Annotated in this window: 53 protein-coding genes (2 of these 53 cut by a window edge); 34 read left to right on the forward strand and 19 right to left on the reverse strand. The window is 71.5% G+C overall.

Annotated features, from left to right (window positions below):
* Positions 1 to 1,036 carry the 3' portion of a pyruvate dehydrogenase gene (locus AS850_RS05305; protein ID WP_119868181.1) on the forward strand. Its footprint begins 722 nt before the window's first position, so only the last 1,036 of its 1,758 coding nucleotides appear in the window; its start codon lies beyond the left edge, outside the window; the stop codon is at positions 1,034 to 1,036.
* A 21-nt stretch (positions 1,037 to 1,057) separates the two neighbouring features.
* Here the strand turns inward: AS850_RS05305 and AS850_RS05310 are convergent, their stop codons facing one another.
* Positions 1,058 to 2,413 carry a maltokinase N-terminal cap-like domain-containing protein gene (locus AS850_RS05310; RefSeq protein ID WP_119868182.1) on the reverse strand — a complete coding sequence of 452 codons (1,356 nt, stop codon included), beginning with the start codon at positions 2,411 to 2,413 and terminating at the stop codon, positions 1,058 to 1,060.
* A gap of 101 nt (positions 2,414 to 2,514) precedes the next feature.
* On the opposite strand from AS850_RS05310, the gene AS850_RS05315 reads away from it, so the two are divergent.
* A complete protein-coding gene (locus tag AS850_RS05315) occupies positions 2,515 to 4,059 on the forward strand; it encodes a CYTH and CHAD domain-containing protein (protein WP_119868183.1) in 1,545 nt (514 codons plus the stop codon).
* A 6-nt stretch (positions 4,060 to 4,065) separates the two neighbouring features.
* On the opposite strand, the gene AS850_RS05320 is transcribed toward AS850_RS05315, so the two are convergent.
* The 4 genes from AS850_RS05320 to AS850_RS05335 are packed head-to-tail and all read right to left on the reverse strand — an operon-like array spanning position 4,066 to position 7,646.
* A complete protein-coding gene (locus AS850_RS05320; protein ID WP_119868184.1) occupies positions 4,066 to 4,620 on the reverse strand; it encodes a DUF1697 domain-containing protein in 555 nt (184 codons plus the stop codon).
* 3 nt (positions 4,621 to 4,623) lie between these two features.
* Positions 4,624 to 6,768, reverse strand: coding sequence for a S9 family peptidase (locus AS850_RS05325; protein ID WP_119868185.1), 2,145 nt, complete (start codon positions 6,766 to 6,768; stop codon positions 4,624 to 4,626).
* Positions 6,769 to 6,772: 4 nt separating this feature from the next.
* Complete coding sequence (locus AS850_RS05330; protein WP_123955454.1) at positions 6,773 to 7,297, reverse strand: hypothetical protein; 525 nt, start codon at positions 7,295 to 7,297, stop codon at positions 6,773 to 6,775.
* Between the two features lie 10 nt (positions 7,298 to 7,307).
* Positions 7,308 to 7,646 carry a hypothetical protein gene (locus AS850_RS05335; protein ID WP_119868187.1) on the reverse strand — a complete coding sequence of 113 codons (339 nt, stop codon included), beginning with the start codon at positions 7,644 to 7,646 and terminating at the stop codon, positions 7,308 to 7,310.
* 147 nt (positions 7,647 to 7,793) lie between these two features.
* On the opposite strand from AS850_RS05335, the gene AS850_RS05340 reads away from it, so the two are divergent.
* From AS850_RS05340 to AS850_RS05350, 3 genes are all read left to right on the forward strand, one after another.
* Positions 7,794 to 8,711, forward strand: coding sequence for an NADP-dependent oxidoreductase (locus AS850_RS05340; protein ID WP_119868188.1), 918 nt, complete (start codon positions 7,794 to 7,796; stop codon positions 8,709 to 8,711).
* Entirely contained in the window at positions 8,708 to 9,202 is a 495-nt protein-coding gene (locus AS850_RS05345; protein ID WP_119868189.1) for an 8-oxo-dGTP diphosphatase, read from the forward strand. The genes AS850_RS05340 and AS850_RS05345 overlap by 4 nt, the downstream gene beginning before the upstream one ends.
* 154 nt (positions 9,203 to 9,356) lie before the next feature.
* Positions 9,357 to 9,650, forward strand: coding sequence for a hypothetical protein (locus AS850_RS05350; RefSeq protein ID WP_119868190.1), 294 nt, complete (start codon positions 9,357 to 9,359; stop codon positions 9,648 to 9,650).
* Between the two features lie 40 nt (positions 9,651 to 9,690).
* On the opposite strand, the gene AS850_RS05355 is transcribed toward AS850_RS05350, so the two are convergent.
* The 3 genes from AS850_RS05355 to AS850_RS05365 all read right to left on the reverse strand — a co-directional run bounded on the left by AS850_RS05355 (position 9,691) and on the right by AS850_RS05365 (position 13,060).
* Positions 9,691 to 9,942, reverse strand: a complete 252-nt coding sequence (locus AS850_RS05355) for a hypothetical protein (protein ID WP_119868191.1) — start codon at positions 9,940 to 9,942, stop codon at positions 9,691 to 9,693.
* A 12-nt stretch (positions 9,943 to 9,954) separates the two neighbouring features.
* The gene (locus AS850_RS05360) at positions 9,955 to 11,196 is read right to left on the reverse strand and encodes an ABC transporter permease (protein ID WP_119868192.1); all 1,242 of its coding nucleotides are present in this window, start codon (positions 11,194 to 11,196) and stop codon (positions 9,955 to 9,957) included.
* Between the two features lie 67 nt (positions 11,197 to 11,263).
* Entirely contained in the window at positions 11,264 to 13,060 is a 1,797-nt protein-coding gene (locus AS850_RS05365) for a cation:proton antiporter (RefSeq protein ID WP_119868193.1), read from the reverse strand.
* Between the two features lie 116 nt (positions 13,061 to 13,176).
* Between AS850_RS05365 and AS850_RS05370 the strand changes: the two genes are divergently transcribed.
* The 3 genes from AS850_RS05370 (at position 13,177) to AS850_RS05380 (ending at position 16,243) form a co-directional block, all read left to right on the forward strand.
* The gene (locus tag AS850_RS05370; protein WP_119868194.1) at positions 13,177 to 14,700 is read left to right on the forward strand and encodes a carboxylesterase/lipase family protein; all 1,524 of its coding nucleotides are present in this window, start codon (positions 13,177 to 13,179) and stop codon (positions 14,698 to 14,700) included.
* A gap of 65 nt (positions 14,701 to 14,765) precedes the next feature.
* On the forward strand, positions 14,766 to 16,028 hold the full coding sequence (locus tag AS850_RS05375) for an inorganic phosphate transporter (RefSeq protein ID WP_119868195.1): 1,263 nt from the start codon (positions 14,766 to 14,768) through the stop codon (positions 16,026 to 16,028).
* Positions 16,025 to 16,243 (forward strand): hypothetical protein, encoded by a 219-nt coding sequence (locus AS850_RS05380; protein WP_119868196.1) that lies wholly within the window; start codon positions 16,025 to 16,027, stop codon positions 16,241 to 16,243. Before AS850_RS05375 ends, AS850_RS05380 begins: the two co-directional genes overlap by 4 nt.
* Before the next feature lie 60 nt (positions 16,244 to 16,303).
* Here AS850_RS05380 and AS850_RS05385 read toward each other — a convergent pair whose 3' ends face one another.
* Complete coding sequence (locus tag AS850_RS05385) at positions 16,304 to 17,227, reverse strand: hypothetical protein (protein WP_119868197.1); 924 nt, start codon at positions 17,225 to 17,227, stop codon at positions 16,304 to 16,306.
* Positions 17,228 to 17,346: 119 nt separating this feature from the next.
* Here AS850_RS05385 and AS850_RS05390 point away from each other — a divergent pair, with 119 nt between their 5' ends.
* Positions 17,347 to 18,261: a diacylglycerol kinase family protein gene (locus AS850_RS05390; RefSeq protein ID WP_119870142.1), complete on the forward strand. Its 915-nt coding sequence runs from the start codon at positions 17,347 to 17,349 to the stop codon at positions 18,259 to 18,261.
* Between the two features lie 24 nt (positions 18,262 to 18,285).
* Here the strand turns inward: AS850_RS05390 and AS850_RS05395 are convergent, their stop codons facing one another.
* Positions 18,286 to 19,104, reverse strand: coding sequence for a phospholipase (locus tag AS850_RS05395; RefSeq protein WP_119870143.1), 819 nt, complete (start codon positions 19,102 to 19,104; stop codon positions 18,286 to 18,288).
* 572 nt (positions 19,105 to 19,676) lie between these two features.
* Between AS850_RS05395 and AS850_RS05400 the strand changes: the two genes are divergently transcribed.
* Positions 19,677 to 21,257 carry an aspartate ammonia-lyase gene (locus tag AS850_RS05400; RefSeq protein WP_257788671.1) on the forward strand — a complete coding sequence of 527 codons (1,581 nt, stop codon included), beginning with the start codon at positions 19,677 to 19,679 and terminating at the stop codon, positions 21,255 to 21,257.
* A 45-nt stretch (positions 21,258 to 21,302) separates the two neighbouring features.
* Here the strand turns inward: AS850_RS05400 and AS850_RS05405 are convergent, their stop codons facing one another.
* Positions 21,303 to 22,442 (reverse strand): YihY/virulence factor BrkB family protein, encoded by a 1,140-nt coding sequence (locus AS850_RS05405; protein WP_119868198.1) that lies wholly within the window; start codon positions 22,440 to 22,442, stop codon positions 21,303 to 21,305.
* 37 nt (positions 22,443 to 22,479) lie between these two features.
* Here AS850_RS05405 and AS850_RS05410 point away from each other — a divergent pair, with 37 nt between their 5' ends.
* Positions 22,480 to 23,835: a PrsW family intramembrane metalloprotease gene (locus AS850_RS05410; RefSeq protein WP_119868199.1), complete on the forward strand. Its 1,356-nt coding sequence runs from the start codon at positions 22,480 to 22,482 to the stop codon at positions 23,833 to 23,835.
* A gap of 18 nt (positions 23,836 to 23,853) precedes the next feature.
* On the opposite strand, the gene AS850_RS05415 is transcribed toward AS850_RS05410, so the two are convergent.
* Complete coding sequence (locus AS850_RS05415; RefSeq protein WP_119868200.1) at positions 23,854 to 25,071, reverse strand: cobalamin-independent methionine synthase II family protein; 1,218 nt, start codon at positions 25,069 to 25,071, stop codon at positions 23,854 to 23,856.
* 171 nt (positions 25,072 to 25,242) lie between these two features.
* Positions 25,243 to 26,583 carry an MFS transporter gene (locus tag AS850_RS05420; RefSeq protein ID WP_119868201.1) on the reverse strand — a complete coding sequence of 447 codons (1,341 nt, stop codon included), beginning with the start codon at positions 26,581 to 26,583 and terminating at the stop codon, positions 25,243 to 25,245.
* 225 nt (positions 26,584 to 26,808) lie between these two features.
* Between AS850_RS05420 and AS850_RS05425 the strand changes: the two genes are divergently transcribed.
* From AS850_RS05425 to AS850_RS05435, 3 genes are all read left to right on the forward strand, one after another.
* A complete protein-coding gene (locus tag AS850_RS05425) occupies positions 26,809 to 27,183 on the forward strand; it encodes an FKBP-type peptidyl-prolyl cis-trans isomerase (protein WP_119868202.1) in 375 nt (124 codons plus the stop codon).
* Positions 27,183 to 28,022: an aldo/keto reductase gene (locus AS850_RS05430; protein WP_119868203.1), complete on the forward strand. Its 840-nt coding sequence runs from the start codon at positions 27,183 to 27,185 to the stop codon at positions 28,020 to 28,022. Before AS850_RS05425 ends, AS850_RS05430 begins: the two co-directional genes overlap by 1 nt.
* A 136-nt stretch (positions 28,023 to 28,158) precedes the next feature.
* Positions 28,159 to 30,387 carry a UvrD-helicase domain-containing protein gene (locus AS850_RS05435; RefSeq protein ID WP_236940839.1) on the forward strand — a complete coding sequence of 743 codons (2,229 nt, stop codon included), beginning with the start codon at positions 28,159 to 28,161 and terminating at the stop codon, positions 30,385 to 30,387.
* 28 nt (positions 30,388 to 30,415) lie between these two features.
* Here AS850_RS05435 and AS850_RS05440 read toward each other — a convergent pair whose 3' ends face one another.
* The gene (locus AS850_RS05440; protein WP_164088395.1) at positions 30,416 to 31,432 is read right to left on the reverse strand and encodes a glycoside hydrolase family 6 protein; all 1,017 of its coding nucleotides are present in this window, start codon (positions 31,430 to 31,432) and stop codon (positions 30,416 to 30,418) included.
* Positions 31,433 to 31,620: 188 nt separating this feature from the next.
* Between AS850_RS05440 and AS850_RS05445 the strand changes: the two genes are divergently transcribed.
* Positions 31,621 to 32,160: an adenine phosphoribosyltransferase gene (locus AS850_RS05445; RefSeq protein ID WP_119868205.1), complete on the forward strand. Its 540-nt coding sequence runs from the start codon at positions 31,621 to 31,623 to the stop codon at positions 32,158 to 32,160.
* Positions 32,161 to 32,167: 7 nt separating this feature from the next.
* On the opposite strand, the gene AS850_RS05450 is transcribed toward AS850_RS05445, so the two are convergent.
* Positions 32,168 to 32,893 carry a M50 family metallopeptidase gene (locus AS850_RS05450; protein WP_236940840.1) on the reverse strand — a complete coding sequence of 242 codons (726 nt, stop codon included), beginning with the start codon at positions 32,891 to 32,893 and terminating at the stop codon, positions 32,168 to 32,170.
* A 120-nt stretch (positions 32,894 to 33,013) separates the two neighbouring features.
* Between AS850_RS05450 and AS850_RS05455 the strand changes: the two genes are divergently transcribed.
* From AS850_RS05455 to rpsO, 3 genes are all read left to right on the forward strand, one after another.
* The gene (locus AS850_RS05455; RefSeq protein WP_119868206.1) at positions 33,014 to 33,904 is read left to right on the forward strand and encodes a nuclease-related domain-containing protein; all 891 of its coding nucleotides are present in this window, start codon (positions 33,014 to 33,016) and stop codon (positions 33,902 to 33,904) included.
* 49 nt (positions 33,905 to 33,953) lie between these two features.
* Complete coding sequence (locus tag AS850_RS05460; protein ID WP_119868207.1) at positions 33,954 to 34,391, forward strand: VanZ family protein; 438 nt, start codon at positions 33,954 to 33,956, stop codon at positions 34,389 to 34,391.
* Between the two features lie 103 nt (positions 34,392 to 34,494).
* Positions 34,495 to 34,764 (forward strand): 30S ribosomal protein S15, encoded by a 270-nt coding sequence (gene rpsO / locus AS850_RS05465; RefSeq protein ID WP_119868208.1) that lies wholly within the window; start codon positions 34,495 to 34,497, stop codon positions 34,762 to 34,764.
* A gap of 109 nt (positions 34,765 to 34,873) precedes the next feature.
* Here rpsO and AS850_RS05470 read toward each other — a convergent pair whose 3' ends face one another.
* Positions 34,874 to 36,133, reverse strand: a complete 1,260-nt coding sequence (locus AS850_RS05470; protein WP_119868209.1) for a coiled-coil domain-containing protein — start codon at positions 36,131 to 36,133, stop codon at positions 34,874 to 34,876.
* Positions 36,134 to 36,650: 517 nt separating this feature from the next.
* On the opposite strand from AS850_RS05470, the gene AS850_RS05475 reads away from it, so the two are divergent.
* Both AS850_RS05475 and AS850_RS05480 read left to right on the forward strand, forming a co-directional pair.
* A complete protein-coding gene (locus AS850_RS05475) occupies positions 36,651 to 38,924 on the forward strand; it encodes a polyribonucleotide nucleotidyltransferase (protein WP_119868210.1) in 2,274 nt (757 codons plus the stop codon).
* Between the two features lie 476 nt (positions 38,925 to 39,400).
* Complete coding sequence (locus AS850_RS05480; RefSeq protein WP_236940841.1) at positions 39,401 to 40,474, forward strand: aldo/keto reductase; 1,074 nt, start codon at positions 39,401 to 39,403, stop codon at positions 40,472 to 40,474.
* Between the two features lie 51 nt (positions 40,475 to 40,525).
* Here AS850_RS05480 and AS850_RS05485 read toward each other — a convergent pair whose 3' ends face one another.
* Positions 40,526 to 41,215, reverse strand: a complete 690-nt coding sequence (locus AS850_RS05485; RefSeq protein WP_236940842.1) for a TetR/AcrR family transcriptional regulator — start codon at positions 41,213 to 41,215, stop codon at positions 40,526 to 40,528.
* A gap of 214 nt (positions 41,216 to 41,429) precedes the next feature.
* Between AS850_RS05485 and AS850_RS05490 the strand changes: the two genes are divergently transcribed.
* Together AS850_RS05490 and AS850_RS05495 are read left to right on the forward strand one after the other, a co-directional pair.
* Positions 41,430 to 42,821 (forward strand): M16 family metallopeptidase, encoded by a 1,392-nt coding sequence (locus AS850_RS05490; RefSeq protein ID WP_119868212.1) that lies wholly within the window; start codon positions 41,430 to 41,432, stop codon positions 42,819 to 42,821.
* Positions 42,822 to 42,835: 14 nt separating this feature from the next.
* Positions 42,836 to 43,438, forward strand: a complete 603-nt coding sequence (locus AS850_RS05495; RefSeq protein ID WP_119870148.1) for a histidine phosphatase family protein — start codon at positions 42,836 to 42,838, stop codon at positions 43,436 to 43,438.
* Here the strand turns inward: AS850_RS05495 and AS850_RS05500 are convergent.
* Positions 43,435 to 43,938 (reverse strand): GNAT family N-acetyltransferase, encoded by a 504-nt coding sequence (locus tag AS850_RS05500; protein ID WP_119868213.1) that lies wholly within the window; start codon positions 43,936 to 43,938, stop codon positions 43,435 to 43,437. The genes AS850_RS05495 and AS850_RS05500 overlap by 4 nt on opposite strands.
* Positions 43,939 to 43,975: 37 nt before the next feature.
* On the opposite strand from AS850_RS05500, the gene dapB reads away from it, so the two are divergent.
* On the forward strand, positions 43,976 to 44,716 hold the full coding sequence (dapB, locus tag AS850_RS05505) for a 4-hydroxy-tetrahydrodipicolinate reductase (RefSeq protein ID WP_119868214.1): 741 nt from the start codon (positions 43,976 to 43,978) through the stop codon (positions 44,714 to 44,716).
* Positions 44,713 to 45,156 (forward strand): tetratricopeptide repeat protein, encoded by a 444-nt coding sequence (locus AS850_RS05510; protein ID WP_442856901.1) that lies wholly within the window; start codon positions 44,713 to 44,715, stop codon positions 45,154 to 45,156. The genes dapB and AS850_RS05510 overlap by 4 nt, the downstream gene beginning before the upstream one ends.
* Here AS850_RS05510 and AS850_RS05515 read toward each other — a convergent pair.
* The gene (locus AS850_RS05515; protein WP_119868215.1) at positions 45,153 to 46,094 is read right to left on the reverse strand and encodes a TIGR01777 family oxidoreductase; all 942 of its coding nucleotides are present in this window, start codon (positions 46,092 to 46,094) and stop codon (positions 45,153 to 45,155) included. The genes AS850_RS05510 and AS850_RS05515 overlap by 4 nt on opposite strands.
* 100 nt (positions 46,095 to 46,194) lie before the next feature.
* On the opposite strand from AS850_RS05515, the gene thyX reads away from it, so the two are divergent.
* The 10 genes from thyX to AS850_RS05565 form a co-directional block, all read left to right on the forward strand.
* Positions 46,195 to 46,947 (forward strand): FAD-dependent thymidylate synthase, encoded by a 753-nt coding sequence (thyX, locus tag AS850_RS05520; RefSeq protein ID WP_236940843.1) that lies wholly within the window; start codon positions 46,195 to 46,197, stop codon positions 46,945 to 46,947.
* 64 nt (positions 46,948 to 47,011) lie between these two features.
* A complete protein-coding gene (dapA, locus tag AS850_RS05525; RefSeq protein WP_119868217.1) occupies positions 47,012 to 47,989 on the forward strand; it encodes a 4-hydroxy-tetrahydrodipicolinate synthase in 978 nt (325 codons plus the stop codon).
* A gap of 79 nt (positions 47,990 to 48,068) precedes the next feature.
* Positions 48,069 to 49,745, forward strand: a complete 1,677-nt coding sequence (locus tag AS850_RS05530) for a ribonuclease J (protein WP_119868218.1) — start codon at positions 48,069 to 48,071, stop codon at positions 49,743 to 49,745.
* Between the two features lie 169 nt (positions 49,746 to 49,914).
* Entirely contained in the window at positions 49,915 to 52,794 is a 2,880-nt protein-coding gene (locus AS850_RS05535) for an FtsK/SpoIIIE family DNA translocase (RefSeq protein ID WP_119868219.1), read from the forward strand.
* A gap of 4 nt (positions 52,795 to 52,798) precedes the next feature.
* Positions 52,799 to 53,443: a CDP-diacylglycerol--glycerol-3-phosphate 3-phosphatidyltransferase gene (gene pgsA / locus AS850_RS05540; RefSeq protein WP_119868220.1), complete on the forward strand. Its 645-nt coding sequence runs from the start codon at positions 52,799 to 52,801 to the stop codon at positions 53,441 to 53,443.
* On the forward strand, positions 53,436 to 53,936 hold the full coding sequence (locus tag AS850_RS05545; RefSeq protein ID WP_119868221.1) for a CinA family protein: 501 nt from the start codon (positions 53,436 to 53,438) through the stop codon (positions 53,934 to 53,936). Before pgsA ends, AS850_RS05545 begins: the two co-directional genes overlap by 8 nt.
* Before the next feature lie 145 nt (positions 53,937 to 54,081).
* Positions 54,082 to 54,390, forward strand: a complete 309-nt coding sequence (locus AS850_RS05550) for a helix-turn-helix domain-containing protein (RefSeq protein WP_119868222.1) — start codon at positions 54,082 to 54,084, stop codon at positions 54,388 to 54,390.
* Positions 54,391 to 54,503: 113 nt separating this feature from the next.
* Positions 54,504 to 54,728: a DUF3046 domain-containing protein gene (locus tag AS850_RS05555; RefSeq protein ID WP_173795178.1), complete on the forward strand. Its 225-nt coding sequence runs from the start codon at positions 54,504 to 54,506 to the stop codon at positions 54,726 to 54,728.
* Positions 54,729 to 55,026: 298 nt separating this feature from the next.
* Positions 55,027 to 56,130, forward strand: a complete 1,104-nt coding sequence (recA, locus tag AS850_RS05560) for a recombinase RecA (RefSeq protein ID WP_119868224.1) — start codon at positions 55,027 to 55,029, stop codon at positions 56,128 to 56,130.
* A protein-coding gene (locus AS850_RS05565; protein ID WP_119868225.1) for a regulatory protein RecX crosses the window boundary here: on the forward strand, positions 56,127 to 56,695 show its 5' portion. 295 nt of this gene lie beyond the right edge of the window; the window shows 569 of its 864 coding nt (coding positions 1-569); the start codon lies at positions 56,127 to 56,129; the stop codon falls past the right edge of the window. Before recA ends, AS850_RS05565 begins: the two co-directional genes overlap by 4 nt.

Genomic DNA, 56,695 nt, shown 5'->3' on the forward strand with positions numbered 1-56,695 from the left:
GGACATCGTCCAGTACGACAACCCCTACGACGTCGGGATGACGGGGCTCCTCGGCTACGGCGCCGCGCACGCGGGCATCCACGACGCGGACGTCCTCCTGCTGCTCGGGACGGATTTCCCCTACGAGCAGTTCCTCCCGGACGGCGAGAAGGTGACGATCGCGCAGGTGGACGCGAACGCCGCGCACATCGGCCGACGCGCCGACGTGCACGTCCCCGTGCACGGCGACGTGGGAGCGACGATCCACGCGCTCCTGCCGCTGCTGAAAGCCAAGAAGAGCCGCCGCTTCCTCGACGCGATGCTGAAGAAGCACGACAAGCTCATGAACGGCGTCGTCGGCTCGTACACGAAGGACGCCACGAAGATCCGCCCCATCCACCCCGAGTACGCGGCTTCGCTCCTCGACGAGCTGGCGGCCGACGACGCGGTGTTCACCGCGGACACGGGCATGTCGAACGTCTGGAGCGCCCGCTACCTGACGCCGAACGGTCGCCGCCGCATCATCGGCTCCTACCTCCACGGGTCGATGGCGAACGCGCTGCCCCAGGCCATCGGCGCGGCGTTCGCGTACCCCGGTCGGCAGATCGTGTCGATGTCCGGCGACGGCGGCCTGTCGATGCTCCTCGGCGAGCTCGTGACCGTCGCGGCGTACCGGATCCCGGTGAAGATCGTCGTGTTCAACAACTCGACCCTCGGCCTCGTCAAGGTGGAGATGCTCGTCGCGGGCTTCCCGGACTTCGGCGTCGACGTCCCCGCGACCGACTACGCCGCCGTCGCCCGCGCTCTCGGCATCCACGCCGTGCACGTGGACGACCCCGCGGATCTCCGCGACGCGTTCGAGGCCGTGCTCGAACACGACGGCCCGGCGCTGCTCGACATCGCCACCGACCCGCGGGCACTCTCGCTCCCCCCGACGATCACGGGCGCGCAGGTCAAGGGCTTCGCGCTCGCGATGTCCAAGGTGGTCATGAACGGCGGTGCCGGCGAGGCCGTCGCGATGGCCCGGTCGAACCTCCGCAACGTGCCCCGCCCGTAGCGGCGAGGCGCCCCGGCGGCGTCAGGGTCGCGCGACGCCCGCCGACCGGGCGACGAGTCGCGCGATGGCGCCGAGCGGGATGCCCAGCCAGCCGGGCCGGTTGCGCGACTCGTAGATCGCCTCGTACACGGCCTTGTCGATCTCGAACGCGTCGAGGAGGGCGCGCTGGGCCCGGACGTCGGTCTCGGCTCCCGCGTTGTAGCCGTCGACGAACGCGTGGCGCGAGGCGCTGGCCCAGGCGCTCGCGTCGATGCGCGGGCGTTCCTGCGCGAGCGACCCGGCGACGTAGTCGAAGGACCGGAGCATCCCGGCGACGTCGCGCAGCGTCACGTCGGGCCGGGACCGCTCGGGCATGGGTCGGAGCGGCTCGCCCTCGAAGTCGAGGAGCACCCAGCCGCGCTCGGGGCTCTGGAGGGCCTGCCCGAGGTGGAGGTCGCCGTGGATGCGCTGGAGCCCGGGCCAGTCGAGGGTCGCGACGACGTCGTAGACGGCGCGGATCGCGTCGGCGTGCTCGCCCACCTCGGGAACCTCCCGCGACGCGGTGGTGATGCGCCGCCGCATGCTCGCCAGGGCACCCTCGATTTCCGCGGGGCCGGCCTCGACCGTGCCGAGCTCGCTGGCCAGGGTGCGGTGCACCTCGGCGGTCGCGACGCCCAGCTCGTAGGCGGCCGTCGTGAAGTCCGTGGACGTGCGCGCGGCCTGCAGCGCGACCCGCCAGGCGTCCTCGGAGCCCGGCAGGAACTCCTGGGCGAACGCCAGGTGCCCGAAGGCCGCACCGTCGTCACGGCCGGGGTCGGGCCAGGACGCGGTGAGGTAACCGAACGACTCCGGCACCCGGGTCGACGACCCGCGGGTGAGAGCCGCCTGCGAGGTGACGTCGGGGTTCTCGCCGTGGTGGAGGACCCGGAACACCTTGGCGATGACCGGGTGGGACTCGCCCTCGATGTCGTAGATGATCGACGTGTTCGACTGCTCGCCCTCGAGGACGCGGGAACGGGTGACGCGACCCGGGTCGGAGACGCGGTGCCCGTCGGCCGTGACGTCGGAGCCCTCCACGTGCTTCTCCGACGCCATCGTCGCGAGGAGGGCGTGCGCGTAGGCGGGATCGTGGGGCCCGTCGTAGAGGTAGACCCCGTCGCTCGATCCGATGAAGGCCGCGTCGCCGCCGGGCAGCGGCGAGGTGCGGGCGACGACCGGCACCTGGTAAAGGACGGGCTTGTCGGGCGCTTCGTCGATCACGAGGAGCGTCATGACGAGACCTTCGTCGAGGGTCTCCTCCATGCTGCCGATCACGCGGAGGACGGGGGTTCGGCCCTTCGTGGCGTACCAGCGCTGACGCGCCATCCAGCCGGCGAAGAACGGGGCGACAGTGCTCATCACCCCACGGTACGCCCCTGTCGTCCCCCTGAGACTGACCATTGTCCCCCTGTTCCCGGGAGCGGCCCCGGGACGGGGACCCGGCACGGTAGAACGGACGCATGTCGCGAACCGAGCAGATCGAGATCGAACGCAAGTACGACGTGGACGGCGCCGTGCGCGTGCCCGACCTCCGGGGGACGGGCCCCGTCGAGACGGTGGCGGTCGACGAACCCGTGCTCCTCCGGGCGGTCTACTTCGACACCGCCGAGCACCTCCTCCTCGCCAACCGCATCACCCTGCGTCGACGCACCGGAGGGCACGACGCCGGCTGGCACGTCAAACTCCCCGCGGGTCTCGGCGCCCGCCGCGAGCTGCACGCCCCGCTCGGGATCGACCCCGACGAGGCCCTCCCGGCGACCCTCCGCCACGCGGTCGAGATCGTCCTCCGCGGTCGGCCCCTGCATGCCGTCCTCGTGCTGGAGACGACGCGCACGGCCACCCACCTGCTCGACGCCGACGGGCGAGCGCTCGCCGAGCTGGCCGACGACGAGGTCGAGGCCACGCATCCGGGCACGGCCGAGGTGCGGCGCTGGCGGGAGTGGGAGCTGGAGCTGGCCCCCGGCATCTCCCGCGCCGACGGCGAGTCCCTGCAGGATGCGGTCGGCGACGCCCTCCAGCGAGCGGGCGCCTCGGCCTCCGCCTCCGTCTCGAAGCTCTCGCGCGGCCTCGGCGACGCACTGCCCGCCGTCGTGGTCGCGGCTCCGGCCGATCCGTCGGAGTCGGCGGAGCGCCCCAAGAAGTCGTCCGCGGGGGCCTTCGTCACGCGGGCGCTCGACGCGGCCGTGACCGAGTTTCAAGAGCTCGACGGACCGACCCGCGAGGGGGAGGACGACGCCGTGCACCGCTTCCGGACCGCGACGCGGCGGCTCCGGGGCATCCTGCGTCTCGGCGGATCCGTGCTGGACGCCGACGAGGCCGCCCGGGTCGACGACGCGCTGGCCCGGATCGGTCGCGCCGCCGGCGCCAGTCGCGATCTGGAGGTCGCCCTCGCCCTCGTCGACCGGACGGCGCTCGCCGCCCCCGAGTCGTTCGTCGCGCAGGAGACCCTCGGTCGTCTCCGCGCCTCGCTCCGGGAGTCCGCCCGCGACGCCGCACACGACCTCGACCGCGCGATGACCGACCCGTCGTACTTCGAGCTGCTCGACCGGCTCGACCGGCTCGTCGAGGTCGTGCCGAGCGGCGAGGACGCCGGGCGGAAGGCGGACGACGTCGTCGCGGGCCGGCTCCGGAAGGCCACCCGGCGCGCGAGGAGACGCCTCGACGCGGCCGTCCGATCGATCGAGAGCGGCGAGGTCGATCTCGCCCTCGTCCACTCCGCGCGCAAGGCCACGCGGACGCTCCGCTACGAGCACCAGGCCGCGCGACGCGCAGGAGTCACGGGGTCGGCGAGCCGGAAGGCCGCCCGGCGCGCGCACGACGTCCAGGACGTCCTCGGCGAGGCGCTCGACGCGGCGAACGCCGTCACGCTCTTCGTCGACGCCGCGGAGAAGGCGCGCTGGGCGGGGGAGGACACCTTCGGCTACGGGGTCCTCGCCACCGTCGCCTCCGCGGAGCGCGATCGCGCGCTCGCTCACCTTCCCCGTCTGGCGCGGCGTCTGGCCTGATCCGGCCTAGCGGGCGTCGAGGGTCTGGCGGGCGTCGAGGACCGCGACCACGCGGCGGACGGTCGCGTCGTTTCTGGCGGTCACCGTGACTCCGACCGAGCGCCAGAAGGCCGCGGGGACGCGCGACGCCAGCACTCCGTCGGGGAGCCACTGGTAGATCGCGCCGGGCGTCGCGACGAACTCCTCGGGCACGAGGTCGCGGGTGGTCGGCGCCGCCAGGAGAAGGGCATCGACGTCGAGCGGCGCCGCGGGGAACGAGACCAGGAGGCGCGTGGCGTCGCGATCGTCGCGCCGGAGCGGATTCGCCGCGGCGATCTCGCGGAAGCGCTCGCCCGCGACGATCACGAGCGGCGCGTCCACGCCGGTGCCGTCGCGGACGGCCTCCCGGAGGGTCGCAGGATCCGGGACGGCGCGGCCCGCGAAGACGACGTTCCCGCTGGCGAGGACCGTCGTCACGTCGTGAAACCCCAGGCCCTCGACCACAGCGCGGAGATCGGCCATCGCGATCCGCTTCGCCCGCCTCACGTTGATGCCGCGGAGCAGGGCGACGTGATCGGCCACGACTCAGGCCAGGCCGAGGACGTCGAGGATCCAGGCCACCTCGAAGGCGCGCTCGCGCCAGGACTCGTAGCGTCCGCTGACGCCGCCGTGGCCCGCCTGCATCTCGATCTTCAGCGACACCGGGGCTCCCGCCTCGCGGAGTCGCGCCACCCACTTCGCCGGTTCGACGTAGAGCACGCGGGTGTCGTTGAGCGAGGTGACGGCCAGGATGCGCGGGTAGCCGGAGGCGTCGTCGGGCACGTTCTCGTACGGCGTGTACGAGCGCATGTACTCGTAGACCTCGGGGTCGTGCAGCGGGTCTCCCCACTCGTCCCACTCGATCACGGTGAGCGGCAGGTCGGGGTCGAGGATGCTCGTGAGGGCGTCGACGAAGGGCACGGCCGCGAGGATGCCGGCGAAGAGGCCGGGGGCGAGGTTGGCGACCGCGCCCATCAGGAGCCCGCCGGCGCTCCCGCCCTCGGCGACGAGCCTCTCGGGCGTCGTCCGGCCCTCAGCGACGAGGTGCTCGGCGACGGCGACGAAGTCGGTGAAGGTGTTCCGCTTCGTGAGCGTCTTGCCGTTCTCGTACCACTCGCGGCCCATCTCGCCGCCGCCCCGCACGTGCGCGACCGCGAAGACGACGCCGCGATCGAGGAGGCTGAGGCGGGCGACGCTGAAGCCGGGGTCGATGCTGTGCTCGTAGGAGCCGTAGCCGTAGAGGTGGAGCGGCGCCGGCTCGCCCTCGCGGACGAGGTCGCGTCGCCACACGAGCGAGACCGGCACGCGCGTGCCGTCGGCGGCGGTCGCCCACTCGCGGCGCTGCTCGTAGTCGCCGGCGTCGTAGTCGCCGAGGACGACCTGCTGCTTGAGGAGCCGCCGACCGCCGGTGGTCACGTCGAGGTCGGAGACGGTCGTCGGCGTCACGAACGAGCTGAAGACGAACCGCGCCGTCGTCTGCGCGAACTCGGGGTTGGCGCTCCAGCCCGCGGTGAAGAGCTCCTCGTCGAAGGCGAGCGGCTCGAGGTCGCCGTAGCCGTCGGGGTGGAGGCCGATCACACCGATCTGGGAGAGCCCGTCGGAGCGGAAGTCGACGAGCAGGTGCTTCGCGAACGCGTCGACGCCCTCGAGGCGGCGGCCGTCGCGGTGAGCGACGACGACGCGGCGGTCGGTGGTCGACAGGGGGTCGTCGGCCGGGACATCGACGAGCTCGAAGCCGGGGGCGCCGTCGTTGTGGAGGACGAGGAGCCGGTCGCTGCCGCCGACGATGGCGTGCTCCACCTCGTACTCGACGCCCTCGCGACGGGGCCAGACGACGCGGAACTCGCCCGTCGGGTCGGCCGTGTCGAGGAGCCAGGTCTCGCTGGTGATCTTGGAACCCGCGTCGATGACGAGGTACTGGCGGCTGCGCGTCATGCCGACGCCGATCCAGTAGCGGTCGTCGGGCTCCTCGAAGACCTTGACGTCGTCGGTCGGGCCGCCGACCTCGTGCCGCCAGATGGTGTCGGGGCGCCAGGAGTCGTCGACGGTGGGGTAGAAGAGGTAGCGGCCGGAGGCGTCGAAGGTCGCGCCGGGCGCCGTCTCGGCGATGACGTCGGGGAGGTTCTCGCCCGTTCGGAGGTCGCGGATGCGGAGCGTGTAGCGCTCGTCGCCCTCGAGGTCGGTCGCGAAGGCGAGCAGGGCCCCGTCGGGGGAGACGTCGAAGCTCCCCATCGAGAAGAAGTCGTGACCTTCCGCCTCGACGTTGCCGTCGAAGACGACCTCCTCGCCCGGTGCGGGCACGCCGGCCTCGATGACGGGCGGGGTCCAGTCGTCGGGACCGTCCACGGGCAGGCGGCACTGGATGCCGTACTGCTTGCCCTCCTCGGTCCGGGAGTAGTACCAGTAGTCGCCCTCGCGCGTCGGCACGCCGAGGTCGGTCTCCTGCACGCGGCCCTTGATCTCCTCGAAGATCGTGGTCCGCAGCCCCGCGAGGTGCTTCGTCGTGGCCTCGGTGTAGGCGTTCTCGGCCTCGAGGTGCGCCAGGACCTCGGCGCTCTCCTTCTCGCGGAGCCACTCGTAGTCGTCGACGAAGTCGTGACCGTGGTGCGAACGCGTGCGGGGCTTCTTGGCGGCTCGCGGAGCCGTCGGGGAGACGGCGTCGTCGGGATTCCGGGCGGGGGAGTGCTCCATGGGATCAGCCTAGCGACGCCCCGGGAACGACCAGGTCGTCGATCGTCGGCCCGAGGACGGCGTTGCCCGGCTCGAGGTCGTCGACCCCGTCGTAGCCCCGGGCCAGGACCCGCACGGAGGCGTTGAGCCGGGCCTGCAGCTGCATGAGATGGAGCTCGTACAGGGCGGGATCGGCTTCGCTGTCGTCGAGGAACGTGTTGCACGCCAGGGTCATCCCGTCGAGGGTGGGGAGAGCCCTGGACCGTGGCACCGTGGCTCTCCTCGCGCTCCGGATCTCGCCCCGCAGCGACGCGATCGAGTGGCGGGATCGCTCCCACGCGGGGTCGATGGCCTCGGCGCGCGGGCTCTCGCGGGGGACGCGCCGCCGGAGGACCCGGCGGAAGTGGATCTCGTGCACCAGCTCGTTGAGCGCCGACTCCTCGGTGCCTCGCGCCTGGATCCGCGCGGCGAGGAGATTCGCCGCGAAGGCGGCGCCGGAGCCGAGGAAGGCGCCGACGGCCACGGTGACGAGGGTCGTCCAGAGGGTCATGGCCCCGAGGCTACGGCCGACCGCCGACATCCTCCAGGCGTCCCATCAGCGACCAGACGGCCCTCGAGAGCTCGGGATGCCAGAGGGCGATCCCGCGGAGGAACTCGAGCTCGGCGTCGAGCGCCAGCCCGGTCTCGGCACCCGCTCCGGCGTGCCCGAACGAGTCGGCGCGCAGGGAGATCACGACCTGCTCGTCGACGGACGGCAGGTCGGGGATGACCTCCCACGGGTCCTCGCCCGCCCGGCACCGCAGCTCGATCAGGGTCCGCAGTTCGTCGTGGGCCTCGGCCCGCAGCACCTCGAGGCTGCGACCGGCGCCGCGGAAGCGGACCGGGCTCGGCTCAGCCACGCGCGCGCTCGTCTCTCGAAACCATTCGGAGGATGTTACGCCGAGCATCCTGCGCGGGGAATGCGCGCGGGTCCCCCGCGCGTTGCCCGTGTCGACGACCTCGCCCCGATCGGGGGCTCGAGGCGCCGCCCTCGAGAAGGAGAAACGATGCCTCGCTACCTGCGCTACGACGAGTTCGGCGGACCGGAGGTCCTCGACCTCGTGGAGGTCGACAAGCCCACGGCCGGCCCCGGGGAGATCGTCGTGCGGGTCCTCGTCGCGGGACTCAACCCCGTCGACTACAAGATCTTCCGCGGCTACGTGGCCGAGGTCTTCGGGGCCACCCTCCCCTCCGGCGTGGGCAACGACCTGGCCGGAGTCGTCGAGTCGGTCGGCGCGGGCGTCACCGGGTTCGAGGTGGGCCAGCGGGTCCTCGGCGGCGTGCGGAACGAGGCCGTCGCCGACTTCGTGGTGGCGACGCCCGACCAGCTCCTGCCCACCCCGGAGGGGCTCTCCGACGAGGTCGCCGGAAGCCTCTGGGTCGCCGGACGCACGGCGAAGGCGACCGTCGACCTGTTCGGTCTCACCGACCGGGACACCGTGCTCGTGAGCGCGGCCGCAGGAGGCGTGGGCATCCTGGCCGCGCAGCTCGCCGTGCGCACCGGGGCCACCGTCCTCGGGACCGCGAGCCCCCGCAACCACGAGCTGCTCAGGAGCCTCGGCGTCGTCCCCGTCGACTACGCCGGCGACCTCGTGGCGAACATCCGGGCCGCCGCCCCCTCGGGGATCACCGCCGCCCTCGACAACAACGGTCGCGCGACCATCGACGCCGCCTTGGCCCTCCGCCTGCCGGCCGACCGGATCAACACCGTCGCCGACCACGGCGCGATCGCCGAGCTCGGCATCCACGGCGTGGGCGGTGCCGAGGCGACTCCCGCCGACCTGGCCGTCGTGGCGTCGCTGCTGGCCGCGGGAGACTTGATCCTGCCGGTCGACGAGGTGTTCCCGATCGAGCGCTCGGCGGACGCGTACCGCGCCCTCGAGGGTGGCCACGTGCGCGGGAAGATCGTTATCGTCACGGAATGACCTCTCTCCGCCGCGTCTGCGTCGCCTACCTCCTCCGCACGGTGGACGGCCGCGACCAGGTGCTCCTCGGCCGCAAGAAGCGCGGCCTCGGCACGGGGCACTTCGTCGGGCTCGGAGGCAAGTTCGAGCCCGGCGAGACGGCCGTCGAGGCGATCGTGCGGGAGATCGAGGAGGAGTCCGGGGTGGTCGTCGATCCGGCCGACCTGGAGCACCGCGGCGGCCTCCGCTACCTCTTCCCGGACCGCGAGTCGTGGAGCCAGCACTCGACCGTCTTCGTCGTGCGGTCGTGGCGCGGGGAGCCCCGCCCGAGCGACGAGCTCGACCCCGAGTGGTTCGACCTCGACGCGCTGCCGCTCGACACGATGTGGGCCGACGCGAGGGCGTGGCTGCCGGATGTCCTCGCCGGGGGACAGATCGCGCGGGAGTTCGTCTTCGCCGACGACCTCGCCACCGTCGCCACCTCGCGACCTCTGGAACCGCAGGCCCTGTAGGCGCGCGGGTCGTGCCCCGAACGGGTGGCACCACGAGAGGGGGGAGAGGGATCCCGACGCGCCGGATAGATTCGACCTGTGATCGCCGATCGGGTGACACGGGGTGCCGAGATCGTCGCACCCGCAGGAGCGACATCGACCGCAGGGGGGCGACATGACCGTCTTCGACAGCAGGATCACGACCGGCGCAGGACGCAACCGTCCGCGTCCCGACCGCGACGCTTCGACGCGTTCCCAGGTCGGCTGGGTCGCCGCCTTCGTCTGGCCGCTCGTGTGGTCGCTCGTCCTGGCCGGAGCCCTGCTCGGCTCGGAGGGCACGCTGCTGTTCTGGCTGGGTGTCGCCGGAGTCCTCGGCATGTTCGCCCGCCAGGGGCTGCGCGCGGTCGCCGTGAGGGTCCGTCACGCCAACGCGGTCATCGACAACGCTCCCGTCGGCGCTCGGCGCTGAGGCGCCCGACGCTCAGGCGCCGGGCCACTGATCCAAGGGGTCACCGACGCGGCGGCGTCTCGCCGTCGCGCGTGATCTCCGACGTCGCGTGCCCGACGGGCCGGACGAAGAAGTCGACGATGCCGAAGAGCACGGCCCCGAGGAACGCGTAGATCGCGAACTGGTCGTAGTGCCGCGCCACGTCTCCGCCCTCGTGCGCGAGGACGATGGAGAGCACGTAGAGCGTGAGCGCGCCGACGAGGAACAGGGCGACGATGACCACCAGGAGTCGGTGGAACGACGATCGGGACACGGCGCAAGGATACTAGCGGGGCCGTGACTCCCGCTCCAGGCCGCCCTGCGGCCCGAGGAACATGTCGGTCGTCTCGGTGTCGACGTAGTCGGCGAAGTCGTCGCGATCCTCCTCCGGGATCGTGTGGATCGTGCCCGTGTCGGTCGTCGAGAGGCCGTGGCGGGCGAGGACGTCGTCGCGCTCCCGGATGAGGAAGTCGCGGTTGGCCGCCTGGGCGTCCTGGAACATGGTCGTGCGGCCGGTGACGATGGCGCGGATCCGCCGACGCTCCCAGAGCCGCTTGCCCGTGAGCATCAGGACGACGCCGGCCGTGGCGTAGCTGATCATCATGGTGAGGCCGCGCCCGAAGCCCGGCCCGACGCCGTAGAGCTCGCGCTTGAGCATCTCGGTGATGCCCGACCCGACCACGACGTTGTTGAGCCACGCGAACGGCTGCGCCATGAACCACGCGGGGTAGGCGGCGCCCGAGGACGGCATCGACAGGAAGATGAACACCACCATCGCCGGGAGGGCGATGAAGCGCCCGGCGAAGTAGCTGAAGCCGTTGACCGCCAGGCCGATGGCGACGATCCAGCCCCAGCCGATGAGGAAGAGCATTCCGAAGTGGCCGTGGACGGCCCCGATCACGGGCCCGGCCAGGAAATTCGTGATCCCCGAGATGATGACCCCGCCGCCCAGGATGACGAGCACGCGCGTGCGGTGCCGGAGCGGTGCGCCCATCAGCCCGATGAACATCGCGACCATGTAGCCGCCGATGCACCACGAGAGCATCAGGTAGAGGGAGACCGTGCCGTACTCGTCCCACGCGGGGAGCGGGGCCAGGTCGGTGACCGTCGCGGTGATGCCGGCGGCAGCGAGGACGGGTGTCATCATCGCGGGGATGAGCGCCGCCACCTGGTACTGGTGCGCGGCGGCGGTGAAGATCGAGTTCGAGGTGCCGTCGTAGGCGACGGCGACGCGGCCGTGCAGCACCGCCTCCTTGGCGCTCTGGAGCGACGAGTAGGTCTGCGGGTCGATGACGCCCGGGAGCGCTCGGGTGAGGGCATCCTGCACGGAGGTCGGGACGCCCACGACGGCGACGGGCACCTCGTGCGGGTGCGGCGCGTGGAACGCGGCCACATAGCAGAGGCAGAACATGACGATGAAGAACAGCGGCAGCCAGAGCTGAAGGCCGATCAACTGGAGGGAGGGGTGCAGCGAGGCGTACCAGGTGCGGAACGCCGAGGGTGTCCTCTGCGTGGAAGTGTGGGTCACGGCGGGCCTTTCTCGTCCTCCCCAGACTACGTTCCGCACGACGCCCCGGCCCGCCGCGCTCGCGCCGTCACGACCGGGTGCGCGAGACCGCCGAGGTGTCCATGGCGAGCTCCTCCGCGTCGAGGCCGAGCAGCACGCGCCGCATGACCTCTTCGTCGAGGTTCCCCGCGTCGCGCTCGCGGAGGACGAGCTCGCGGCGCTTCTGCAGGAGCTCGCGCCGGATGCTGGCCAGCGCGCGGACGTTGTTGCGCCCGGCGCGCACGAGCGTCGGATCGGGGGTGATGTCGGGAACGGCGAGCTGCGGCGTCGTGCGCATCTCGGACCCCCGTTCGAAGGGCGCGGGATCGAGGTCCTCGGCCTGCCCCTCCCGATCGTCGGCGTCCTCGCGGAGGCCCTGGCGGAACGCTTCGTCCTGCCGTCGGAGCCGTTCCTTGAGGATGGTGATGCCGCGCTCGACGGGCTCCCGGCCCCACTCGCGCGACCAGTCGTCGCGTCTCGTGTCGAGGTACTCGATCGCCTCGTCGGTGCTGTTCGAGACGAGCCGCAGCTCCGACTGGACGTCCCGCTCCGCCTGCCCGAGGTCCTGCACGCCGAGCCACCGGATGACGGAGGGGAGGGTCAGGCCCTGCAGGAGCAGCGTGCCGACCGTCACCACGAACGCGATGAGGAACATCGTGTCGCGCGCGGGCACCTCGACGCCGGACGTCGTCACGAGCGGGATCGAGACCGCGGCGGCGAGGGTCACCACGCCGCGCATCCCGGTCCACGAGATCACGACGAGCTGCTGCCAGCTCAGCTTGGGGTCGGCCCGGCCCCAGACCATCCGGGCGACCCGGGCCTTCCGGTAGCGCCGGAACCGGGAGTAGACGAGCCTCCGGACGAGGCGCGACCAGTAGTACGTCACGAAGAGGAACACCGGTCTCGTCAGGATCACCACCCCGAGCACGATGAAGGCGACGCCGACGCTCTGTCCGAGCCCCCGGCTGGAGGCGGCGACGTCGAGGACGACGGTCTTCAGCTGGAGGCCGATGAGGGCGAAGACGAAGCCCTCGAGCGTGATGTCCATGGCCGACCAGAGCGGCCGCTCCTGCAGGCGCGAGGCGTAGCCGGACTTCGGCGAGTTGAATCCGACGTAGAGGCCGGCCGCGACGACGGCGAGCACGCCGGAGCCCTGGAGCTGCTCCGCCACGATGTAGGCCAGGAAGGGCAGCAGGAGCCCGATCACGATCTCGACGACGGGGTCGCCGACGCGCATCCGGAGGGAGTGCGCCAGCATGCCGAGGACGAGGCCGACCGCCACGCCGACGCCGATCGCGAGGCCGAAGATGCCGAGGTCGTCCCAGACCGTCAGGGCCGCGCCCCCGACGATCGCCAGGAAGACCTTGACGAGGGTGAGCGAGGCGGCGTCGTTGATGAGGCTCTCGCCGGAGATCACCGTCATCACCTTGCGGGGCAGCCCGAGCTTCCGCCCGATGGCGGCCGCCGACACGGCGTCCGGGGGAGCCACGACGGCGCCGATCAGGAAGGCCGCGGGGAGCGTCATGTCGGGGATCAGCATGTAGGCGAAGAAGCCGGCGACGAGCGCCGTGACGATGACCAGCCCGATCCCGAGGCGCCGGATCTGCACGAGCGACTGCCGGAAGTTCTGGAAGGACACGTCGAGCGAGGCCGAGTAGAGCAGCGGCGGGAGGATGACCGTCAGGATCACCTCGGAGTCGATCTTGATGTCGGGGATGCCGGGGATGAACGACACGAGGAGCGCCACGGCGACGACGAGGAGCGGTGCGGGCAGGCCGCGCCAGCGGGCGAACGCCGTGACGGCGAGGGAGCCCGCGAGGATCAGGAGGATTTCGAGGAGTTCCATGGCGGATCCGTCTGTCGGGGGCGGCTTCGCGCACAGGATGCGCGGACCTCCATCTTGCCAGGTGCCGCCCAGCCTGCCCGGCGGATCCGGGGCTCCGCGCCTCGTAGCATCGAGGGGTGATCACCAGGACGACCACCGGCGGCGAGGTCCGCGGAGTCGAGGAGCGGGGCGTCCTCGCCTGGCGCGGCATCCCCTACGCCGAGCCGCCGACGGGGGAGCTGCGGTTCCGGGCCCCGAGGCCCGCCTCACCGTGGCGGGGGGTGCGGAACGCGCGCCACTTCGGGCCGGCGGCACCGCAGGATCGAAGCCAGTTCGTCGGCATCGACGCCACGACGCCGCAGAGCGAGGACTGCCTCTCGGTCAACGTCATCGCCCCCGCCGGGTCGCGTGCGGGCGACGCGCTCCCGGTGATGGTGTTCATCCACGGCGGCGCCTACGCGGTGGGGTCGTCGCGGGAGTTCCCGCGGCAGGGGGAGTCCCTCGTCCGGGAGGGCGGCATCGTCTACGTGAGCTTCAACTACCGGCTGGGCGGTCTCGGCTACGTCGACTTCAGCTCCTGGTCGACCGAGGAGGCGCCGCTCGACTCCAACCTCGGGCTGCGCGACCAGGTCGCGGCGCTCGAATGGGTCCGTGACAACGTCGCGGCGTTCGGCGGCGACCCGGCCCGCGTCACGATCTGCGGCGAGAGCTCCGGGGCGAACGCCGTCACCACGCTGATGACGGTCCCGAGCGCGCGCGGGCTCTTCGCGGGTGCCATCGCGCAGTCGTCGCCCGCGAACGCCATCTACCCGCCCGACGTCACGCGCCGCTGGGCGGAGGAGTTCCTGGAGACCCTGAGCCACGTCGTCCGCGACTCCGACCTCGACTCGACCTCGGTCGACGGGGCGGCCGCGCTCCTCCGGCAGGCGCCGACGAGCGCGATCGTCAAGGCGACGGCGAGGCTCTTCCTCCGGACCCCGGACGAGCAGCCGGGGTCGATCTTCCTCTCGCCCGTGATCGACGGCGACGTCCTCCCGGAACGCCCCCTCGACGCCTTCAAGGCCGGCCGCGCGCACCCCGTCCCGCTCGTCATCGGCACGAACGACCGGGAGGGCAGCGTGTTCACGGGCCGCCGCGACATCCTGGCGACGACGCCCCTGCGCATCCGCGCCATCTTCGCGAACACGAAGAAGAAGGCCCGGAAGGCCATCAAGGCGCAGTATCCGGGGCTCCCCGCGCGGCGTCCCGCGCTCGACTTCGGCGGCGACTTCTCGTTCTGGTTCCCGTCGATCAAGGTCGCGGAGCGGCACGCGCGGTTCCAGAAGGTCTTCTTCTACCGGTTCGACGTCGCCCCGCGCATCCTGCGGGTCGCCGGGGTCGACGCCTTCCACGGTCTCGACCTCTGGGCGCTCTTCGACCGGATGGACTCGGCGTTCGGCGTCGCCATGAGCCTCCTCGGCGGCCGTCGCGCGTTCCTCCGGACGGCCCGCAGGATGCGCGGCCGCTGGCTCGAGTTCGTCACGACGGGCGACATCCGCGACTGGCCGTCCTACGACCCGTTCCGCCGGCGCACGCTGATCATCGACCAGGTCGACCGCGTCGAGTTCGACCCCCGGGGCGAGCGGCGCCGTGTCTGGCAGGACTTCGTGCCGCACCTCTGATCGCCAGGCGGAGGTCGCGCTCCTCGGAGTTGACCCCGGGCCCCGGGCCTGGAAGAGTGCGACCGGTGGATCTCACGCTCATCGTCGTCCTGGTCATCCTGCTGGCCGTCTTCTTCGACTTCACGAACGGCTTTCACGACACCGCGAACGCGATGGCGACGCCGATCGCGACGGGGGCGATGAAGCCCCGGGTCGCGGTCACCATGGCGGCGCTGCTCAACCTCGTCGGCGCGTTCTTGTCGACGGAGGTCGCCAAGACCATCTCCGGCGGGATCATCCGCGAGGGCCCCGGCGGCGTCGAGATCACCCCGACGATGATCTTCGCCGGCCTCGTCGGCGCCGTGATCTGGAACATGATCACCTGGCTCCGCGGCCTCCCCTCGTCGTCGTCGCACGCGCTGTTCGGCGGCCTCATCGGCGCCGCGCTCGTCGGGGCCGGCACCGGCTCGGTCGACTTCGGCGTCGTGCTGTCGAAGGTCGTGCTCCCGGCGTTCCTCGCCCCGCTCGTCGCCGGCCTCGTCGCCTTCACGGCGACCCGCCTGGCCTACCGGATCACCCGTCGACCCGAGGGGAAGAACCACCGGGGCGGCTTCCGCGTCGGACAGGTGTTCACCTCGTCGCTCGTGGCCCTCGCGCACGGCACGAACGACGCGCAGAAGACCATGGGCGTCATCACGCTGGCGCTGATCGCCGGCGGGTTCCTCGGGGCCGGCGCCTCCCCGCCGCTCTGGGTGATCGTCGTCTGCGCGCTCGCGATCGCCCTGGGCACCTACACCGGCGGCTGGCGCATCATCCAGACGATGGGCGGCGGCCTCACCGACATCAAGGCGACGCAGGGCTTCGCCGCGGAGGCGTCCACGGCGTCGACCGTCCTGGCCTCCAGCCACCTCGGCTTCGCGCTGTCGACGACGCAGGTGTCGTCGGGGTCGATCATCGGCGCCGGTCTCGGGCGCCGCGGATCCACCATCCAGTGGGGGACGGCCGGCAAGATCGTCGTCGCCTGGTTCATCACCCTGCCCGCCGCCGGTGCGGTCGGGGCGCTCTGCGAACTGATCGCGCGCCTCGGCACCTTCGGTCTCCTCGCCGACGCGGTCCTCGGTGCCGGCGTGATCGTCGCCATCTTCGTGCGTTCGCGCCTCAAGCCGCACGAGCAGTCCAACGCCCTGGAGGTCGACGTCGCGATGAACTCGGTCCTGACCCGCAAGGAGCGCCGCGCGCTCGCCAAGAAGCGAAGCGACGAGATGCTCGCCGCCCGACGGCGGATGAGCGACGAGTCGCCGCTCCGCGACTACGGCGATCAGCCCGCCGTGCGGGAGGAGATCCGATGACGATCGACTGGGGTGCCTTCGTCGTGGTGGCCGTGGTCTCGCTGGTCGCGGCCGGGGCCCTCGTGAGCCTCTTCGCCGCGGGGCTGCGGCTCCTCGCCGTCGAGGGGTCGAGCGCGGCCGCGGCCCGTGTCGCCGCCTACGCCTGCTTCGCCGTCTGCGCGCTGGGTGTGCTCTTCGGCATCTACCTCATCGTCCCCGCCTTCCACGCGGGCTGATCCCACCGGGGCCGACGCCGCCGTGCGCCGCCAGCGGGCCGGGCACGGTGCTCGCGAGAGTCAGCTGATGCTGACGCGGAGCGCGCCGCCGTCGAGCAGGGCGAAGAGCGTCTCGGTGGTGGAGTGCTCCGAGAGGTAGAGGCGGTCCGCCAGGACGACGGCGCGTGGAGCGCAGGAGCGGCTGAACGCCCGGGCGTCGCGCGTCGCGAGCAGGCAGAGCTGCTGGTCGTTCTGCCCCTGCCCGACCCAGATCCGCCAGCGGGGCGTCCCGGCGGCGTCCGAGGGGGCCTCGTCGAAGAGGAGGCGGCTGGTCGGGGGAGCGAGCTGCTCGGCGAGGGCGTCCGGCAGGGCATCCGGCGGGACCTGGACGCGCGCGAGCGCCGCCTCGACGTCGACGCCGGGGGAGGCGCCGTCCTTCGTGAAGCGGTCGCCCCCGCCCGAGCCGTCCCCGGACGCCGAGGTCACGGTCGGCGTCGCGCTGCCGGGAGACGTCTCGACCCGCTGGGACGGGGCGAAGACGACGGCTCCGATCCCCACGCCGAGGGCGACGGCGGCCACGAGGGCCGCTGCCCGGAGCGCGCGACCGGGTCGGGGGTCACCGGACCGGCGCCCCGCAGCGGCCTCGAAGGAGCTCTCGTCGGTCGCAGGGGTCGCCTCCGCAGGCTCGACGGAGAGGGAGGTCTCAGCGATCGCCGCGTCGAGAGCCCGTTCCTGCCGGAGCCGCGCGGCCCGCACCGCCTGGAGCTCCGCGGCCGCTCTCCGGGCGGAGTCCCCGCTCGCGGCGGGACCGAAGGCCGCCTCGACGAGGGCGCGCTCCCGGTCGCGAGCATCCGGTGGGCCCGCAGGAGCCGCGGCGGCCGGTCGCTCACGACGGCGCAGCTCCTCGACGACGTCGCCCTCGCCGCCCTGCCCGCGGAAGGCCCGGTCGAGGCGGGCGCGGAAATCGGCGTCGGTCTCGGCGCGCTGGAGCGGCCCGGTGTCCACGGCTCCTCCGTCCGGGGCCGACGCGCGGAGGCCCTCGGGCCGAGCGTAGCCCGCGCCCCGCCGACGCGCGGACGCTCCGCTCCGGGCACCCGGCCGCACCGCACGGCATGATCGACGACATGACGACGACGAAGCCGCAGACGATCGTGGTGGCGATCAACCCGTCCGCCTCCTTCGGCCGCGGGAAGCCGGTGGGCCCGACGGTCGTGGCCGCGCTGACGGACGTGGGACACCGGGTGACGGCGCTGGTGCGCGACTCGCAGGAGGCCCTGGTCGAAGCCGCGCGCGACGCCCTCGCCGACCGACCGGACGCCCTGGTCGTCGTCGGCGGCGACGGCATGGTCGGTCTCGGCGCGGCGCTCGTGGCGACCACGGGGATCCCGCTCGGCATCGTGCCCTCCGGCACGGGCAACGACATGGCGCGCGCCCTGGGCATCCCGCACGACGACCCGCGCGCCGCGACGCGGCTCCTGGTCCGCGCGCTGGAGAGCGCGCCGCGGGTGGTCGACGCGATCCGCGTGACGGAGGCGTCGGGGCGCTCGACCTGGGTCGCCGGATCCGTCTCGGCCGGCTTCGACGCGTTCGTCAACGAGCGCGCGAATCGCCTCCGCTGGCCGAAGGGCCGTGCCCGCTACGACCTGGCTCTCGCGATCGAGCTGCTGCGGCTCCGTCAGGTCGACTACGTCCTCGACCTGGACGGCGTCTCCCGCGTCGTCGCGGGCACCCTCGTCACCGCCGCGAACGCGCGCACGGTCGGCGGCGGGATCGCGCTCGCCCCCGACGCCGTCGTCGACGACGGCCTCCTCGATGTGCTCGTGGTCGAGAGGCTCTCCCGGATCGGGTTCCTCCGGCTCTTCCCGAGCGTGTCGAAGGGCCGCCACCTCGGCGACCCGCGGGTCACCGTGCATCGTGCTCGGCGGGTCCGCATCGAGGCCGCGGGTGTGGTGGCCTTCGGGGACGGCGAACGCCTCGGGTCGCTCCCCGTCGAGGTGGAGGTCGTTCCCGAGGCGTTGGCCGTGCTCACGCGGAGCTGAGGCGGGCGCGTCCGCCCTCGCGACTCAGTACCAGTTGTTGGCCTGCGAGTGGGCCCAGGCCGAGCAGGGGGTGCCGTAGGAGCCCTGGATGTAGCGGAGCCCCCAGATCACCTGGGTCGTCGCGTTGGTCTGCCAGTCGGAGGCGACCGACGCCATCTTGCTGCCGGGGAGGGCCTGCGGGATCCCCGTGGCGCCGCCGTTCGCGTTGTACGCCGTGTAGCTCCAGCCGGACTCCTTGGTCCACAGGGAGGACAGGCAGGAGAACTGGTCGGAGCCCCAGCCGTACTGGCTCGCCATCAGCGCCTGGGCGGTGGCCTTGGCTCCGGCGGGTGTGTTGGCCTGAGCCTGTTTCTCGGCGGCGACCCGGGCGGCCTCCGCGGCGGCGGCGTTCTTGGCGGCCGTCGCCTTCTCCCGGGCGATCCGCTGCTCGGCGACGGTGGTCTGCGCGTCGACCTTCTCGGCGACGTCCTTCGTCGTGGCGACGCGGGCCAGGACGGTGTCCGGAGCGAGCGACCGGTAGTCCGACAGCGAGGCGAGAGACGTCGTCAGCTGCTTCGTGTCGACCTTGCCGCGGGCCTCCCTGGCCACCTGCGTGGCGCTGGCGATCGCCATCTCGGCCTCCGTGTTCGCCGTCGCCTTCGTGACGGCGGAGCCCGCGTGCACCGAGAGCCGGCCGTCGGTGCTCGGGGTGACCGTCGTGGCGGGCGCCGGGGCGGCTCCGAACGGGGAGCCGGAGGTGGCGGAGTACGCGGCGAAACCGGTCCCGGCGACGACGGCGAGGGAGGCGGCGCAGGAGGCGATGATCACGCGGCCGCGGCGGGCGCGACGCCTCGAGGCGGTCACCTCGTGACGCGTGGCCGGGGTGGAGGCGACGGGGTCCGGGGAGGTGGATCCGTCGGCACGGGAGCGGGGAGCGAAGGGGCGCATTCTGTCCAAGGGGTCGACCGACGCGGACCCATCTCGACGAAGGCAGGGCGACGTCGAGCCGACGCGCGACGCCCCGGGGGCGGTGGCGCACGGCCCTGCCGGGGCGCGCACCGAGGGGGTTCGGCGCGGCAGACCTCGGGCGGATGGGGGCTCGGTGGCTGTTCGATGAGGCGATCGTCGCCTCGTCCGCACTCCGGACCCGGGGGCCGCGCGGAGGCGAAGTGGCGAGTATGCAGGCATTTTCTGGACAGGGCCGTCGAGAGTCCTGGCAGAATCATCTGTTCACGGGCGCCCGGTGCCCACCTCGACTACAGCGCAGGGGGCGGCGTCGGGGGCCCGCAGGTTCGTGTCGCCGGGCGGCGATTTCCGCTGCGGCGAGGTGGCGGCGCGCCACGAATCGCAGCGTCGTCCGGCCGACCGGGCCCCGGGCATCCTGCGCTCGGAGGCGGTTCGCTAGGCTCGGAGGACACGAGAGCGAGGAGGCACGCGTGGGCGACGAGCAGGCCAGAGGCCGGATCACGACGGAGCGCGAGGCGGTACCCACGGGGCGGCCGACGGCCGGGCAGGAGCCACGCGAAGGGGCACCCGAGACGAGGCGCGAGACCGATTCGCTCGGCTCGCTGGACGTCCCCGCGGAGGCCTACTGGGGCATCCACACGCTGCGAGCCCTCGAGAACTTCCCGATCGCGAACCGCCCCATCTCCGTCTACCCCGACCTCGTCGAGGCGCTCGCCGTGGTCAAGCAGGCCGCGGCCCGGGCGAACGTCGAGATCGGCGTCCTGGACCCCGCCAAGGCGCGTGCCATCGAGCAGGCCTGCGAGGAGATCCGCGCCGGGGCCCTCCACGAGGAGTTCCGCGTCGGCGTGATGCAGGGCGGCGCCGGCACGAGCACCAACATGAACGGTAACGAGGTGATCGCCAACCGCGCCCTCGAGATCCTCGGCCACGCGCGCGGCCAGTACGAGTACCTCCACCCCATCGACGACGTCAACCGATCGCAGTCGACCAACGACGTCTACCCGACCGCGATCAAGCTGGCGATGTCGTTCACGCTCGGCACGCTCGTCGACGAGCTCGGCCGCCTCGCCGACGCGCTCGCCGCGAAGGGGCACGAGTTCCGCGACGTGCTCAAGGTCGGCCGCACGCAGCTGCAGGACGCCGTCCCGATGACGCTGGGTCAGGAGTTCACCGGCTTCGCCCACACGCTCGGCGAGGACCAGCAGCGACTCCGCGACACCCTTCCGCTCCTCGCCGAGATCAACCTCGGTGCGACCGCCATCGGCACGGGCATCACCGCCGACCCCAGCTACGCCGAGGCGGTGCGGCACCACCTGAGCGACCTGACCGGCATCGAGATGGTGACCGCGCCCGACCTCATCGAGGCGACGAGCGACGCCGGCGTCTACATGACCGTCTCCGGCGCCCTCAAGCGCAGCGCCATCAAGCTCTCCAAGATCTGCAACGACCTGCGGCTGCTCTCGTCGGGCCCGCAGGCCGGTTTCGGCGAGATCACCCTGCCGCCGCGCCAGGCGGGGTCGTCCATCATGCCGGGCAAGGTCAACCCGGTGATCCCCGAGGTCGTCAACCAGGTCGCCTTCGCGATCGCCGGAGCCGACGTCACGGTCACGATGGCGGCCGAGGCCGGTCAGCTCCAGCTGAACGCCTTCGAGCCCGTGATCGCGCACTCCGTCCTGCAGAGCCTGCAGTGGCTGACCCACGCCTGCGAGACCCTCCGCGTCAACTGCATCGACGGGATCCAGGCGAACACCGCCCGCCTCGCGCAGCAGGTCGAGACGAACATCGGGGTGGTCACGGCCCTCACGCCCTACATCGGCTACGCCGCGGCGGCATCCATCGCGCACACGGCGCTCGCGACGAACACGCCCATCGCCTCGCTCGTCGTCGCAGCGGGCCTGATGTCGCCCGAGAAGGTCGAGAAGGTGCTGTCCCCGGCCCGCCTCTCCGGGCTGGAGGCGATCACGTCCTCGATCCCGGTGATCACCGCCGAGCAGATCTCGGCGCACCTGGCGAGCCTCGACACCAAGCACACCGACGAGACCGCGGGCTGACCTCCGAGCCGGCGCCGACCTCGCGTCAGGGCCCCGCTCGTCCGGCTACTCGCCCGATGGGTCGGGCTCGAACGACGGGTTCGGGCGCCCCGACATCGTCTGGAACCGGGGCCGGATGACCGGCTCGCCGTGCTCGTCCAGCTCCGGCTGACCGTAGAGGCGGACCGCCTTGAGCCGGATGGTGCGCCCGTCGACGAGGTCGAGCGACTGGTGCCGTGCCAGGGCGAGGTTCCGCCGGTGGTAGCGGAGGGGGAGCGGGATGAGCCCTTCGGCCTCGACGCCCGACTGCAGGTAGCGGACGCGGATGATCTGCGAGTCGAGCTCGCCGCCCACGACGAGCACCAGGTTCGAGATGTACGAGTAGACCAGGAGCACGACGGCCCCGCCGAGGTAGCCGTAGACCCGGTCGTAGTTCGAGAACGTGATCACGTAGAGGGCGAAGCCGAGCGTCGCCAGGGCCCAGCCGCCCATCGCGAGGAGCGCCCCGTACGACACCCAGCGCACCTGGGGGTGCTTGATGTTGGGCGTGAAGTAGTAGAGGAGCCCCACGACGAGCACCACGAGTCCGACGAGGACCGGCCACTTCAGCGTGTTCCACAGCAGGACGAACACCTGCCCGAACCGGAACTGGTCGCCGATCGCCTGCGCGATCGACGGGGTGATCAGCAGGATGACCGCCATCACCCCGAACGACAGCATCAGCACGAGCGACAGCAGTGCCATCTGGGCGCGGAAGTGGATGAAGATCCGTCCCTCCTCGACGCCGTAGATCGTGTTCATCGCGCGGCCGAAAGCCGTCGCGTAGGCGGAGAGCGTCCACAGCGTCAGGACGAGGCCGACCCCGAGGCTCACGCCGGGCCCGGTCAGACTCAGCATCGACTCCAGCGGCGACTGCAGCGCATCGGCGGCCTGCTGGCCGATCGCGATCCGGGCGACGTCGAGGATGTCGGAGACGGCCTCGCCGTCGTCGCGGTTGAGCGCCACGGCGGAGACGATGCTGAGGGCCCCCGGGAAGAGCGCGAGCGTCGAGAAGAACGACAATGACGCGGAGGCGTCGACGATCCGGTGGCGGAGGAAGCCGTGGTAGGTCCGGCGCAGCGCGTAGCGCCACGGGACGGGGTCGGCCGCCCCGACCACGAGGAAGGTCCGCCACGCCCAGACGAACGGGCGGGCGAGGGTCTTCATCCGCTCAGAGTACCCGCGCGCCGGGTAGGGTCGAGCAATGACGTGGGGCGAGAGGCGCGACGCGCCACCGGAGAGCGCGGCGCCGGTCTTCTACCCGGGCGCCCCACCGCTGCCGGCACGCTCGCCCGTCGCCAGCTTCGCGGCGGTCGCCGTCGGCTTCGTCGTGATCGCGTGCTTCGCCGCGGCGGTCGTGGTGTACTTCCTGTTCGCCCTGCCCCCTCAGGCGCTGGTGGTGGGCATCCTGCTGGCCGTCGTCCCGCTGACGATCGTGCTCTTCGGCGTCTGGCTCGTCGACCGCTGGGAGCCGGAGCCGCGCATCGCCCTCGTCTTCGCCTTCTTCTGGGGCGCCGCCGTGTCGATCGGCGCCGCGCTGATCTTCGACTTCGCGGCCCAGGCCATCCGCAGCGCCCTCGGATCGGGGCGGTCCGACGCGAGCGACGTCCTCGGGGCGGTCGTCCAGGCGCCCCTCGTCGAGGAGGGGGCGAAGGGCTTCGGCGTCCTGCTCGTCCTCTGGATCTTCCGTCGTCACTTCGACGGACCCGTCGACGGCATCGTCTACGCGGCCACGATCGCCGCGGGCTTCGCGTTCGTCGAGAACGTCCAGTACTTCTCGGTGCAGGTCATCGAGCAGGCGAACGGCGGCGACAGCGTGGCGGGCGTCTTCATGGTCCGGGCCCTCATGGCCCCGTTCGGGCACATCATCTACACGTCGTGCACCGGCTTCGCGCTCGGCCTCGCCGCCCGCCGGACGGGCCCTCGCGGTGCGATCGGCTACTTCTTCGTCGGGCTCGTCCCGGCCGTGCTCCTCCACGCCCTGTGGAACGGCGCGCTGGTCGTCGTCGGGGACCGCTTCTTCCTCTACTACCTCGCCGTGCAGGTGCCGATCTTCCTGGCCTGCGTCGTGCTGGTGTTCGTCCTCCGCCACCTGGAGCGGAAGGTCACCCGGGTCAGGCTCGCGGAATACGCGAGCGTGGGGTGGTTCGACCAGGCCGAGGTGGCCATGCTCTCGTCCGGCTCGGCGCGCCGACGCGCCCTCAGCTGGGCCCGGCACCATGGGCTCGGGCGGGTGATGCGGGGGTTCATCTCCGACGCGACCCGGCTCGCGTCCGCCCGGCAGAAGATCGTCTCGACGAGGCACTCCCTCGCCGCGCGGGAGGCCGCGCAGCGCGACGAGTCCGAGCTGCTCGTCTCCGTGGCGGCCGGCCGGGCGGCGCTCCGCCAGCCCCGGTTCGCGGTGCCCGGCCCCGCGGCTCCTGCGTACCCGGCGCCCCGGCAGTCGTGGGCGCCGCCCACCGGGCGGAACGCGCACGGCGTCGGCGGGGCGCCCGGCAGCTACGACGCCTCGGGCGCTCCCACCTGGCCGGACCCCGACGCCCGCACCCGCGAGCGGTAGAGGACGCCGGGACGGCTCCTAGCGGAAGAGCCGGGAGGAGGCGATCTCGGCGCCCGCGGCGAGGGATTCGAGCTTCGCCCATGCGATCTGCGGGTGGATGCGTCCGCCGAGGCCGCAGTCGGTCGAGGCGACGACGTTCTCGGCCCCGACGACCGAGGCGAAACGCTCGATCCGCTCGGCGACGAGTTCCGGGTGCTCGACGACGTTCGTGGCGTGGCCGACGACGCCCGGGACGATCTTCTTGCCCTCGGGGAGCTTCACGTCCTCCCAGACGCGCCACTCGTGCTCGTGACGGGCGTTGGCGGCCTCGAACGAGTAGGAGCCGGCGTCGATCTCGAGCATGAGGTCGACGATGTCCTTGAGCTCGATGTCCGTCGTGTGCGGTCCGTGCCAGGAGCCCCAGCAGAGGTGGAAGCGGATCTGCTCCCGGGGGAGTCCGCGGAGCGCGTGGTTGAGGGCCTCGACCCGGATGCGCGTGAACGCCTGGTAGTCGGCGACGCTCGGAGCGGGGTTGATCTGGTCCCAGTTCTCGGCGATCGAGGGGTCGTCGATCTGCAGGATCAGCCCGGCCTCGATGATCGCCAGGTACTCCTCGCGGAGGACGTCGGCCCAGGCCCAGACGAACTCCTCCTCGGTCGCGTAGTGGTCGTTGCCGATCCGGCTGGCCGATCCGGGGGAGAGGGCGGTGATGAAGCCGGTCTCGAGGCCGGCCGCGTCGAGGGCGCGGCGGAGGTTCCGTGTGTCGGCGCGCACCGCATCCTGCCCGGTGTAGGAGATCGGCCCGGTGGCGGCCGGGAAGCCGGTCGCGTTCTTGCCGAGGGCGATGCCGGAGGTCGGGTCCTGGTAGGCGTCGCGGAAGATGGTCCAGTCGCGGCGGTCGGCGAACGAGGTGAGCCTGACGTCGCCGGGCGACGAGCGGACGGGCTCGGCGAGGATCGGGTTGTAGTCGGTCATCGACAGGCCGCCCGTGCGCTGGAAGGAGTAGGTCCACCAGGCGCCGTAGTCGAGGGACGACGACATCGCCTTGCCGAACTCGCCGTCGCCGGGGATCGTGATGCCGACGCTCTTCTGACGCTCGACGAGTTCGGTCACGGCGCGCTCCTCGAGCGCCGAGAACTCGGGGGTGCGCTCGAGCGTGAAGCCGTCCTCGGCGAACGCGCGGGCCTCGTTGGCGGCGATGAGCTCGGGGGTGCGCGGCAGGCTGCCGGCGTGTGAGGTGTCGATTCGGGGGGACATGAGCCTCTTCCGGGTCTCGCCGGGCGCCCGGGGGCGACTCCGGCACGGATTGCGTGGGGAATCGCAGGCGTGCTCCCGAGGGGAGCGCGAGGCCTCGCGTGATGCGCTGCGAACGTCACCAGCCTGCCACGCGGGCGCGACCGTTGCCGCGTGTTACGTCGGGGCCCCGGGTCAGGGCGTGGGGTGGAGGGCGTCGTACCGGCGGAACGTCGGCTGCGCCCGGGCGAGGAGCCCGATGAGCACGATGATGACGGCGCCTCCCAGGAGCGGGGGCCAGACGGTGCCGAGCAGCGCGAGCAGTCCGACGAAGAGGTCGCCGACGCGGGGACCGCCCGTGACGACGACGATGAAGATGCCCTGGAGGCGACCGCGCATGGCATCGGGGGAGGCAGCCTGGAGGATCGTGCTGCGGAAGATCGACGAGACGTTGTCGGCCGCGCCGGAGCCGGCCAGGGCGAGGGCCGCGAATCCGAGCGCCACGAGGTTCGCGGAGGAGAACGGCGCGGTGAGGCTCCCCGCCGGGTTGTTCACGCCGCCGGCAGCGGCGACCGCGAGCACGACGCCGAAGGCCAGGATGCAGGCGCCGTACGCGGCGATCGCCCACGACACCGCGGCTCCCTGCCGACGCACGTGGCCGAGGCGACCGGAGAAGACGCTGCATAGCAGCGCGCCCACGGCGTAGGCCGCCGTCAGGACCCCGACGGTGACCGCCCCGCCGCCGATGAGGACGGCGCCGACGACGGGATAGAGGACGCGCGGCTGCCCGAAGGTCATGGCGATGATGTCGACGACGAACGTCATCCGGATGTTGGGCGAGCTCCGGAGGAACTTCACCCCGTAGACGAGCGAGGCGAGCCCGGGGCGCTGTGTCTCGCCCTCGGGGCGGATGGGCGGCAGGGTAAGGATCCCGAGGAACGCGGCCGAGAACAGCACGACGTCGACCGTGTAGGTGATCGGGAACCCGACGGAGGCGACCAGGATGCCCGCCAGGGCCGGCCCCAGCGTGAGCTGCACCCCGAAGCTGATGCCGTTGAGAGCCGATGCCGCGGGCAGGAGGTCCGTCCCGATGAGGCGGGGCACGATCGCGGACCGCGAGGCGTTGATGATCGTCGCGGCCACCGCGTCGACCGTCGTCAGGACGTACAGCAGCGCGACGTTCTCGAGCCCGAGGATGGCGTGGAGGGCGATCAGCGCGGTGGTGATCCAGGCGACGACGGCGGCCGCGAGAGCGACGAGCCGGCGGTCGAAGGCGTCGGCGAGCATCCCGCCGTAGAGACCCGCGACGATCATCGGCGCCAGGGAGATGACTCCGACGAGGGCGACCGCGAAGGTCGAGCGCGTGATCTGGTAGATCTCGAGGCCCACGGCGACCAGGGTGAGCTGCGCGCCGACCCCCGAGACGGCGGATCCGATCCAGAGTCGGGCGAACGCGGGGCTCGCTCGGAACGGGGCGAGATCGACGAAGACGCCGCGCTTCCGGGGGGCGGTCTTCTCGGCGGGTGAGGTGCTCAAGGTCCCATTCTCGCGCACGGTGCCATCGAGTGTTCACACGGAATTTGCACAGTCCGCACGGCAGGCGTAGCGTGCATGCATTCGCATTGATGACTCGACTCTCGGTGCGGGTGAACGATGGGCCGGACACTCGATTCCTTCGCAGGGAGGACGCGAGCGCCCGGCCCATCGCAGTCCCCGTCGGACGGGTTGGCCTCGATCGCCCAAACGCGCTTGACTGGACTCATGACACACGACTCTTCGACCAAGCCCGAGATCGACGCCCCCGAGGGCCCGGCCCCCGAGGCCCTGGAGATCACCGACATCACCGTCGGCGACGGCGCCGAGGCGCAGCAGGGCTCGACCGTCAACGTCCACTACGTCGGCGTCGAGTACGACTCCGGCGAGGAGTTCGACTCCTCGTGGGGTCGTGGCGAGCCCATCAACTTCCCGCTCGCGGCACTCGTCCGCGGCTGGCAGGAGGGGATCCCCGGCATGAAGGTCGGCGGTCGCCGCAAGCTCGTCCTCCCCCCGCACCTCGCCTACGGCCCGACCGGCGGTGGTCACCCGCTCAGCGGCAAGACCCTCATCTTCGTGATCGACCTCCTCGGCGTGAGCTGATGACGGCCCTCGCGGTCCCGACCCTCACCCTCAACGACGGCACCGCGTTCCCCGCCGTCGGCCTCGGCACCTACAAGCTGAACGACGACGAGGGCACGACCGCCGTCCGCGCGGCCCTCGACACGGGCTACCGGCTTCTCGACACCGCCCTCAACTACGGCAACGAGGGAGCCGTCGGTCGCGCCGTCCGCGAGACCGACGTGCCGCGCGACGAGATCATCGTCACGTCGAAGCTCCCGGGTCGGCACCACGGCTACGACGAGACCCTCGCGTCGTTCGAGGAGACCCGGGCGAACCTCGGCCTCGATCACGTCGACCTCTACCTGATCCACTGGCCGCTCCCGCGCATCGACCGCTACGTCGAGTCGTTCCGCGCGTTCCGGAAGCTGCAGGAGGAGGGCCTGGTCACCTCGATCGGCGTCTCCAACTTCACGCGGGAGCAGCTCGAGCGGGTGCGCGACGAGGTCGGGATCGTCCCGGCCGTCAACCAGATCGAGCTGCACCCCTACTTCCCCCAGGCCGAGCTGCGCGCGGCCCACGCCGAACTCGGGGTCGTGACGGAGAGCTGGAGCCCGATCGGCAAGCAGAGCGAACTCCTCACCGAGAGCGTCATCCTCGACGTCGCCCGAGCGCACGGCGTGACGCCGACGCAGGTCGTCGTGCGCTGGCACGTCCAGCTCGGAGCCGTGCCGCTGCCGAAGTCCGGCGACGCCGGCCGTCAGCGGGAGAACCTCGACGTGTTCTCGTTCGAGCTGACCGCCGACGAGGTCGAGGCGATCTCGGGCCTCGAGCGCGGGCGCCTCTGGGACGGCGACCCGATGACGCACGAGGAGTTCTAGACCTCACTCCGGGCGAGCACCCCTCGCGGAACGGTCCCCAGGTTCCCCTCCCTCCCGAGGGATTAGAATCGTGAGCCGACTTTTCCCGAGGGGTGCCCGCCTGTTGTCATCTGAACTCGATCGCGAACGCGATTACGTGTCCACCCTGTACGAGCGCCTCGACGCGCTCAAAGCCGAGGCGCGCGAGAAGCTCGTCTCGACCCGGCGGGAGGCCGTCGGGGGCAACCACCAGAGCCGCAGCGAGCGCGACGCGTACGCCCGGCTCTACGAGGACACCCTCGCCCAGCTCGGCGAGGTGGACGAGCGCCTCGCGTTCGGTCGGCTCGAGCTCCGGGAGCCCGACGAGACCACGAGCCCCGCGGGAGGCGGAGCATCCGACGGCGACGGTCGCGGGTTCTTCCGCTACATCGGCCGCATCGGACTCCGTGACCGCGAGCACCACCCGATCCTGCTCGACTGGCGCGTCCCCGGCGCCAGCGCCTTCTACCAGGCGACCGCGGCGACGCCGATGGGTGCTCGGGCGAGGCGCCACCTGACCCTCTCGGGCCGCACCGTCACCCGCCTCGAGGACGAGGTCTTCGACGCCTCCCTCCTCGACCGGGGCGACGCCCAGCTCCAGGGCGAGGGGGCGCTCATGGCGGCCCTCACCGCGCAGCGCACCGGCCGGATGACCGACATCGTCGCGACGATCCAGGCCGAGCAGGACCGCATCATCCGGTCTCCCCTCGACGGCGTCCTCGTGGTCCAGGGCGGTCCGGGCACCGGCAAGACGGCGGTGGCCCTCCATCGCGCCGCCTACCTGCTCTACTCGCACCGCGAGCGCCTCCGCGCCTCCGGCGTCCTGGTGGTGGGTCCCAGCAGGTCGTTCCTCCGCTACATCGAGCAGGTGCTTCCGTCTCTCGGCGAGTCGGGCGTCGTCCTGGCGAGCCTCGGCTCGCTCTACCCGGGTGTCGACGCCTCCCGAGACGACGCGCCCGATGTCGCCGCGCTCAAGGGCTCGGCGAAGATGGCCGACCTCCTCAAGCGCGCCGTCCGGTCCCGCCAGATCGTCCCCACCGAGCCGACCGAGGTCGACATCGACGGCGAGCGCATGGTCGTCCAGCCCGAGCTCGTCCGCGACGCGCTCCGCCGCGCCCAGGAGCGGGGCAAGCCGCACAACGAGGCCCGGGTCGGCTTCAACAAGTCCGCCCTCGCCGCTCTCACGCGGCAGCTGGTCCAGCAGCTGAAGGCCCGCGGCACGACCGTGGACGACTCCGACGAGCTCGTCCTCCGCGAGGACATCCGGCAGTCGTACGACGTCCGCGTGCTCCTCAACACGGCCTGGCTCCCCCTGACACCCCGCAAGCTCCTCGACGACCTCTACTCCCGACCCGCGTGGCTCGCATCGATCACCCCCCAGTGGTCGGACGCCGAGCGCGCGCTCCTCCGGCGCGAGCGCGGGGCCGAACTCACGATCAGCGACGTTCCCCTCCTCGACGAGGCGGCCGAGCTCCTGGGCGAGTTCGACACGGCCGTCGACGCCGACAAGCGCGCCCGCAAGGCGCAGCAGAAGCGCGACATCGAGAACGCCGAGCGCGCGATCGAGAACATGCAGGTGGAGGGCCTCGTCACCGCCAGCGACATCGCGGGCAACTTCGCCGAGCGGGCTCAGAGCATGACGACCGCCGAGCGCGCCGCGGGAGACCGCACCTGGGCCTACGGCCACGTCGTCGTCGACGAGGCGCAGGAGCTCAGCCCCATGCAGTGGCGGCTCCTCGCGCGACGCTGCCCGCTCCGGTCGTTCACGGTCGTGGGGGACATCGCGCAGGCCTCGTCGCCGGCCTCCGCGTCGAGCTGGGACCGCGCGCTCCAGAGCCTCCTCGGCCGACGCCGCGGGCCCGACGCCTGGCACCTCGAGGAACTCACGGTCAACTACCGCACGCCCGCTCAGATCGTGGCCTTCGCCGAGGACGTCGCCCGACGCACCGGCCTCGAGATCACCCCGAGCCGATCGGTGCGGTCGAGCGAGTGGCCCGTCCGCGAGATCGAGGGCGAGCGGGACGCCGTGGTCGCGACCGTCGAGGCCGTCGCGGTCGACCGCTCGATCGACGACGGCGGAACACTCGCCGTCATCGCGCCCGAGGCGCTGGTGGGTCCCGTGTTCGAGGCCCTGCGCGAGCGGTTCCCGGGCGAGGTCGGCCTCGGCTCCGCGTCGCTCACGACCGCGATCTCGGTGCTCAGCCCGGCGACCAGCAAGGGCCTCGAGTTCGACGCCGTCGTGGTCGTGTCGCCCCGGCGCATCCTGCAGCTCTCGAGCCGGGGCAACGCGAGCCTGTACGTCGCGATGACGCGCCCGACGCAGCGGCTCACCGTCGTCGACGCCTGAGGCCCGGCGGCGGGGGCCGACCTGGGGGTCAGGTCGCGCGGAGCTTCACGAGCTGGAGCGCGTACTGCTCCCACCAGCTGCCGGCCTGGGGACCGCCGTTGCAGGTGCCGTCGCTGGCCCCCGGCGTCTTGATCCAGAGCGACGCGTCGAGCTTCGTGTTGGCCATGGACACGCTCGGGTTCCTGCCGAGTCCGGCTCCGGGCGGGTTGCACCAGGTGCCCTTCCAACCGCGACCGTTGCGCGAGATGTCGACGACGTAGTGCGAGCCGCCGGTCAGGGCCGAGACCTTGTCGGCGTACGCGACCTCGTTCGCGAGCGGGTAGTAGTTCGAGACGTTGGTGGCGAAGCCCCGCGCCGAGCCGATGCCGGCGGCGGTGAGGCGCGACGCCATGACGTCGGGCTTGACCCAGTTGGAGTTGCCCGCGTCGAGGTAGGTCGCCGCACCGGCGTTCGCGAGGGCGGTCACGGCCGACTTCAGGAGCGGGAGCCGCTCGGACGCGACCTTCGGGCAGCTGCTGATCATGGCGAGGGCGTCGGGCTCGACGATGACGGCGGCCCGGTGGCCGCGGAGTCCGTCGGCGATGACCTGGTTCCACGCGAGGTACTGCTTGGCCGTGAGTCCGCCGGCGGAGAAGCCGCCGCAGTCGCGGTCGGGGATCGCGTAGGTCACGAGCACGAGGGTGCGCGAGTACCGCTCGGCGTTGGCGAGCTCGGTCGCGACGACCTTCTTGAGCTGCGTCGTCGAGTACCAGTCGCCCAGCCAGATCGCCACGGGCTGCGACGCGATCTGGTGGATGGTGTTCGCCTCGGTGGTCTTCTTCTTCGCGCGGAGGGCCTGCTCCGCCTGCGCCGCCTGCGACGTGGGCTGGACGGCGAGCCCCCCGGCGAAGAGTTGGCGCGACGATGCGGCCTGGATCTGGGCGGGTGTCCGGATCGCGGTGGCCGCGTGGGCGATCTGCCCCTGCACCACCGCCGTCCCGATCACGGCGGCCGCGCAGGCGATCGCGAGCGTGCGGACGATCCGTCTGGTGCGCTGACGTGGCATCGGAGGAACCTCTGGTCGGCGGGCCGCGGGTGCCCCGTGCATCCTGCGTTCGCCGTCGTTCGAGACAACCAGAGCGACCGGCCCGCGGGGAGCGCCCGTTCGGGGGACGCGGCACCCCCAGACCGGGGCACGAGAGCAGGATGCCCGGCGCGGGGATCCCCGTCGCCCCGACCCGATACCGTGGAACCATGACCGCCGCAGACGCCTCCGACCTCGTCGACCGCCTCACCGCCGTCGTCCCCGACTTCCCGAAGCCCGGCATCCTCTTCCGCGACATCACCCCCGTCTTCGCCGACGCGGAGGCGTTCTCCGTCGTCTGCGCCGCGCTCGCCGAACCGTTCGAGGGCGGCTTCACCGCGGTCGCCGGCATCGAGGCGCGCGGGTTCGCGCTCGCGGGCGGCATCGCCGCGCAGACGTCGACGGGCGTCCTCACGGTCCGGAAGGCCGGCAAGCTCCCCGGCGAGGTCCTGAGCGAGAGCTACGCGCTCGAGTACGGCGAGGCGACGATCGAGCTCCGGCCGGGGCAGCTGCCCGCGGGGTCGCGCGTCCTGGTCGTCGACGACGTCCTCGCCACCGGCGGCACCGCCGAGGCGTCGATCACGCTGCTCGAGCGGGCCGGGTACGAGGTCGTCGGCATCGCCGTGCTCCTCGAGCTCGACGGGCTCGCCGGTCGCGACCGGCTGGCCTCGCGCCTGCCCGTCCACGCGCTCGCCTCGGCTCCCGCCTGAGGCGTCGTCACGGCTGCGTGAGCAGCCCCTCCGGCACGAGCATCCACGCGTCGGCGATGGCGCACACGAGCGCGACGAGCACGAAGACGAACACCCAGGCGAGCCCGGGCACGTGGGTGAGCCGCGCGAGCTGATCCGCGTCGGACTGTCCGTTGCGCGAGCGCCGACGCGACGTCTGCAGTTCGAGGCTGGCCCGCAGCGCCCCGAGCGCCAGGACGACCGTCACGACGTGACCGAAGACGAGCTGCCACGTCGCCGGTGCCAGGAACGTGACCCCGACGACGAGGGCGGCTCCCACGAGGATCACCCAGAGACCGAAGAAGTTGCGGATCTGGAGCAGCATCAGGGCCAGGACGAGCAGGAGCGCCCAGAGGAGCCCGGCGGAGTAGCCGCGGCTGAGCATCCACGACGCGCCCAGCGCGGCCAGGGCCGGGGCCGTGTAGCCCGCGAGGAGAGTGAGGACCATGCCCGGGCCCGTCTTCGGCCCGCGCGACACGGTCAGCCCCGAGGTGTCGGAGTGGAGGCGGATGCCCGTCAGCGAGCGGCCCGTCACGACGGCGACGAGCGCGTGCCCGCCCTCGTGCACCACCGTCACCGCGTGGCGGACGGTGTGCCAGGCACCCGGCAGGAGGACCAGCAGGATGCCCGCGACGAGGGCGCCGACGAGCATCGGGACGGTGAGCGGTGCCGACACGAGGGTGACCCGCGACCAGAGGGTGCTGATGAAATCCACGGCGACAGCCTAGGGAGAGCGTCTGACAGCGTCCCCCGTTCGGGTTTTCACCCCCGGACGGGCGCTGTCAGGAACCGTGCAGCCGACGCTACGTTTCGAGGACCGACCGGAAGGACCTGCATGACGACCCCCGAACCCGGCGACGACCGCTCGTCGCTCCCGCTCGGCGACCGCACCGCAGGCCTGTCGGTCATCGAACGCTTCTGGGAGCTGCAGAGCGAGCGGCCGCCGCGCGGCCGCGTCGCCCGGATCCTCGGTGCGAGCCCCCTCGCCCCCGAGGCGTCGTCGTGGTTCGCCGGCGCCGTCGGCGAGATCGAGGTCGCGCAGAGGCTCCGCGCACTGAGCGCCGGGGGAGCGGGACGCGGAGGCGGCTCCTGGCGCGTCGTGCACTCGGTCCCGGTCGGCGACCGCGGCGCCGACATCGACCACGTCGTCATCGGACCGCCGGGCGTCTTCACCATCAACACGAAGAACCACACCGGGCGGAAGGTCTGGGCGGGCAGTCGCACGTTCCTCGTCGACGGTCACCGCGAGCCGTACCTGCAGAAGTCGAAGCACGAGGCGACGCGGGCGGCGAAGCTCCTCCGGGAGGCCCTGGGTCGAGAGGTCCCCGTGCGAGCCCTGATCGTCGTGGTCGGCGCCGCCTCCCTCACGGTGAAGCAGCAGCCGGACGACGTCACGATCCTCGGCGCCGTCCAGACCGTCCCCTTCCTCCGACGTCAGAAGGCGCAGCTCTCGGTCGACGACGTCCGCGAGATCACCCGCGTGGCCCTCCGGCCCCGCACCTGGCAGCCGCGGGCCGCCCGCGCCGACCAGGCCTGGGCCGTCGAGGCACCGGCAGGAGCCGCGGTGCGACCGGCTCGCCACGAGATGCAGCAGTGGTTCGACGCGGTCCGGCAGGAGGTGCGTCGGGCCCGGCGCACGCGTGGCCTCTGGGCCGCGGGAGGCCTCGCCGCCCTGGCCGGCGCCCTCGTCGCGGCTCCCGCTCTCGCGCACGCGGTCCTCGGCTGAACCGCCGCTCCCCAGGCGTCTCCACGGTGTCGTCCGGGAGGATGGGACGATGCGCTTCCGCCCCTGGCTCCTGATCCCGACCGCGGCGTACCTCGCCCTCGTCGGCTGGATCACGCTGGGGCCGCAGCCCTACGGCGACACCGGGTCGGGGCTCCTGCGCCGGGCCCTCGCCCTCTTCTCGCAGTCTCCGGCGACCGGGTGGCTGACGTTCTCCCGAGTCGAAGGGCTGGCGAACGTCGCCCTGTTCGTGCCGCTCGGGCTGCTCCTGGCGCTGGCCCTGCCCCGCCGGGCCGTCGTCGTGGCCGTGATCGCGTGCGTCGGTCTCTCCGCGGGGATCGAGGCGTTCCAGGGGGCCTACCTCCCGACCCGTGTCGACGACGTCCGCGACATCGTGCACAACGGCCTCGGCGGCCTGATCGGCGCCGCCCTGGCGACCGCGGCGCGCCTCGCGGTCGCCCCGAGCGGACGTCTCCTCCGCCGGGTCTGATCGGCTGCTAGTATGGGCAGGTTGCCGTCCAACGGCCGCGGATAAAGAGAGCCCCTCGCATCAGGCCCGGGGCACCGCGCAACGACAGAGAGGGGATCCAGCTATGGCACTTTCACCGGAAGTCAAGACTGCGATCATCGAAGAGTACGCGACCCACCCGGGCGACACGGGTTCCCCCGAGGTCCAGGTGGCCGTCCTCACCCAGCGCATCAAAGACCTGACCGAGCACCTCAAGGAGCACAAGCACGACCACCACTCGCGTCGTGGTCTCCTGCTCCTCGTGGGCCAGCGTCGTCGTCTGCTCGGATACCTCTCCGACGTCGACATCAACCGCTACCGCGCGCTCATCGAGCGCCTCGGACTGCGTCGCTGATCAGCTGAATCGCTGACGCACCGTCTCGACGAAAGGCCCGCCCCGTACACGGGGCGGGCCTTTTCACGATCCCGGGGTTCCTGCCCCGATCTCGCCGGGGTCGCGCCGATCAGTACCAGTTGTGCGCGACCTCGTGGGCCCAGGCGCCGCACGGGCTGCCGTAGGACGCCTGGATGTAGCCGAGACCCCAGGTGATCTGGGTGCGGTAGCTGGTCTGCCAGTCGAGGCCGACGGAGGACATCTTGCTGGCCGGGAGCGACTGCGGGATCCCGTAGGCGCCGCTCGACACGTTGAGCGCGCTGGTCCGCCAGCCGGACTCCTGGTTCCAGAGGTTGACGAGGCACTGGAACTGCGACTGGTCCCAGCCGTGCGAGCCGAGGGACGCGGCCGCGTACGCCTGCGCCGCCGCGGGGTCGTCGATCGCACCGCTCGGCGGGGGAGTGCTGCCGCCCGAGCCTCCGCCGGACCCACTGCCGGAGCCGCCGCCGGACCCACCCGGGTTCGACACGGGCGCGGGGACGGGGACGGACACGGGCGCCGGATGGCTCTTCTTATACGCCGCCACCTTCGCGTCGTGCTGCTGGACGAGGAGGGCCCGGTAGCTCGCGAGGGCGACCTGGTGGTCGTGGTAGCTCTTCTCGAGAGAGGCCGTGGTGTCGTTCAGCGAAGCCAGTTGCGAGTAGAGGGTCGTCTGCTGCGCGGTCGCGTTCGAGACCTCGGAGTCGGCGAGAGCCTGAGAGTGCTGCGCCGAGGCGAGGGCCGTGGCCGCCTCTCCCGCCAGGCGGTCCCGCTCGGCCGCCGCGACCTTCGCCTGGGCCCCGAGCGACGTGACGGCGTTGCTCGCCACCGTCGCCTCGGTGAGGACGGCCTGCCACTGGGCGCTCAGCTGCGACAGGGCGCCGAGCCGGTAGAGGGTCCCCGACGCATCGCGCCCGGAGAAGAGCTGACCGTCGAGCGACCCCGCGTTGCCGATCCGGTAGAGGTGTGCGGCGAGCTGCCCCGCCTGCTGGTGGGCGATGTCGGCCTTCTTCGTCTCGCCTCGGACCTGCGCTTCGAGGGTCGAGGCGGTCGCGGTCGCCTGCTGGAGCGCGTCCTGGGCCCGGGCGTTCGCGGCGTCGGCGTCGATGGCCCGCTGACTCAGGCCGGCGGCCTTCGTCTGGAGCTGATCGAGCGAGGCGGTGATCTGCTGCACCTGCTTCTTCGTGGCGGCCGCGTTCCCCCGGGCCGCCTGGACCTCGCTCCAGCTCGGGACCGCGGAGGCCTGCTGCGGGGCGACGATCACTCCGGCGACGACGAGGGCCACCACGGCGGCGCTCGCGGCGGGGAGGGCGAATCGGCGCGCGCGCGAGCGGGGTTCGACAGGAGCCATGCTGCCGAGAGTAGCGCCGATCACACCAGTAACACCAGTAACACAGGCCCCATCCCGCGCGTTCGGGGGGTGGCCGGACGGTCGGGTGATACGATCGCCCTGGTCGCTCATACCATCCGAGAGGTGGTCCGAGCGCCCGTGCACGACACAATTCAACACGCAATCATCCACGGAGCAGGCGGCCTCAGCTGGTCACCGGTGGTGACGTGCGGAAGCGGGGCCTCGGGCCCGGAGCATCCGACCGTTTCTACTGTTGACCAGGCGGACGCCACCGATCCGGTCTCGTGCGCCCGCGGCTCCTGCCGCACGACCGCGAGTCCGCCCCTGTCGCTTCGGTCAGGCCCTCACAGCGCCCGACCCGATCGCGCAGGTCGCGTCTGCGAGCGCCTCGCGTGCCCGCGTCGTCGCCCGACTCCGGGGACGACCACCCCGCGTCGCGGGCGTCGGTCGTCGTGTTCGTCAGACATCGCAGCCCACACGGGGCGGCGATGACAAACAAAGAGGAGAGAACCCCCATATGGAGGGTCCAGAAATCAAGTTCGCCGAAGCCGTCATCGACAACGGCAAGTACGGCACCCGGACGGTCCGGTTCGAGACCGGCCGTCTCGCGCAGCAGGCCCAGGGGGCCGTCGCCGCGTACCTCGACGAGGAGACGATGCTGCTCTCCGCGACGAGCGCCTCGAAGAACCCGAAGGACAACTTCGACTTCTTCCCGCTGACCGTCGACGTCGAAGAGCGTTCCTACGCCGCCGGCAAGATCCCCGGCTCGTTCTTCCGCCGCGAGGGCCGCCCTTCCACCGAGGCCATCCTCGTGTGCCGTCTCATCGACCGGCCGCTGCGCCCGTCGTTCGTCGACGGCCTGCGCAACGAGGTCCAGATCGTCATCACGGTCCTCTCGATCGCCCCCGACGAGTTCTACGACGCCCTGGCCATCAACGCGGCCAGCGCCTCGACCCAGATCTCCGGCCTCCCGTTCTCCGGCCCCGTCGCCGGTGTGCGCCTCGCGCTCATCAAGGGCCAGTGGGTCGCCTTCCCGAAGGCGTCGCAGCTCGAGGACGCCGTCTTCGACCTGACCGTCGCCGGCCGTGTCGTCACCGACGCGTCGGGTGCCGAGGACGTCGCCATCATGATGGTCGAGGCGGAGGCCACCGAGCACGCCTGGGGCCTTATTCAGGGCGGCGACACGAAGCCCGACGAGGCCGTCGTGGCCGAGGGCCTCGAGGCGGCCAAGCCGTTCCTCAAGGTGCTCGTCGAGGCGCAGGCGAAGCTCGCCGCGCAGTCCGCCAAGGAGATCGCCGACTACCCCGTCTTCCCGCCCTACACCGACGAGGTGTACTCGGCCGTCGCCGCTGTCGCGGAGGAGGAGCTGAAGGCCGTCTACCAGATCGCCGCCAAGCAGGAGCGCCAGGACGCCGACGACGCCCTCAAGTCCCGCGTCAAGGAGGCCGTCGCCGCCAAGGTCGAGTCCGGTGAGCTCCCCGCTTCCGCGACCGGTCAGGTGTCGGGCGCCTACAAGTCGGTCACCAAGAAGGTCGTGCGCTCGCGCATCCTGACCGAGCAGATCCGCATGGACGGCCGCGGCCTCGCCGACATCCGTCCGCTCGACGCCGAGGTGCAGGTCATCCCGCGCGTCCACGGTTCGGCCATCTTCCAGCGCGGCGAGACCCAGATCCTGGGCGTCACCACGCTGAACATGCTCAAGATGGAGCAGCAGATCGACTCGCTGAGCCCGATCACGAAGAAGCGCTACCTCCACCACTACAACTTCCCGCCCTACTCCACCGGAGAGACCGGTCGCGTCGGGTCGCCGAAGCGTCGCGAGATCGGGCACGGCTTCCTGGCCGAGCGCGCCCTCGTGCCGGTCCTGCCGTCGCGCGAGGAGTTCCCCTACGCCATCCGTCAGGTCTCCGAGGCGCTGTCCTCGAACGGCTCCACCTCGATGGGCTCCGTCTGCGCCTCGACGCTGTCGCTGCTCAACGCGGGTGTCCCGCTGAAGGCCCCGGTCGCCGGTATCGCCATGGGCCTCGTCTCCGACGTGGTCGACGGTCAGACCCGCTACGCCGCTCTCACCGACATCCTCGGTGCGGAGGACGCCCTCGGCGACATGGACTTCAAGGTCGCCGGCACGTCCGAGTTCGTCACGGCCATCCAGCTCGACACGAAGCTCGACGGCATCCCCTCGGCCGTCCTCGACGCCGCTCTCAAGCAGGCGAAGGAGGCCCGCACGGCCATCCTGAACGTGCTGAACAGCGCCATCGACGCCCCCGACGAGATGGCTCCGACGGCGCCGCGCGTCATCAGCGTCCAGATCCCCCAGGACAAGATCGGCGAGCTGATCGGCCCGAAGGGCAAGACGATCAACGCCATCCAGGACGAGACCGGCGCCGACATCTCCATCGAGGAGGACGGCACCGTGTACATCGGCGCCGTCGACGGTCCGTCGGCCGAGGCCGCGCGCGCGCAGGTCAACGCCATCGCGAACCCGACCAACCCGGAGATCGGCGAGCAGTTCCTCGGCACGGTCGTGAAGATCGCGACCTTCGGTGCGTTCGTCTCGCTCCTGCCCGGCAAGGACGGCCTGCTGCACATCAGCGAGGTCCGCAAGCTCGCCGGCGGCAAGCGCGTCGAGAACGTCGAGGACGTCCTCGGGGTCGGCCAGAAGGTCCTCGTCGAGATCACGAAGATCGACGACCGCGGCAAGCTCTCGCTCGCCCCGGTGGTGGCCGACGAGGCCGACACCGACGGAAGCGCGGCCGCCTCGGTGGCCGACGACGCGTCCGTCGAGGTCTAGTCGCACGACTCCGCTCCACCGGAACGCCCGTCTCCCTCGGAGGCGGGCGTTCCCGCGTCGGGACGGGCATCCTGCGATCCGGTGAGAGGACGCACCTCGGCCGATTGGCGAGGGGCCGAAGCGATCCCCACCGCTCCGGCCCCTCTCGACCGGTGCTACCGGCCTGACGTGACGGCACCGCTCCCCACCACGAGAAACGACGCCCCGGAACCCTCCCAGGAACCGCACACGACAGACACTACGGACGCCGCTTGTGCGAACCGCTCGGTTCGGCCGAGCTTTCCCTGGGGGAATCCGGTGGAGCCGCTGTGCCTGCCGTCGCGCGGGGGACACCCCCGACCCGCCGCGGGGGCCACCGGCTCCGAACACCCCTGCAACTGGGGGCGGGAATTTGGTAACGAGTTGGTGCGGCGCGACGTTACGTTCACGAACGCCCCGTACGCTCGATTTCTAGGAAAACTGTCAGGAGGTGCCGAGTGACCGAAGCGACCACGCGCGTCGCCTCCCCGGCGACCGTCGCTCCCGACACCGCCCTCGCTCCCGACACCCGCGGCCGCCACGCCTGGCCGCTGGCCCCGATCCGGACGGCCCCGATCCGCACCGTCCCGGTCGACCTCGGGATCATCCAACCGCGCCGTCGGCTCGGCACGAGCGACCTCCGCGTCTTCCCCCTCGCCCTGAGCGGCAACGTCTTCGGCTGGACCGTCGACGAGCGGCAGACGTTCGACGTGCTCGACACGTACTTCAAGGTCGGCGGCAACTTCCTCGACACGGCCGACTCCTACACGGGCGGCGAGAGCGAGCGCCTCATCGGCGAGTGGATGCGCACGCGGCGCACCCGCGACGACGTCGTCCTCGCCACCAAGATCGGCAAGAGCGAGGCGAATCCGGGCCTGACGCCCTGGGCCATGGAGCGGGCCGTCGACGCGTCGCTCAAGCGGCTCGGGACCGACCACATCGACCTGCTCTACTTGCACATCGACGACACCGACGTGGCCTTCGAGCGGACCCTCCTGGGCGTCGACCGGCTGATCCGTGCCGGCAAGGTGCGCTACTTCGGCGGATCCGATCACTCCGGCAACCGCCTCTACGAGGCGCGCATCGCCGCCGGCATGCTCGGTGTGGCCCCGATGGTCGCCCTCCAGAACCAGTACAGCCTCGTGCGCCGCTCCGAGTACGAGCGCGATCTCGCCCGCGTCGCCGCCGAGCAGCGCCTCGCCGTCATGCCGAGGTTCGCGCTGGCGAGCGGCTTCCTCACGGGCAAGTACCGCTCGCGGGCCGACATCCGCGGTCACCGCCGCGGCAGCGAGGTCGCGAAGCTCGTCTCGAAGCGCGGGCTGCGCATCCTGGCGGAACTCGACCGGATCGCGTCGCTCCATGCGGCGCCCGTCGCGGCCGTGTCGCTCGCGTGGCTCCTGGCCAAGCCGAACGTCGTGGCACCGGTGGCGAGCGCGAGCTCGCCGCGTCAGGTGACCGAGCTCGTGGAGTCCGCCCGGGTGCAGCTCACGCGCCACGAGGTCGCCGAGCTCGACCGCGTCACGTCGTTCTGACCCCGAGAGGGCGGAAGTCGGTGGCTCGCAGGAGCCGCGCCCTCGGCCGGGTCAGCCCCGACAGTCGGCGAACAGCCGGTCGGTCACGCGCGCGAGCGCTGCCGTAGCGGCGATCGCGTCGCCGGCGTAGCCGCCGACCATCGCGCCGTCGCGCGCCAGCAGGAACTCGTCGGCGGCGTCTCCGGACATCGGGTGACCGGCCTCCCGGAAGAGATCGACGAGCGTCTCGGTGTACCAGTCGCGGAACTGGACGACGACGACCCGGACCAGGTGGGCAGGGTCGGCGAATTCGGAGGCGGCGTTGATGAACGCGCAGCCGCGGAAGCCGGGGGACTGGATGTCGGCGAGGATCGCCTGGACGATGCCGCGGAGGGTGCCGGCCGCCGTTCCCGCCTCGTCGGAGATCCGGGCGACGATCTCGTGGGACCGGTCGCTCCGGCGGGTGATGTAGTCGAGAACCAGGTTGTCCTTGGCGCCGAAGTGCTTGTAGAAGGTCGCCTTCGTGACGGCGGACTCGGCGATGAGCCGGTCGACGCCCACGGTGCGGATGCCCTCGTCGTAGAAGAGGCGATCGGCCGTGACGAGCACCCGCTGCTTCGCGCCGGGGCCGGGCTGGTTCACCGGCCCTGCGGGGGAGGCGGGCGCTCCGGGCGAGGCCGGAGCGCCCGCGGAGCCCGGGGCTCCGGCTGACGGCTGCCCGAGGGGACGCTGGACGGCCGGAGGGGGGGATTCGACCGTCACAGCGTGGCTCCTTAGGGCGGTTCGGCGGGCTCCCCATCGGGGGAAACGGGGGTTCCGGACAGCGAACGTCCGTCAGGCCGCCGAGCGAGAACCAGGGGGGATACCTCGCTCGGTGAGATAACTCTAGCACGGATGAGGACAAACAGACGAGTCTGTCTGTCCACATTTGACGTACCCCAGTTCGGGTGTCACGCATCACGTAGGCTCGAACGCGATGAACGGACCCGTGCAGCTTCCCCTCGACACCGCCGAAATCGCGTTCCGCACCTCGGGCGACGAACTCGTCCGCAGGAGCGTCCTCCCGACGGGGGTGCGGGTGCTGACCGAGCGCATGCCCGGCGCGCGCAGCGCCACCGTCGGCATCTGGGTCGCGGTCGGGTCGCGCGACGAGACGCCGGGGCAGCGGGGCTCCACGCACTTCCTGGAGCACCTCCTCTTCAAGGGCACGAAGGAGCGCTCCGCCTTCGACATCTCGGTGGCCTTCGAGCAGGTCGGCGGCGAGAACAACGCGGCGACCGCCAAGGAGTACACCTGCTACTACGCCAAGGTGCGCGACGTCGACCTCGACATGGCGGTGGACGTCCTCACTGACATGGTGACCTCGTCCGTCCTCGACGCCGAGGAGTTCGAGGTCGAGCGCGGCGTCATCCTCGACGAGCTCGCGATGGCCGACGACGACGCCGCCGACGTCGGCAGCGAGCGGCTGTTCGAGTCGGTCTTCGGCGAGCACGAGCTCGGCCGCCCCATCGGCGGGTCCCCGGAGAGCATCCGCGAGGCCAGCCGCGACGCGGTCCTCGCGCACTACCGCGAGAACTACCGACCGCAGGATCTCGTCGTCACGGTCGCGGGCGCGGTCGACCACGACGCCCTCGTGGTGCGCCTCCGCGAAGCCCTGAACCGCGCCGGCTGGCCGGAGAGCGACGGCGAGCCCGTCGCCCGGCGCGTCGCCGGTCGCGCAGCTCTGGAGCAGGGTGTCGCCTCGCTCGTCGTGCCCCGCCCGCTCGAGCAGACCACGATCCTCCTCGGCGTCCCCGGCCTCGCGCTCACCGACGACCGCCGGCCGACCCTCAGCGTGCTGAACGCCGTCCTCGGTGGCGGCATGTCCTCGCGCCTGTTCCAGGAGATCCGGGAGAAGCGCGGGCTCGCCTACTCGGTCTACTCCTTCGCTCCCAGCTACTCCGACGCCGGCCTGTTCGGCCTCTACGCCGGATGCGCGCCGCGGAACGCCGCGGAAGTGTCGCGGCTCCTGCTGGCCGAGTTCGACCGCATCGCGACCGACGGCATCACCGAGGAGGAGCGGGTCCGCTCGCTCGGCATGCTCGGTGGCGCGTCTGCTCTGGCGCTGGAGGACAGCGACACCCGGATGAACCGTCTCGGTCGCTCCGAGATCTCGACCGGCGAGTTCGTCGACCTCGACGAGTCCCTCGCCCGCCTCGGGCGCGTCACGCGCGACGACGTCGCGACGCTCGCGGGCGAGCTCCGCTCCGGCGCCCTCTCGACGGTCGTCGTCGGCGACGTCGACCCGGCCTTCGCCGACACCGCCTTCGTCGACACGGCCTCCGTCGAGGCCGACCCCGCGGCCACGACGCCGACGGCTGCGCAATGAACCAGGAGACCACCGTGTCGCACTATCTCTACCTAGTCCGCCACGGCGAACAGCAGGACGCCCAGTACGGCCTCCCCGACGGCCCGCTGTCCGAGCGGGGCAAGCGGCAGTCCCGGCTGATCGCGGATCGCCTCAGCGGCGTCCCCTTCGACAGCGCCTGGCACTCGCCTCTCACGGGGGCGACCGAGACGTCGCGGATCATGACCGAGGTCATGCCGGCCCTCCGACCGGAGCCGTCGACGCTGCTCTTCGACTGCATCCCGTCCGGGCCGACCCCCGACATGCCGAACAGCTACCGGCCCTTCTTCGGAGGCGTCACCGAGCAGCAGATCGAGGCGGGCGAAGCGCAGATGGCCGACGCGGTGGGGGAGTGGCTGACGCCCTCGCGCGAGGACCGCCACGACCTCCTGATCACCCACAACTTCGTGATCGGCTGGTTCGTGCGCGAGGTCTTCGGGGCGCCCTCGTGGCGCTGGATGGGCGTCAACCAGGCGAACGGCGGCCTCACGATCATCCGCGTCCGCTCGGCGAAGCCGCCGGAGCTGGTCACCCACAACGACCTCGGGCACCTCCCCGTCGAGCTCCGGACGGGACTGCCCGTGGAGCAGCCGCTCTAGGGGGTCGTCGGAGCGGCATCCTGCGGAAAAGCCAGGGCCTTCGCGTACCAGGTCGTCGCGTTCGGATTGTCGTTGTACGGCTCGATCGAGCGGTAGCCGGCCGACCGGTAGAGGCCGCCCGCCGCCGTGAGGCTGTCGTTCGTGTCGAGCACCGCCTCCCGGGCGCCGAAGTCCCGGGCGCGGGTCTCGAGCTCGCCGAGGAGGCGTCGGCCGAGCCCCAGGCCCCGGCCCGTCGGCCGGACGAACAGGTGCTTGACCTCGAAGCGGACGAGCCCCTCGGCACCCGCTTGGATCCGGCGGACCCCGCCGCAGCCGACGACGTCGCCGTCGTTCTCGGCCAGGAGGAAGACGCCGTCGGGGGCGCGGAAGACCCGGGGGTCGGGGAACGTCGTCCGGTAGCCCTCCGGATCCGGGAAGGTCGCTACGCGCTCCGCGAAGTACTCGGCCAGGAGCTCGTGCGCATCGGGCTCGTCGACGTCGGTCTCTCGGAAGGTCAGCACGACGGGCAACGATACCGACCCCCGGTACCCTGGGCCCATGACAACTCGCGTCGCCGTCGTCGGTGCCACCGGAAAACTCGGGCGGCTCTTCGTCCGCCTGATCGACGAGACGGAGGGCTTCGAGCTGCACGCGGGGCTGTCGTCCCGCGACGGTCTCGACGGCCTCGCGGGGGCCGACCTCGTGGTCGACGTGACGGTCCCCGCCGTCAGCCCGGCCATCGTCGAGGCCGCCGTGCGCCTCGGCATCCCGGTGCTCGTCGGCACGTCCGGCTGGTCGGAGCCGCGCCTCGCCTCGATCCGCCGCGTCGTCGCCGAGGTGGCCGGGCCCGGAGTCCTCGTCATCCCCAACTTCTCCGTCGGGTCGGTCCTGGCGACGACCTTCGCGACGATGGCGGCCCGCTACTACGAGGCGGTCGAGATCATCGAGACGCACCACCCCGGCAAGGTCGACTCGCCGTCGGGAACGGCCACGCGCACGGCCGAACTCATCGCCGAGGCCCGGCGCGATCTCGGGCCGGTGCGCGCCCCGCGCGCCGATCAGCGCGCCCGCGGGCAGCAGGTGGCCAGCGTCCCCGTCCACAGCCTCCGCCTGCCCGGGATCGAGGCGCGACAGGAGGTCGTGTTCGGCGGTGCGGGCGAGACGCTGACCCTGACCCACGACACGACATCGCAGACGGCCTACGAGCAGGGCATCCTGGTCGCCCTCGCGAGCGCACCGACGATCTCCGGCGTCGTCGTCGGCCTCGACCGGGTGCTGCCGCTCGGCACCCCCTCGTGAAGGGCAGGATCGCCGCGCTCGTCATGTGCGCGCTGCTCGTGCTCTATCTGGTGCTCGTCGCCCAGCGGGCGGTGCTCTTCATCGCGTCCGGGGAGGCCGTGGCGATCGTCATCGGCGTGGCTCTCTTCGTCCTGCCGGTCATCGGCGTGTTCGCCCTCCTGGCGGAGATCCGCTTCGGCCTGCGCACCGAGCGGGTCGTGACGCAGCTCGCGAGCGAGGGGGCCCTCCCGGTCGACGACATGCCGAAACGCGCCAGCGGTCGATACGACCGCGAGGTCGCCGACGCCGAGTTCCCCGGGTACGCGGCGGCCGTGGAGGCGGCTCCGAACGACTGGAGGGCCTGGTTCCGCCTCGGGCTCGCCTACGACGCCTGCGGCGACCGCCGCCGCGCCCGAGGGGCCATCCGACGCTCCCTGCGGATCCGCCGGACGAACCCCTAGCGGATCAGCGCGTCGAGCGCCTCCTCGACGGTCCTGTCGCGGAAGACGAAGCCGTCGTCGAGCAGCTTCTGCGGGACGACCTTCTGGCTCGAGAGGAGCATCTCCTGGCCGGCGTCGCCGAGGAGGGAGCGGATGACGAACTCGGGGACGGCGAGCTTGTAGGGGCGGCCGAGGTCCTTCGCGGTGCGGGCCGTCAGACGGTCGCTCGTCGCGGCCACCGGCCCCGTGAGGTTGACCGGCCCCTCGACGTCGCTCGTGAGCAGGTGGACGATGGCCGCCGCCTCGTCGTGGAGACTGATCCACGGCCAGATCTGCGAGCCCGTGCCCAGGCGGGAGCCGAGGAAGGCCTTCGTGAGGGCCAGGAGCGGCTTCATCGCGCCGCCGGGGCCCACGACCACGCCCGTGCGCAGCGTGACGACGCGCGTCCCCTCCGGCGCCTGCTCGGCCTCGTGTTCCCAGTCGACCACGACGTCCGAGAGGAAGCCCGTCCCGCGCGGTGAATCCTCCGTGAGGACGTCGAGGGGCCGGTCGCCGTAGAAACCGACCGCGGAGCCGCTGAGGAACACGCGGGGCGGCGTCGAGGCCTTCTGCATGGCGCGGACGAGCGTCCGGGTCGCGGAGACCCGCGAGTCGAGGATCTCCTTCTTGTAGCCGGGGGTCCAGGGCAGCTTCGAGAGCGAGGCCCCGGAGAGGTTGACGACCGCGTCGACGCGGTCGAGCAGCGTGTAGTCGAGGATGCCGGCCTGGGGTGACCAGGTGTACTCGCCGGGTGTCGTCGTCGGTCGACGGACCAGCCTGAGCACCTCGTGGCCCTTCGTCCGCAGCTGTCTCACGACCTCGGTGCCGATGAGGCCGGAAGCGCCGGCGACGAGGATCGTCAGTCGCGCCTCCCGCCCGGGGTTCGAGGGGGACGTGCCCGGATCGGAGCTCGTGGTCATGGCCAACCTTTCGTCGGACCCTCAGCGTAGGCGCGCCGCATGACCGCTGTCCGGGAGCGCGCGGCTGACGCGGCGTCCCTCGCCGGGTAGTCTCGAGGTCGTGCCTGAAGACGATGTGAACACCCCCGAGATCGAGTTCCGCAGCGACGTCACGGTCGAGCTCGTGCGCTCCAGCGCCCACGACTCCGACGTCCTCTTCGCCGCCCGCGTCTCGACCATGGGCGAGCTGACCCTCGAGTCCGCCCAGGCGACCGCCGAGGAGGGGGCGGCTCCCAAGGGCGCCGGTCTCATCAACTACCTCATGCGCGACCGCCACGGTTCGCCGTTCGAGCACAACTCGATGACCTTCTACGTCCAGGCGCCGATCTTCGTCTTCCGCGAGTTCATGCGGCACCGGATGGCCTCCTACAACGAGGAGAGCGGTCGCTACCGCGAGTTGAACCCCGTCTTCTACGTCCCCGCCCCGACCCGCAACCTCGTCCAGGTCGGCAAGCCGGGTGCCTACGACTTCGTCCCCGGCACCGAGGAGCAGTCGGCACTCGTCGAGCGGACCACCCGCGAGGCGTCCACCCGCGCCTACGAGTCGTACCGGGAGATGCTGGCCGCAGGAGTCGCGCGCGAGGTCGCGCGGATCGTCCTTCCGCTCAACATCTACTCGTCCATGTACGTGACGGTCAACGCGCGCTCGCTGATGAACTTCCTGTCGCTCCGCACCAAGCGCGAGGGCACGCACTTCCCGTCGTTCCCGCAGCGCGAGATCGAGATGTGCGCCGAGAAGATGGAAGATCTCTGGGCCGAGCTCATGCCCCTCACCTACGCGGCGTTCGGCACGAACGGCCGCGTCGCGCCGTAGCGTGTTCTCCACGGGCGTCGACGGTCGGGTGTAGGGCCACGGCTCCTGCCGATACGCTGTAGGGGTGTCGAACATCGCCAATCCCTTCGGGCAGGTCCTCGTCGCTCTCGTCACCCCCTTCACCGCCGACGGCGAAGTGGACTGGGAGGGCGTCGAGAAGCACATCGACGACTGCATCCGTCAGGGCGCCGACGGCATCGTCGTCACCGGCACGACGGGGGAGACGTCGACGCTGACCGACCCCGAGAAGCTCCGCCTCGTCGAGGTCGGCAAGTCCGTCGCCGCGGGGCGCGCCAAGATCATCACGGGCGGCGGCTCGAACGAGACGGCGCACGCCATCCAGCTCTACAAGGCCAGCGAGAAGGCCGGGGCCGACGGCGTCATGATCGTGACGCCCTACTACAACAAGCCGACGCAGGCGGGCGTGCTCACCCACTTCCGGATGATCGCCGACGCCACCGACCTGCCGGTCATCCTCTACGACATCCCCGGCCGGACGGGAATCCCGATCACCTACGAGACGATCCTGCGCGCCGCCAAGCACCCCAACATCGTCGCGGTCAAAGACGCCAAGGGCGACTTCGCCGAGGTGAGCCGGGTCCTCAACCAGACCGACCTGCTCTACTTCTCCGGCGACGACACGAACGTCCTCCCGCACCTCGCGATCGGCGCGACCGGCCTCATCGGCGTGACGGCGAACATCGCCGCCGCTCCCTACCGGACGATCGTCGACGCCGTCAACGCCGGCGATCTGCACAAAGCGACGGCTGCGCACAAGCAGCTCGAGCCGCTGGTCCGCGCCGTGATGACGCACGTACCCGGGACAGTGGCCGCCAAGTACATCCTGCACGGCCTCGGCCGCATCGGGAGCCCGCGCGTGCGCCTGCCGCTCGTCGGGCCGGAGGACGCCGAGGCGGCCCTCATCGAAGACGAGCTGTCGCACGTGAAGGACATCCCCGGCGTCGACTTCTCCCGCTTCCGCCCCGACCGCAACGCGGCCGCCGGCGGAGCCCTGCCGAAGGTGCACGGCACCACGCGCTAGGCACCCACCCCGGCCGCGAAGCCGGGGTCACGACTTACACCGGAGGCTCACGGCCTCGAATCGAAAACCCAAGGAACAGATGCCCACGACCATCCAGACTCCCCGCACCCTCGAGAAGGGCACCCTGCGGATCATCCCGCTCGGCGGCCTCGGCGAGATCGGTCGCAACATGACCGTCTACGAACTCGACGGCAAGCTCCTCATCGTCGACGCCGGCGTGCTCTTCCCGGAGGAGCACCAGCCGGGGGTCGACCTGATCCTGCCCGACTTCTCGCCCATCAAGGACCGCCTGCACGACGTCCTCGGCGTCGTGCTGACGCACGGCCACGAGGACCACATCGGCGCCGTGCCCTACCTCCTGCGCCTGCGCAAGGACATCCCGCTGATCGGCTCCACGCTGACCCTCGCCCTCGTCGAGGCGAAGCTCAAGGAGCACCGCATCACGCCCTACTCGCTCGCCGTGAAGGAGGGGCGGATCGAGAAGCTCGGTCCGTTCGAGCTCGAGTTCGTCGCCGTGAACCACTCCATCCCCGACGCCCTCGCCGTCGCGATCCGCACCTCCGCGGGCCTCGTGCTGCACACGGGCGACTTCAAGATGGACCAGCTCCCGCTCGACGACCGCATCACCGACCTCCGGGCCTTCGCCCGACTGGGCGAGGAGGGCGTCGACCTCTTCCTGCCCGACTCGACGAACGCGGACGTCCCCGGCTTCACCGCTCTCGAGCGCGACATCGGCCCGGTCCTCGACGACATCATCGCCCGCGCGCCCCGTCGCGTGGTGGTGGCCAGCTTCTCGAGCCACGTCCACCGCGTGCAGCAGGTCCTCGACGCCGCCCACGCCAACGGCCGTCGCGTCGCGTTCATGGGTCGCTCCATGATCCGCAACATGACCATCGCGGCTGACCTCGGCTACCTGAAGGTGCCCGAGAACGTCCTCATCGACTCGAAGAAGGCGAAGGACCTCCCCGACGACCGCATCGTCTACATGTCGACCGGCTCGCAGGGCGAGCCGATGGCGGTCCTCGCGCGGATGGCGAACCTCGAGCACCAGATCGAGATCGGCGAGGGCGACACGGTCATCCTGGCGTCGAGCCTGATCCCCGGCAACGAGAACGCCGTCTACCGCGTGATCGACGGGCTCACGAAGCTCGGCGCGAACGTGGTGCACAAGGGCAACGCGAAGGTCCACGTCTCCGGGCACGCGTCCGCCGGCGAGCTCCTCTACTGCTACAACATCCTGCGGCCGAAGAACGTCCTGCCGGTCCACGGCGAGCACCGTCACCTCTACGCCAACGCGGCGCTCGCGATGCGCACCGGTGTTCCGGCGAAGAACATCATCACGGGCCAGGACGGCATCGTCGTCGATCTCAAGGACGGCGTGATGACCGTCGCCGGCCAGCTCGACCTGAGCTACGTCTACGTCGACGGCTCCACCGTCGGCGAGATCACCGACGCCGACCTCAAGGATCGCCGCGTCCTCAGCGAGGAGGGCTTCATCAGCGTCTTCCTGGCGATCGACCCCTCGACGGGTCGCGTCGTGGTCGGCCCGGAGATCCAGTCGCGCGGGTTCGCCGAAGACGACTCGGTCTTCGACGACGTCCGACCGAAGATCCTCGCGGCGCTGACCGAGGCCGCCGAGAACGGCACCCGCGACGCGCACGCGTTCAGCCAGGTCGTCCGGCGCACCGTGGGCCGCTGGGTGAACAGCCAGCACCGTCGTCGCCCGATGATCGTGCCCGTGGTCATCTCCGCGTAGCCCCCCCCGCTAAACCCTCGTGCTCGGTCGCGGCGGTGGTCCTAGGACCACCGCGGCAGCCGAACACGAGGGTTTTGCGCTGCGCGGGCTGTGTGGCTGCTGTGACTGGAGTGACTGACACGCGCTCGGGGAGCGAGGCGGCGACAGTGGCACGCGGTAGCCTCTCGCCATGGCTACGAGCACGAAAACGTCCTCGCGCGCGCGCGGAGCAGCGGGGAAGACCCCAGCGCGCGGTGCGACGCGCGCCGGCTCCGCGGCCACCAAGAAGCTTCCCGCCGCCAAGGCGCCCGACCCGATCGACCGCGGGCCGGGGCTCGGCACGAGGGCCTGGATGGGTCTCGCGCACCTCGTCGGGGCGGGATTCCGCGTCCTCGGGCGCGAGTCGCTCGACCCCGCCGAGCGTCGCGACGGCGTCCCCTTCTTCCTCGTCCTCCTCGCGATCGCCGGGGCCGTCGTCGAGTGGCTCAATCCGGGCAACTCCGTGGCCCTCGCACTCGACCACTACACGTTCGGCGGTCTCCTCGGCAGGGTCGCCTACGCCCTCCCGGTGATCATGGTCGTCTTCGCGGGCTGGTTGTTCCGGCACCCGGCGTCGGTCCACGACAACACGCGGATCGGCATCGGCGTGGGGCTCCTGGTGGTCTCGATCGCCGGGCTGTGCCACATCTACGGCGGTCGCCCGTCCGCCTCGGCGGGCATGCCCGAGCTCGCCGGTGCCGGCGGCATCCTCGGCTGGGTCGTCGCCTCCTGGATGGTCGACCTCCTGACCGTCTGGGTGGCGGTGCCGATCGTCTCGATCGTGCTCGCGCTGTCGATCCTGATCATCACGAAGACCCCGCCCAACCACATCGGCCGGCGGCTCCACGAGCTCTACGCCTACCTGTTCGGGGCGCCGGGGCCGGAGAGCGCCGAGGCCTCCCGCGAGACGGCCACGCGCATCCTGCCCGCCGACGGAGACGACGACGAGCCCGACTCGCTGCCCTGGTGGCGACGCAACAAGAGCGGTCGCGAGGAGGATCCCGCGTACGACACCCCCGTGGTGGCCGAGACCGCCCCGACGGAGACGCTCGGCAAGCGCAAGCCCCGCGGGCGCAAAGACGACGTCGTGTCGTTCACGGAGGTCCTGCAGGGCGGGAAGCGGCCGGAGCACTCGGCCGACGAGTTCTCCACCGACCTGCTCGACGAGCTCGACTTCGCCGAGGAGGCCGTCCGCCGCGCCGCCCCCGACGACCGGCCGACCACCGTGATCGCCACCCCGTCGATGCCCGTCGTCTCGCCCGCCGCCGCGCTCGGCCCGTCGGACGCCGCAGCCGAGTTCTTCGAGCCCGACGAGGCCGAGGCGCCCCCGAGCTTGGAGACGATCGACGACGTCACGGCCTCCGCCCCCTACCGCCTGCCGGCGGTCTCGACCCTGAGCGCAGGAGACCCGGCGAAGACCCGCAGCGAGGCGAACGACACCATCGTCGCCGCCATCACCGAGGTGCTGACGCAGTTCTCCGTCGACGCTCGCGTCGTCGGCTTCAGCCGCGGACCGACGGTGACCCGCTACGAGATCGAGCTCGGCCCGGGCGTCAAGGTCGAGAAGGTCACCGCCCTCTCGAAGAACCTCTCCTACGCCGTGGCCTCCAACGAGGTGCGCATCCTCTCGCCCATCCCCGGCAAGAGCGCCATCGGCGTCGAGATCCCGAACACCGACCGCGAGATCGTCTCCCTGGGCGACGTCCTCCGCTCCTCCGCGGCCACGAAGAGCACCCACCCGATGACCATCGGCGTCGGCAAAGACGTCGAGGGCGGCTTCGTCGTCGCGAACCTGGCGAAGATGCCGCACCTCCTCGTCGCCGGATCGACCGGCTCCGGCAAGTCGAGCTTCGTCAACTCGATGATCACCTCGCTCCTGATGCGCGCGAAGCCGAGCGACGTCCGGATGGTGCTCATCGACCCGAAGCGCGTCGAGCTGTCGATCTACGCGGGCGTGCCGCACCTCATCACGCCGATCATCACGAACGCGAAGAAGGCCGCCGAGGCGCTCCAGTGGGTCGTCAAGGAGATGGACATGCGGTACGACGACCTCGCGTCGTTCGGATTCCGCCACATCGACGACTTCAACCGCGCCGTCGTCAACAACGAGATCGTCCTTCCGCAGGGGAGCGAGCGCTCGTTGAAGCCCTACCCCTACCTCCTCGTCGTCGTCGACGAGCTCGCCGACCTGATGATGGTGGCGCCGCGCGACGTCGAGGACAGCATCGTCCGCATCACCCAGCTCGCCCGGGCGTCGGGCATCCACCTCGTCCTGGCCACGCAGCGGCCGTCGGTCGACGTGGTCACCGGTCTCATCAAGGCCAACGTGCCCTCGCGCCTCGCGTTCGCGGTCACCAGCGTCACCGACTCCCGCGTCATCCTCGACCAGCCGGGCGCCGACAAGCTCATCGGCCAGGGCGACGGGCTCTTCCTCCCGATGGGCGCCTCGAAGGCCATGCGCGTCCAGAGCGCCTGGGTGCAGGAGAGCGAGATCAACGAGGTCGTGGCGCACGTCGCGCGCCAGGCGCGACCGGAGTACCGCAGCGACGTCGCGGCCGTCACCGAGAAGAAGGAGATCGACGGCGACATCGGAGACGACCTCGAGCTGCTGCTCGCGGCGGCCGAGCTCGTGGTCTCCACCCAGTTCGGCTCCACCTCGATGCTCCAGCGCAAGCTGCGCGTCGGCTTCGCCAAGGCCGGCCGCCTCATGGACCTCATGGAGTCGCGCGACATCGTCGGCCCCTCCGAGGGGTCCAAGGCGCGCGACGTCCTCGTCACGGTCGAGCAGCTGCCGGGCGTGCTGGCGAAGATCCGGGGGCAGGAGTCGCCGGGCAGCGATTCGCACGGGGCTCCTGCGGGCTCGTCGCCCGCCTCGGGTACGACCGACGCCTGGTCGTCGGCGGCGTCCGACAGCGCCGGCGAGACGGACCGCTACGGCTCCGACCCGGTCGGCGACATGACCCGTGGCTACCGGGAGGTGGAGGGCGACGACGATTCGGAGGATGCCTGGGGCCTGACAGGACGAGACTGAGGCCATGAGCACCGATCCCCGTCCCGACGCCGCCTCGGCGAAGACGTTCCCCTTCCGCGGGCGCGTCGTGAGCCGCGGAGCCGGTCCCGCAAGCACGGCCAACATCGCGAACATCATCACCGTGGTGCGCATCCTGATGGCGCCGCTGTTCTTCGTGCTCCTCCTCGCCGACGATCACGCCGACGGCTCCCTCCGGGTCTGGGCGGCGGTCATCTTCGTCGTCGCCATCCTGACCGACAGCCTCGACGGCTTCCTCGCCCGCCGGCAGGACCTCGTGTCCGACTTCGGCAAGATCGTCGACCCGCTGGCCGACAAGGTGCTGACGGGCGGAGCGTTCATCGTGCTGTCCGTGCTCGGCGAGCTGCCGTGGTGGGTGACCATCCTCATCCTGGTCCGCGAGGTCGGTATCACCGTCTACCGATTCGTCGCACTCCGCGACCGCGTCATCCCCGCCTCGCGCGGAGGCAAGCTCAAGACCCTGCTCCAGGGCGTCGCCCTCACCCTGGCGCTGTTCCCCCTCTGGAACCTCCTCGGCGACTGGATCCACGTGGTCAACACCATCGTGATGACCCTGGCGTTCCTGGCGACGATCCTGTCGGGCCTCGACTACGTCCGCGTCGCCCTCAAGCACTCGCGCACGCGTGCCTGACGCCTCGCTCGCCGCGGAACTCCTCGCCGTCCTCGCCGCCCGCGGCCTCACCCTGGCCGTGGCGGAGTCGCTCACCGGCGGGCTCCTCGTCGCAGAATTCGTGTCCGTGCCGGGGGCGTCGGCCGTCGTCGCCGGGGGAGTGGTGGCGTACCAGACCCCGCTCAAGCACTCGGTGCTCGGGGTCGACGAGGGCCTCCTCGCCGCTCACGGCGCCGTCCATCCTGCCGTCGCATCGCAGATGGCACGGGGCGTGCGCAGGCACCTGGCGGTGGACGGCCGCGAGGCGGACATCGGTCTCTCGACCACCGGCGTCGCCGGGCCCGACCCGCAGGACGGCCAGCCGGTCGGCACCGTCTTCCTCGGAGTCGCCCTGGGTGACGACGTCGACGTCGTCGAACTGCACCTCGAGGGCGACCGCGAGGCAATCCGTCGGGCGTCCGTGTCCGAATCCCTTTCGGCCCTCCAGCGGATGCTCAGCCGGGTCGGGGAATAGCGGGAGTTTCGGTCTCGTTACAACTCGCAGGTTCACAAGGGTCATTCAGAGGTTGCTGCGTAGAGTTGCAGCAGGCGATGGCATTAGTGTTACTCACCCACCTGGCACTTCGGCCGCGTGGGTCTGTCCTCAGGAGGAGGGTCCTATGGTTCTCGTACGTCAAGAAATCGGTGACGTCCTTCGTGACTTCCGCCTTCAGAAGGGCCGCACGCTTCGCCAGGTCGCATCCAAGGCCAGTGTCGCGCTCGGTTATCTGAGCGAGGTCGAGCGTGGCCAGAAAGAGGCCAGCTCCGAGATCCTCGCCTCCGTGGCGGAGGCTCTCGAGACGCCCATTTCCACCATCATGCGTGAGGTCGGTGATCGCATGGCGATCATCGAGGGGCTCAACCCCATCCCCGACACGCTTCCCGACGACCTCGTCGCCGAGTTCGACGCCGACCTCGCGGTCCGCTAGAACGTCGACGAGACACGAACGCCCCGGCTCCGGTCGGGGCGTTCGTGCGTTCGGGGCGTGGCCGCCCCGTCGCTCCTGACAAACGGGTCCGGCGATCGATGTACCCTCGACCGGTGCGAAAGAGCGAATACGCCCGAGCGGTGGCCGACGAGTTCGGCGACGTCTACGGGCGGGTCCTGACCCGCGACGTCGTGCTGCCCGCCCTCGGCAACGTTTCGGCCGACGACGCCATCGCCCGCGGCGACGACCCGCGCGACGTGTGGCTCGCGCTCTGCGAGGCGCAGGATGTGCCTCCCGCGCGCCGCCACGGAGCCGGCCTGCGCGAGCCCCGCCGCTGAGAGCCGGCCCTGGGCGGCGTCGATCGTGCGTTCGACACGCCGGGCCGCGCTACTCGAACATGTGTTCGGGCCGGTGGTAACGTCTCCTCCACAGGAAGACGCCATCGTCCGGTTCTCCACACGGTCGTCACTGCCACTCACGAGTGTCGGTGGCCCTGCGTAACGTTCCGGGCATCAGCGCTTCTCACCAGCCTTGTCGTCCACCGTTCGACCTTGCATCACCGGTCGTCCGAGACGCGACAGCCTATAGGCGCATCGCCCCCACCTCGTTCAGGTGACGATTTCCAAGGAGAACACAATGCCCTCAGTAGCCGATCGCGAGAAGGCTCTCGAGACCGCTCTCGCCCAGATCGATCGCCAGTTCGGCAAGGGCGCGGTGATGCGACTCGGCAGCGACGAGCGCGCTCCCGTCGCCGTCATCCCCACGGGGTCGATCGCACTCGATGTCGCGCTCGGCATCGGCGGGCTTCCCCGCGGCCGCATCGTCGAGATCTACGGTCCCGAGTCGTCCGGTAAGACCACGCTGACCCTCCACGCCATCGCCAACGCGCAGGCCGCGGGTGGTATCGCCGCCTTCATCGACGCCGAGCACGCCCTCGACCCGGAGTACGCGAAGAAGCTCGGCGTCGACATCGACGCCCTCCTCGTCTCGCAGCCCGACACGGGAGAGCAGGCTCTCGAGATCGCCGACATGCTCGTCCGCTCGGGCTCCATCGACCTCGTCGTCATCGACTCCGTCGCGGCCCTCGTGCCGCGAGCCGAGATCGAGGGCGAGATGGGCGACTCCCACGTCGGCCTCCAGGCCCGACTCATGTCGCAGGCGCTGCGGAAGCTGACGGGCGGGCTCAGCCAGACCGGTACGACCATGATCTTCATCAACCAGCTCCGCGAGAAGATCGGTGTGTTCTTCGGAAGCCCCGAGACGACCGCCGGGGGTAAGGCGCTGAAGTTCTACGCGTCGGTCCGTCTCGACATCCGCCGCATCGAGACCCTCAAAGACGGCACCGACGCGGTCGGAAACCGGACCCGCGTCAAGGTCGTCAAGAACAAGATGGCGCCGCCCTTCAAGCAGGCCGAGTTCGACATCCTCTACGGCGTGGGCATCTCCCGCGAGGGCAGCCTGATCGACTTCGGCGTCGAGCACAGCATCGTGCGCAAGTCCGGCGCCTGGTACACCTACGAGGGCGACCAGCTCGGCCAGGGCAAGGAGAACTCGCGCAACTTCCTCCTGCAGAACAAGGGGATCGCCGACGAGATCGAACAGAAGATCCTCGCCAAGCTCGGTGTCGGTGCCGACGGTGCCGCCGCCAAGGCCGCGACCGACGCGGCCGCCGCGGCCGCTGCTCCTGACGCACCCGTCCAGCCGATCCAGCGCAAGCTGGCCGAGCGCAAGGGCGCATGAGCTCCGACGACGATCGACTCGCCCCGGTGACCGACCTGTTCGGGGGCCGCCGGGCGGGCGGTCGGAGCCCGGCCCAGGGTGATGCCGCCGCGAGAGGCCCGGAGACGTCGGACGGGTCCGGTACCGCGTCGAGTGGCGCCGCGTCGGACGGCGAGTGGGCCAGCGACGATCTCCCCGGCGACGACGAGGCGACGCCGACCCCGGGTGTCGCGAAGCCGCAGTCCTCGGCCCCGGTGGCGGTCCTCCCGACCTACGCCGCGTTCGCGGCCCGATCGGAGGGCGGCGAGACGGCAGCGCCGGTCCGCGAGAGCTTCCACGCTGCGATCGATGCCGACGACGAGACCGAGCCGGAGGAGTCCTTCGAGGCGGCGCAGAAGCGCGCCGAGAACATCAGCCTCCACGCGCTCACCCGCCGAGGCGTGTCCTCCCGGGAGATGGCGTCCACGCTCCGTTCGCGCGACCTCCCCGAGGAGGTGGTCCTGGCCGAGGTCGAACGCCTCGAACGGGTCGGTCTCCTCGATGATGCCGAGCTGGCCGAGAACCTCGTCCGAGGCAAGCTCGAGCG

The sequence above is a fragment of the Frondihabitans sp. 762G35 genome (assembly GCF_002074055.1).
GTDB lineage: Bacteria > Actinomycetota > Actinomycetes > Actinomycetales > Microbacteriaceae > Frondihabitans.

Excerpts from the sequence above, each read along its gene's own strand:
- AS850_RS05470 (WP_119868209.1), bottom strand. The coding sequence starts at position 36,133 with ATGGCTCCTGTCGAACCCCGCTCGCGCGCGCGCCGATTCGCCCTCCCC.
- AS850_RS05530 (WP_119868218.1), top strand. The coding sequence starts at position 48,069 with ATGCCCACGACCATCCAGACTCCCCGCACCCTCGAGAAGGGCACCCTG.
- AS850_RS05315 (WP_119868183.1), top strand. The coding sequence starts at position 2,515 with ATGTCGCGAACCGAGCAGATCGAGATCGAACGCAAGTACGACGTGGAC.
- rpsO (WP_119868208.1), top strand. The coding sequence starts at position 34,495 with ATGGCACTTTCACCGGAAGTCAAGACTGCGATCATCGAAGAGTACGCG.
- AS850_RS05475 (WP_119868210.1), top strand. The coding sequence starts at position 36,651 with ATGGAGGGTCCAGAAATCAAGTTCGCCGAAGCCGTCATCGACAACGGC.
- AS850_RS05455 (WP_119868206.1), top strand. The coding sequence starts at position 33,014 with ATGACGACCCCCGAACCCGGCGACGACCGCTCGTCGCTCCCGCTCGGC.
- AS850_RS05390 (WP_119870142.1), top strand. The coding sequence starts at position 17,347 with ATGACGACGACGAAGCCGCAGACGATCGTGGTGGCGATCAACCCGTCC.
- AS850_RS05365 (WP_119868193.1), bottom strand. The coding sequence starts at position 13,060 with ATGGAACTCCTCGAAATCCTCCTGATCCTCGCGGGCTCCCTCGCCGTC.
- AS850_RS05310 (WP_119868182.1), bottom strand. The coding sequence starts at position 2,413 with ATGAGCACTGTCGCCCCGTTCTTCGCCGGCTGGATGGCGCGTCAGCGC.
- dapB (WP_119868214.1), top strand. The coding sequence starts at position 43,976 with ATGACAACTCGCGTCGCCGTCGTCGGTGCCACCGGAAAACTCGGGCGG.
- AS850_RS05515 (WP_119868215.1), bottom strand. The coding sequence starts at position 46,094 with ATGACCACGAGCTCCGATCCGGGCACGTCCCCCTCGAACCCCGGGCGG.
- AS850_RS05325 (WP_119868185.1), bottom strand. The coding sequence starts at position 6,768 with ATGGAGCACTCCCCCGCCCGGAATCCCGACGACGCCGTCTCCCCGACG.
- AS850_RS05440 (WP_164088395.1), bottom strand. The coding sequence starts at position 31,432 with ATGCCACGTCAGCGCACCAGACGGATCGTCCGCACGCTCGCGATCGCC.
- AS850_RS05405 (WP_119868198.1), bottom strand. The coding sequence starts at position 22,442 with ATGAAGACCCTCGCCCGCCCGTTCGTCTGGGCGTGGCGGACCTTCCTC.
- AS850_RS05410 (WP_119868199.1), top strand. The coding sequence starts at position 22,480 with ATGACGTGGGGCGAGAGGCGCGACGCGCCACCGGAGAGCGCGGCGCCG.
- recA (WP_119868224.1), top strand. The coding sequence starts at position 55,027 with ATGCCCTCAGTAGCCGATCGCGAGAAGGCTCTCGAGACCGCTCTCGCC.
- AS850_RS05535 (WP_119868219.1), top strand. The coding sequence starts at position 49,915 with ATGGCTACGAGCACGAAAACGTCCTCGCGCGCGCGCGGAGCAGCGGGG.
- AS850_RS05550 (WP_119868222.1), top strand. The coding sequence starts at position 54,082 with ATGGTTCTCGTACGTCAAGAAATCGGTGACGTCCTTCGTGACTTCCGC.
- AS850_RS05430 (WP_119868203.1), top strand. The coding sequence starts at position 27,183 with ATGACGGCCCTCGCGGTCCCGACCCTCACCCTCAACGACGGCACCGCG.
- AS850_RS05445 (WP_119868205.1), top strand. The coding sequence starts at position 31,621 with ATGACCGCCGCAGACGCCTCCGACCTCGTCGACCGCCTCACCGCCGTC.
- pgsA (WP_119868220.1), top strand. The coding sequence starts at position 52,799 with ATGAGCACCGATCCCCGTCCCGACGCCGCCTCGGCGAAGACGTTCCCC.
- AS850_RS05345 (WP_119868189.1), top strand. The coding sequence starts at position 8,708 with ATGACCTCTCTCCGCCGCGTCTGCGTCGCCTACCTCCTCCGCACGGTG.
- AS850_RS05350 (WP_119868190.1), top strand. The coding sequence starts at position 9,357 with ATGACCGTCTTCGACAGCAGGATCACGACCGGCGCAGGACGCAACCGT.
- AS850_RS05380 (WP_119868196.1), top strand. The coding sequence starts at position 16,025 with ATGACGATCGACTGGGGTGCCTTCGTCGTGGTGGCCGTGGTCTCGCTG.
- AS850_RS05330 (WP_123955454.1), bottom strand. The coding sequence starts at position 7,297 with ATGACCCTCTGGACGACCCTCGTCACCGTGGCCGTCGGCGCCTTCCTC.
- AS850_RS05340 (WP_119868188.1), top strand. The coding sequence starts at position 7,794 with ATGCCTCGCTACCTGCGCTACGACGAGTTCGGCGGACCGGAGGTCCTC.
- AS850_RS05415 (WP_119868200.1), bottom strand. The coding sequence starts at position 25,071 with ATGTCCCCCCGAATCGACACCTCACACGCCGGCAGCCTGCCGCGCACC.
- AS850_RS05490 (WP_119868212.1), top strand. The coding sequence starts at position 41,430 with ATGAACGGACCCGTGCAGCTTCCCCTCGACACCGCCGAAATCGCGTTC.
- AS850_RS05425 (WP_119868202.1), top strand. The coding sequence starts at position 26,809 with ATGACACACGACTCTTCGACCAAGCCCGAGATCGACGCCCCCGAGGGC.
- AS850_RS05460 (WP_119868207.1), top strand. The coding sequence starts at position 33,954 with ATGCGCTTCCGCCCCTGGCTCCTGATCCCGACCGCGGCGTACCTCGCC.